The sequence below is a fragment of the Microbacterium sp. FW305-3-2-15-F-LB2 genome, assembly GCF_058787255.1.
The window spans coordinates 1-54,450 of the sequence record NZ_JBYSZO010000003.1 but is presented as its reverse complement, the minus strand read 5'-3'; the positions used below and the strand labels follow the sequence as shown (position 1 = coordinate 54,450).

60 protein-coding genes and 2 pseudogenes (1 of these 62 only partly in view) are annotated in these 54,450 nt (G+C 66.4%); 25 read left to right on the top strand and 37 right to left on the bottom strand.

Translation table 11 applies throughout. The features are described from left to right. Nucleotides 1-238 carry the final stretch of a DUF3800 domain-containing protein gene (locus AC3WLZ_RS18340; protein ID WP_492471044.1) on the top strand. Its footprint begins 452 nt before the window's first position, so only the last 238 of its 690 coding nucleotides appear in the window; its start codon lies off the left edge, out of view; its stop codon occupies nt 236-238. Between the two features lie 139 nt (nt 239-377). Here the strand turns inward: AC3WLZ_RS18340 and AC3WLZ_RS18335 are convergent, their stop codons facing one another. Then, nucleotides 378-623, bottom strand: a complete 246-nt coding sequence (locus AC3WLZ_RS18335; RefSeq protein ID WP_260024161.1) for a DUF2188 domain-containing protein — start codon at nt 621-623, stop codon at nt 378-380. 104 nt (nt 624-727) lie between these two features. Here AC3WLZ_RS18335 and AC3WLZ_RS18330 point away from each other — a divergent pair, with 104 nt between their 5' ends. From AC3WLZ_RS18330 to AC3WLZ_RS18320, 3 genes are read left to right on the top strand one after another with little or no spacing between them, the layout of a single operon-like run. Further along, nucleotides 728-2,002, top strand: a complete 1,275-nt coding sequence (locus tag AC3WLZ_RS18330; RefSeq protein ID WP_492471043.1) for a hypothetical protein — start codon at nt 728-730, stop codon at nt 2,000-2,002. 38 nt (nt 2,003-2,040) lie between these two features. Beyond that, nucleotides 2,041-2,379: an antitoxin Xre/MbcA/ParS toxin-binding domain-containing protein gene (locus AC3WLZ_RS18325; RefSeq protein WP_260024165.1), complete on the top strand. Its 339-nt coding sequence runs from the start codon at nt 2,041-2,043 to the stop codon at nt 2,377-2,379. A 2-nt stretch (nt 2,380-2,381) separates the two neighbouring features. Then, entirely contained in the window at nt 2,382-2,900 is a 519-nt protein-coding gene (locus AC3WLZ_RS18320; protein ID WP_492471042.1) for an RES family NAD+ phosphorylase, read from the top strand. A gap of 629 nt (nt 2,901-3,529) precedes the next feature. On the opposite strand, the gene AC3WLZ_RS18315 is transcribed toward AC3WLZ_RS18320, so the two are convergent. The 5 genes from AC3WLZ_RS18315 to AC3WLZ_RS18295 are packed head-to-tail and all read right to left on the bottom strand — an operon-like array spanning nt 3,530 to nt 7,053. Further along, nucleotides 3,530-3,715: a hypothetical protein gene (locus AC3WLZ_RS18315; RefSeq protein WP_492471041.1), complete on the bottom strand. Its 186-nt coding sequence runs from the start codon at nt 3,713-3,715 to the stop codon at nt 3,530-3,532. Continuing rightward, nucleotides 3,712-4,170, bottom strand: coding sequence for a hypothetical protein (locus tag AC3WLZ_RS18310; protein ID WP_492471040.1), 459 nt, complete (start codon nt 4,168-4,170; stop codon nt 3,712-3,714). Before AC3WLZ_RS18310 ends, AC3WLZ_RS18315 begins: the two co-directional genes overlap by 4 nt. Continuing rightward, nucleotides 4,167-5,012: a hypothetical protein gene (locus tag AC3WLZ_RS18305; protein ID WP_492471039.1), complete on the bottom strand. Its 846-nt coding sequence runs from the start codon at nt 5,010-5,012 to the stop codon at nt 4,167-4,169. The genes AC3WLZ_RS18310 and AC3WLZ_RS18305 overlap by 4 nt, the downstream gene beginning before the upstream one ends. An 11-nt stretch (nt 5,013-5,023) precedes the next feature. Beyond that, on the bottom strand, nt 5,024-6,661 hold the full coding sequence (locus AC3WLZ_RS18300; RefSeq protein WP_492471038.1) for a relaxase/mobilization nuclease domain-containing protein: 1,638 nt from the start codon (nt 6,659-6,661) through the stop codon (nt 5,024-5,026). Then, nucleotides 6,658-7,053, bottom strand: coding sequence for a plasmid mobilization protein (locus AC3WLZ_RS18295; RefSeq protein WP_492471037.1), 396 nt, complete (start codon nt 7,051-7,053; stop codon nt 6,658-6,660). Before AC3WLZ_RS18295 ends, AC3WLZ_RS18300 begins: the two co-directional genes overlap by 4 nt. Nucleotides 7,054-7,847: 794 nt before the next feature. On the opposite strand from AC3WLZ_RS18295, the gene AC3WLZ_RS18290 reads away from it, so the two are divergent. Genes AC3WLZ_RS18290 through AC3WLZ_RS18280 form a run of 3 tightly spaced genes read left to right on the top strand, consistent with a single transcriptional unit; the run spans nt 7,848 to nt 8,500 of the window. Then, nucleotides 7,848-8,093 carry a glutaredoxin domain-containing protein gene (locus tag AC3WLZ_RS18290; RefSeq protein ID WP_492471036.1) on the top strand — a complete coding sequence of 82 codons (246 nt, stop codon included), beginning with the start codon at nt 7,848-7,850 and terminating at the stop codon, nt 8,091-8,093. Between the two features lie 3 nt (nt 8,094-8,096). Continuing rightward, nucleotides 8,097-8,303: a hypothetical protein gene (locus tag AC3WLZ_RS18285; protein WP_492471035.1), complete on the top strand. Its 207-nt coding sequence runs from the start codon at nt 8,097-8,099 to the stop codon at nt 8,301-8,303. Further along, entirely contained in the window at nt 8,303-8,500 is a 198-nt protein-coding gene (locus AC3WLZ_RS18280; protein ID WP_492471034.1) for a helix-turn-helix domain-containing protein, read from the top strand. Before AC3WLZ_RS18285 ends, AC3WLZ_RS18280 begins: the two co-directional genes overlap by 1 nt. Here the strand turns inward: AC3WLZ_RS18280 and AC3WLZ_RS18275 are convergent. The 5 genes from AC3WLZ_RS18275 to AC3WLZ_RS18255 all read right to left on the bottom strand — a co-directional run bounded on the left by AC3WLZ_RS18275 (nt 8,481) and on the right by AC3WLZ_RS18255 (nt 12,101). Continuing rightward, entirely contained in the window at nt 8,481-9,182 is a 702-nt protein-coding gene (locus tag AC3WLZ_RS18275) for an SOS response-associated peptidase (protein WP_492471033.1), read from the bottom strand. The genes AC3WLZ_RS18280 and AC3WLZ_RS18275 overlap by 20 nt on opposite strands. A 6-nt stretch (nt 9,183-9,188) precedes the next feature. After that, nucleotides 9,189-10,223: a site-specific integrase gene (locus tag AC3WLZ_RS18270; RefSeq protein WP_492469669.1), complete on the bottom strand. Its 1,035-nt coding sequence runs from the start codon at nt 10,221-10,223 to the stop codon at nt 9,189-9,191. A gap of 436 nt (nt 10,224-10,659) precedes the next feature. Continuing rightward, nucleotides 10,660-11,007: a helix-turn-helix domain-containing protein gene (locus AC3WLZ_RS18265; protein ID WP_492469670.1), complete on the bottom strand. Its 348-nt coding sequence runs from the start codon at nt 11,005-11,007 to the stop codon at nt 10,660-10,662. Then, nucleotides 10,991-11,290 (bottom strand): tyrosine-type recombinase/integrase, encoded by a 300-nt coding sequence (locus AC3WLZ_RS18260; RefSeq protein WP_492471032.1) that lies wholly within the window; start codon nt 11,288-11,290, stop codon nt 10,991-10,993. The genes AC3WLZ_RS18265 and AC3WLZ_RS18260 overlap by 17 nt, the downstream gene beginning before the upstream one ends. Further along, nucleotides 11,217-12,101 (bottom strand): site-specific integrase, encoded by an 885-nt coding sequence (locus AC3WLZ_RS18255; protein ID WP_492471031.1) that lies wholly within the window; start codon nt 12,099-12,101, stop codon nt 11,217-11,219. Before AC3WLZ_RS18255 ends, AC3WLZ_RS18260 begins: the two co-directional genes overlap by 74 nt. Before the next feature lie 65 nt (nt 12,102-12,166). On the opposite strand from AC3WLZ_RS18255, the gene AC3WLZ_RS18250 reads away from it, so the two are divergent. Further along, nucleotides 12,167-12,349: a hypothetical protein gene (locus AC3WLZ_RS18250; protein ID WP_492471030.1), complete on the top strand. Its 183-nt coding sequence runs from the start codon at nt 12,167-12,169 to the stop codon at nt 12,347-12,349. 8 nt (nt 12,350-12,357) lie between these two features. Here AC3WLZ_RS18250 and AC3WLZ_RS18245 read toward each other — a convergent pair whose 3' ends face one another. From AC3WLZ_RS18245 to AC3WLZ_RS18215, 7 genes and pseudogenes are all read right to left on the bottom strand, one after another. Further along, complete coding sequence (locus AC3WLZ_RS18245; RefSeq protein WP_492471029.1) at nt 12,358-12,762, bottom strand: signal peptidase II; 405 nt, start codon at nt 12,760-12,762, stop codon at nt 12,358-12,360. Beyond that, a pseudogene (locus tag AC3WLZ_RS18240) lies at nt 12,759-14,572 on the bottom strand (heavy metal translocating P-type ATPase). The gene AC3WLZ_RS18245 and the pseudogene AC3WLZ_RS18240 overlap by 4 nt, the downstream one beginning before the upstream one ends. Nucleotides 14,573-14,661: 89 nt before the next feature. Continuing rightward, nucleotides 14,662-15,021 carry a Cd(II)/Pb(II)-sensing metalloregulatory transcriptional regulator CmtR gene (cmtR, locus tag AC3WLZ_RS18235; protein ID WP_492469674.1) on the bottom strand — a complete coding sequence of 120 codons (360 nt, stop codon included), beginning with the start codon at nt 15,019-15,021 and terminating at the stop codon, nt 14,662-14,664. 139 nt (nt 15,022-15,160) lie between these two features. Continuing rightward, on the bottom strand, nt 15,161-15,775 hold the full coding sequence (locus AC3WLZ_RS18230) for a recombinase family protein (RefSeq protein WP_492471028.1): 615 nt from the start codon (nt 15,773-15,775) through the stop codon (nt 15,161-15,163). Further along, nucleotides 15,772-16,593 carry a Fic/DOC family protein gene (locus tag AC3WLZ_RS18225; RefSeq protein ID WP_492471027.1) on the bottom strand — a complete coding sequence of 274 codons (822 nt, stop codon included), beginning with the start codon at nt 16,591-16,593 and terminating at the stop codon, nt 15,772-15,774. The genes AC3WLZ_RS18230 and AC3WLZ_RS18225 overlap by 4 nt, the downstream gene beginning before the upstream one ends. Next, entirely contained in the window at nt 16,593-16,832 is a 240-nt protein-coding gene (locus AC3WLZ_RS18220; protein ID WP_492471026.1) for an antitoxin VbhA family protein, read from the bottom strand. The genes AC3WLZ_RS18225 and AC3WLZ_RS18220 overlap by 1 nt, the downstream gene beginning before the upstream one ends. 171 nt (nt 16,833-17,003) lie before the next feature. Then, on the bottom strand, nt 17,004-17,930 hold the full coding sequence (locus AC3WLZ_RS18215) for an AAA family ATPase (RefSeq protein WP_492471025.1): 927 nt from the start codon (nt 17,928-17,930) through the stop codon (nt 17,004-17,006). Nucleotides 17,931-18,173: 243 nt separating this feature from the next. Between AC3WLZ_RS18215 and AC3WLZ_RS18210 the strand changes: the two genes are divergently transcribed. Next, nucleotides 18,174-18,938, top strand: a complete 765-nt coding sequence (locus tag AC3WLZ_RS18210; RefSeq protein WP_001389365.1) for an IS6-like element IS6100 family transposase — start codon at nt 18,174-18,176, stop codon at nt 18,936-18,938. A 62-nt stretch (nt 18,939-19,000) separates the two neighbouring features. Here AC3WLZ_RS18210 and AC3WLZ_RS18205 read toward each other — a convergent pair. Beyond that, nucleotides 19,001-19,798 (bottom strand): annotated as a pseudogene (locus AC3WLZ_RS18205) (flavin monoamine oxidase family protein); the annotation flags it as partial. Nucleotides 19,799-19,897: 99 nt separating this feature from the next. Next, complete coding sequence (gene solA, locus AC3WLZ_RS18200) at nt 19,898-21,058, bottom strand: N-methyl-L-tryptophan oxidase (RefSeq protein WP_079941043.1); 1,161 nt, start codon at nt 21,056-21,058, stop codon at nt 19,898-19,900. A gap of 237 nt (nt 21,059-21,295) precedes the next feature. Here solA and AC3WLZ_RS18195 point away from each other — a divergent pair, with 237 nt between their 5' ends. Next, entirely contained in the window at nt 21,296-22,432 is a 1,137-nt protein-coding gene (locus AC3WLZ_RS18195; RefSeq protein WP_079941039.1) for a tyramine oxidase subunit B, read from the top strand. A gap of 586 nt (nt 22,433-23,018) precedes the next feature. Here the strand turns inward: AC3WLZ_RS18195 and AC3WLZ_RS18190 are convergent. Next, nucleotides 23,019-24,401: an NAD-dependent succinate-semialdehyde dehydrogenase gene (locus AC3WLZ_RS18190; RefSeq protein ID WP_079941038.1), complete on the bottom strand. Its 1,383-nt coding sequence runs from the start codon at nt 24,399-24,401 to the stop codon at nt 23,019-23,021. Nucleotides 24,402-24,709: 308 nt separating this feature from the next. Between AC3WLZ_RS18190 and AC3WLZ_RS18185 the strand changes: the two genes are divergently transcribed. The 6 genes from AC3WLZ_RS18185 (at nt 24,710) to AC3WLZ_RS18160 (ending at nt 29,686) form a co-directional block, all read left to right on the top strand. Beyond that, nucleotides 24,710-25,471 carry an enoyl-CoA hydratase/isomerase family protein gene (locus AC3WLZ_RS18185; protein ID WP_465786472.1) on the top strand — a complete coding sequence of 254 codons (762 nt, stop codon included), beginning with the start codon at nt 24,710-24,712 and terminating at the stop codon, nt 25,469-25,471. Nucleotides 25,472-25,475: 4 nt separating this feature from the next. After that, complete coding sequence (locus AC3WLZ_RS18180) at nt 25,476-26,324, top strand: 3-hydroxyacyl-CoA dehydrogenase family protein (protein ID WP_079941037.1); 849 nt, start codon at nt 25,476-25,478, stop codon at nt 26,322-26,324. Between the two features lie 68 nt (nt 26,325-26,392). Then, nucleotides 26,393-27,646, top strand: coding sequence for an aminotransferase family protein (locus AC3WLZ_RS18175; RefSeq protein ID WP_253035956.1), 1,254 nt, complete (start codon nt 26,393-26,395; stop codon nt 27,644-27,646). Nucleotides 27,647-28,437: 791 nt separating this feature from the next. Then, nucleotides 28,438-28,839, top strand: coding sequence for an amino acid permease (locus tag AC3WLZ_RS18170; RefSeq protein ID WP_228145541.1), 402 nt, complete (start codon nt 28,438-28,440; stop codon nt 28,837-28,839). Beyond that, on the top strand, nt 28,824-29,438 hold the full coding sequence (locus AC3WLZ_RS18165; RefSeq protein WP_228145540.1) for an APC family permease: 615 nt from the start codon (nt 28,824-28,826) through the stop codon (nt 29,436-29,438). Before AC3WLZ_RS18170 ends, AC3WLZ_RS18165 begins: the two co-directional genes overlap by 16 nt. Beyond that, entirely contained in the window at nt 29,438-29,686 is a 249-nt protein-coding gene (locus tag AC3WLZ_RS18160) for a hypothetical protein (RefSeq protein ID WP_228145539.1), read from the top strand. The genes AC3WLZ_RS18165 and AC3WLZ_RS18160 overlap by 1 nt, the downstream gene beginning before the upstream one ends. 183 nt (nt 29,687-29,869) lie before the next feature. Here AC3WLZ_RS18160 and AC3WLZ_RS18155 read toward each other — a convergent pair whose 3' ends face one another. Continuing rightward, nucleotides 29,870-30,754 (bottom strand): LysR family transcriptional regulator, encoded by an 885-nt coding sequence (locus AC3WLZ_RS18155; protein WP_285465407.1) that lies wholly within the window; start codon nt 30,752-30,754, stop codon nt 29,870-29,872. A 253-nt stretch (nt 30,755-31,007) separates the two neighbouring features. Between AC3WLZ_RS18155 and AC3WLZ_RS18150 the strand changes: the two genes are divergently transcribed. The 7 genes from AC3WLZ_RS18150 (at nt 31,008) to AC3WLZ_RS18120 (ending at nt 37,515) form a co-directional block, all read left to right on the top strand. Further along, nucleotides 31,008-32,174, top strand: a complete 1,167-nt coding sequence (locus tag AC3WLZ_RS18150; RefSeq protein WP_253036098.1) for a CaiB/BaiF CoA transferase family protein — start codon at nt 31,008-31,010, stop codon at nt 32,172-32,174. After that, entirely contained in the window at nt 32,171-33,373 is a 1,203-nt protein-coding gene (locus AC3WLZ_RS18145; protein WP_079941028.1) for an acyl-CoA dehydrogenase family protein, read from the top strand. The genes AC3WLZ_RS18150 and AC3WLZ_RS18145 overlap by 4 nt, the downstream gene beginning before the upstream one ends. Nucleotides 33,374-33,385: 12 nt before the next feature. Continuing rightward, entirely contained in the window at nt 33,386-34,540 is a 1,155-nt protein-coding gene (locus AC3WLZ_RS18140; RefSeq protein WP_285465403.1) for an FAD-dependent oxidoreductase, read from the top strand. 35 nt (nt 34,541-34,575) lie between these two features. Continuing rightward, nucleotides 34,576-35,745 carry a thiolase family protein gene (locus AC3WLZ_RS18135; protein ID WP_079941026.1) on the top strand — a complete coding sequence of 390 codons (1,170 nt, stop codon included), beginning with the start codon at nt 34,576-34,578 and terminating at the stop codon, nt 35,743-35,745. A gap of 169 nt (nt 35,746-35,914) precedes the next feature. After that, entirely contained in the window at nt 35,915-36,679 is a 765-nt protein-coding gene (locus AC3WLZ_RS18130) for an IS6-like element IS6100 family transposase (RefSeq protein WP_001389365.1), read from the top strand. Between the two features lie 24 nt (nt 36,680-36,703). Continuing rightward, a complete protein-coding gene (locus AC3WLZ_RS18125) occupies nt 36,704-36,940 on the top strand; it encodes a cadmium resistance transporter (RefSeq protein WP_492471077.1) in 237 nt (78 codons plus the stop codon). Beyond that, nucleotides 36,937-37,515 (top strand): signal peptidase II, encoded by a 579-nt coding sequence (locus tag AC3WLZ_RS18120; protein WP_492471024.1) that lies wholly within the window; start codon nt 36,937-36,939, stop codon nt 37,513-37,515. The genes AC3WLZ_RS18125 and AC3WLZ_RS18120 overlap by 4 nt, the downstream gene beginning before the upstream one ends. Nucleotides 37,516-37,645: 130 nt before the next feature. Here AC3WLZ_RS18120 and AC3WLZ_RS18115 read toward each other — a convergent pair whose 3' ends face one another. From AC3WLZ_RS18115 to AC3WLZ_RS18080, 8 genes are all read right to left on the bottom strand, one after another. Then, on the bottom strand, nt 37,646-38,050 hold the full coding sequence (locus AC3WLZ_RS18115; RefSeq protein ID WP_492471023.1) for a four-helix bundle copper-binding protein: 405 nt from the start codon (nt 38,048-38,050) through the stop codon (nt 37,646-37,648). Between the two features lie 98 nt (nt 38,051-38,148). Further along, entirely contained in the window at nt 38,149-38,985 is an 837-nt protein-coding gene (locus tag AC3WLZ_RS18110; RefSeq protein ID WP_492471022.1) for a F510_1955 family glycosylhydrolase, read from the bottom strand. 62 nt (nt 38,986-39,047) lie between these two features. Next, entirely contained in the window at nt 39,048-39,662 is a 615-nt protein-coding gene (locus AC3WLZ_RS18105; RefSeq protein WP_492471021.1) for a DUF305 domain-containing protein, read from the bottom strand. A 95-nt stretch (nt 39,663-39,757) separates the two neighbouring features. Beyond that, nucleotides 39,758-40,189, bottom strand: coding sequence for a DUF6153 family protein (locus tag AC3WLZ_RS18100; RefSeq protein WP_492471020.1), 432 nt, complete (start codon nt 40,187-40,189; stop codon nt 39,758-39,760). 35 nt (nt 40,190-40,224) lie between these two features. Then, entirely contained in the window at nt 40,225-42,348 is a 2,124-nt protein-coding gene (locus AC3WLZ_RS18095) for a heavy metal translocating P-type ATPase (protein WP_492471019.1), read from the bottom strand. Nucleotides 42,349-42,388: 40 nt separating this feature from the next. Further along, entirely contained in the window at nt 42,389-44,653 is a 2,265-nt protein-coding gene (locus AC3WLZ_RS18090) for a heavy metal translocating P-type ATPase (protein WP_492471018.1), read from the bottom strand. Beyond that, on the bottom strand, nt 44,650-44,973 hold the full coding sequence (locus AC3WLZ_RS18085; RefSeq protein WP_492471017.1) for a heavy-metal-associated domain-containing protein: 324 nt from the start codon (nt 44,971-44,973) through the stop codon (nt 44,650-44,652). The genes AC3WLZ_RS18090 and AC3WLZ_RS18085 overlap by 4 nt, the downstream gene beginning before the upstream one ends. 30 nt (nt 44,974-45,003) lie before the next feature. Beyond that, nucleotides 45,004-45,285 carry a metal-sensitive transcriptional regulator gene (locus AC3WLZ_RS18080; protein ID WP_114587688.1) on the bottom strand — a complete coding sequence of 94 codons (282 nt, stop codon included), beginning with the start codon at nt 45,283-45,285 and terminating at the stop codon, nt 45,004-45,006. Nucleotides 45,286-45,393: 108 nt separating this feature from the next. On the opposite strand from AC3WLZ_RS18080, the gene AC3WLZ_RS18075 reads away from it, so the two are divergent. Together AC3WLZ_RS18075 and AC3WLZ_RS18070 are read left to right on the top strand one after the other, a co-directional pair. Further along, nucleotides 45,394-45,738: an ArsR/SmtB family transcription factor gene (locus AC3WLZ_RS18075; RefSeq protein WP_125132952.1), complete on the top strand. Its 345-nt coding sequence runs from the start codon at nt 45,394-45,396 to the stop codon at nt 45,736-45,738. Beyond that, nucleotides 45,735-46,427 (top strand): cation diffusion facilitator family transporter, encoded by a 693-nt coding sequence (locus AC3WLZ_RS18070; RefSeq protein WP_228162285.1) that lies wholly within the window; start codon nt 45,735-45,737, stop codon nt 46,425-46,427. Before AC3WLZ_RS18075 ends, AC3WLZ_RS18070 begins: the two co-directional genes overlap by 4 nt. A gap of 253 nt (nt 46,428-46,680) precedes the next feature. On the opposite strand, the gene AC3WLZ_RS18065 is transcribed toward AC3WLZ_RS18070, so the two are convergent. The 7 genes from AC3WLZ_RS18065 to lnt all read right to left on the bottom strand — a co-directional run. Beyond that, nucleotides 46,681-47,622, bottom strand: coding sequence for a cation diffusion facilitator family transporter (locus AC3WLZ_RS18065; RefSeq protein ID WP_492471016.1), 942 nt, complete (start codon nt 47,620-47,622; stop codon nt 46,681-46,683). After that, nucleotides 47,622-48,011: an ArsR/SmtB family transcription factor gene (locus tag AC3WLZ_RS18060; protein ID WP_492471015.1), complete on the bottom strand. Its 390-nt coding sequence runs from the start codon at nt 48,009-48,011 to the stop codon at nt 47,622-47,624. Before AC3WLZ_RS18060 ends, AC3WLZ_RS18065 begins: the two co-directional genes overlap by 1 nt. Before the next feature lie 62 nt (nt 48,012-48,073). Next, on the bottom strand, nt 48,074-50,107 hold the full coding sequence (locus AC3WLZ_RS18055) for a bifunctional copper resistance protein CopD/cytochrome c oxidase assembly protein (protein ID WP_492471014.1): 2,034 nt from the start codon (nt 50,105-50,107) through the stop codon (nt 48,074-48,076). A 31-nt stretch (nt 50,108-50,138) separates the two neighbouring features. After that, entirely contained in the window at nt 50,139-51,149 is a 1,011-nt protein-coding gene (gene ccsB, locus AC3WLZ_RS18050; RefSeq protein ID WP_492471013.1) for a c-type cytochrome biogenesis protein CcsB, read from the bottom strand. Nucleotides 51,150-51,229: 80 nt separating this feature from the next. After that, complete coding sequence (locus tag AC3WLZ_RS18045) at nt 51,230-51,916, bottom strand: M23 family metallopeptidase (RefSeq protein WP_492471012.1); 687 nt, start codon at nt 51,914-51,916, stop codon at nt 51,230-51,232. 213 nt (nt 51,917-52,129) lie between these two features. Beyond that, entirely contained in the window at nt 52,130-53,533 is a 1,404-nt protein-coding gene (locus AC3WLZ_RS18040) for a peptidoglycan DD-metalloendopeptidase family protein (RefSeq protein ID WP_492471011.1), read from the bottom strand. After that, nucleotides 53,530-54,450, bottom strand: a 921-nt coding sequence (gene lnt / locus AC3WLZ_RS18035) for an apolipoprotein N-acyltransferase (protein ID WP_492471010.1), incomplete at its 5' end; no start/stop codon positions are given. The genes AC3WLZ_RS18040 and lnt, both read right to left, overlap by 4 nt.

Here is a 54,450-nt window from a genome sequence, read left to right as displayed (position 1 = left end):
CGGCGACGATCCGACTTACTTCAACGCGCACCGGTCGTTGTCGCTGGACACGAGGCATCTGATCGAGGACCCGATGATGCACGACTCCCGGCGGTCGCAGTGGGTGCAGATGGCCGACCTGGTGGCCTACAGCGCGTTCACGCACCTGAACCGCCACTCGGGCAACGAGTTCGGGTGGACCTGGTACGAGGACTACCTGCTCGGCAAGGACGTCAACGGCGGCCCGAAGCGGGTCTAGCGGTTAAACAGCAAGACCCGCTTATCCACGTGTGTGGGGCGGGTCCGCTCATCTAGTATCCGCCACCCCGCGGCCGTCCGCAAGGCAGTACGGTTCCGCTGTCAGAGAAGCTGACCATCTTTCCGGCGCCCACCCCGAGCTAGTGCCGGGTGTCCTTGCGCGGGGACTCGTTCCCGGGCTTCACGGTGTCGGCGTCGCGGATGACGCCTTTGGGGGTGTGGATATAGACCTGGCCGCCGCCAGCGTCCGAGGTCTGCTTCTTAGCAATGCGTTCGGCCGCTCCCTGGGTGGGGGCAGTGGCGGTGGGGCGGCTCGCGCCCGGTTTGGTGACCTTCCACCCATTGCCGGAGTTGGGCGAGACGTCTCGACGGTTGTTGTTCGGCATGATGCCTCCTTCTTCCTTTCGCCCGAGTTTATCAAGGTGCTAATCAAAATGTTCATTGATTCGTGCACGGCGGTGCTAATCTTGTCGAGAGGAGGTTGATCGAGATGGTGACTGCTGTGACGCCCCGGAAGCTGCGACCCGCGCCGGAGCCGTTGGGGAACTTCATCCGTCCGGGCTACAACGACCACACGGTGATCGCGCAGGCGCTAGCCGAGGGGCGGGGGAGTGGTACCGGTCTGGTGATCAACCCGCTGCACGCTGATCGGCAATTGCCGCTTGTCGGGCACGCTCGTGCCGCCGGAGTAGAGACGATCTTGGACAGCAAGAGCCTGGAGTTGTCCGCACCAGGCGGCTACGCGATGCATGGCGTGCCCGACCTCCCGTGGGCGGCCGCGGACGGGATGCATTCGCCGCTGAGCCTGTCCGGAGCGGAAGGCGGGCGACTGGTGCGGAGCCTGTCCGAGTACGCGGCGGAGGCGCAAGTGAGCGCCATCCTCGCGCCGACGCATTTTCTCAGCGCGGCGGAGTCGCCGTGGTGGACCATCGACGCGTCATTGACGCGGCGCTTGCGGCAGAACCTCAATGAGCTCGAGATGACGAGTGCGCTGATCTACTACCCGGTGATGGTGCGCACCTCGACGCTGATGAACCCGATGGTCATGGCGCAGCTCCTCGAGCACCTCCGGCTCCTCCCGATCGACGGAGTATGGCTGCGGCTGCACCCGTTCGGGACAACCAAGAGCGGCCCGCTCGTGCTCAAGCGATACCTCCAGCTATGCCGGCAGCTGCATGCTCTCGGCATCCCGGTCGTCGCTGAGCACAGCGGCAGCGTCGGCGTAGCACTCCTCGCCTTCGGTGCGGTCGGCGGGATCGAATCGGGCGTGACGTTCACCGACACGGTGAACCTCGACGGAGTGCTGCGGCCCCCGAAGCCGGATGCGCGCTCGTTCGCACCGGCGCCGCGGGTGTACCTGCACCAGTTGGGCGCGTTCGTTGAAACAGACAAGGCGCGGGAGCTCATGGGCAAACGAGGCATGAAAGCGCTGCACGGCTGCCAGGACAGCACGTGTTGTCCCCGCGGCTGGGTGGACATGGTCACTAACCCCCGCCAGCACTTCCTCCGACAGCGCGCCCGCGAGGTCGCTCAGCTGTCCTCGATGCCGTCGTCGCTACGCCCCGGTTACTACATGGAGAATTTTCTACGCCCCGCCTCCGACCGGGCGATGCGCGCCGCAGAGCTCGAGCCGTCACTGGCCTCGGTACGCAGGCGCCTCGACTCCTGGCGCGGCACCTTGGGTGCCGACCTGGAGCAGCATTCCGAGTTCACGATCAGCGCCCCGGCCGCCGGCCGCCGGCTGCGTGTACGCCCCAGCGCCTGAACCACAATGGAAGGAATAACGAGAGAAGAGAGCACACCATGGCAAGCGCAGTAGCGGCGCGCCTGGATTCCATCAAGGCGAACGCCGGAGTTCAAAGCAAGGAGATCGCTCAGCTGCTGGACACCACCCCGCAGACGATCTCGCGATGGCAGCAAGGAAAAGTCGATCCGCACTCGGGCAAGCTGCAGCAGCTGCTCACCCTCGAATGGCTCACCGACCAGCTCAGCGAGTTCTACGACCCCGAGGAAGCCCGACTGTGGCTATTCAGCCGACACCGACTGCTCGGCGGCCAATCGCCAGCTGACCGGATACAGGCCGGCGGTGCCGAGGACGTCCTCGCACTGCTGGACCAGTTGCGAGACGGAGCATTCGTCTAACCATGCCGACCTACGACCGCGCCTTCCTCACCGCCTTGGAGGAACTACCGACGAGGGAATGGCGCGGTCGCGTCTGGCGGCACATGTTCAACGAATACGCCCCAGAACGCATCAACACCGGCGGTGCCCGATGGAACCCGCCGGGCGTGGGCGCCATTTACGCCGCGCTCGAACGCGAGACCGCCATCGCGGAGGGCGACCACATGATTCATGTGCAGCCGCGGCGGATCTTCCGGCGTCGCGTGCTGTACGAACTGGCAGTCGAGGTAGACCAGGTCGTCGACCTCACAGACCCTGCGTCACTCGCATCCGTCGGCTTGACGATGGCCGACATCGCCTCCGATGACTTCACCGCATGCCAACGCATCGGAGGCGCGATCGCGTGGCTCGGCCATGGAGGCATCCTCGTACCCAGCGCGCGACGTGACGGAGACAACATGGTGATTCTCATCGGCCCGGGCGGAGACGCCGAAATTGAGCGGGTATCACAAGAGATCCTGTTCGACGACCCTGACCTTTGAACCGAATACCAGGCGTCGACAACCTCCGCAGCGTGAAAGAGCCACCGGAGTTAGGATCTCGTACCACCGATAATCAACGTTATGTCAGCTTACGTTGACACAGGTTCTCCTCTATCGACACCGGAGCCCGTAGCGACGCCTTTAAATAGTCAGCCGGCACTGCTCGCGACGTCGAGGGCGACCCTTCATCGATGTCTCCTCGTTGGCAGCGTCGCCTGCTCGGCCGGTGAGAGTTCGTACCGGCTGGCAGCCACCGGCTGCGTCGAGCTCGCCAATGAGTACACTGTCTCGTTCTTGCAGACACCGAGTAAGAGATCGTCTGAATGAGAGGGCAGCAGATAGAAGATCGTGAGTTGCCGGACGCGAACACCCGGTAACTCTTCCCCTGCAGCACCAGAACCAGAAGGTCCAGCTGGAGCCGTCAGCGAACGCGCCGCGTGACAGGACGATAGAAGGTATCACGGCCGTGGGATTCGCCCTATCGGTGTTGCGGATGAGTGGGTTCAGCGGTGGACGGTGGCTTTGCCGAGCATGCGGCATCCTCAGCGTCAACTATGCACGCGTTCAGCGCGCGCGGCTGATGCCGCGAAGCGGCCGCCATTCGGGTGTCCGCCGAGGACAGGCGCTACTCAGCCCTTCCGGGTGGCGGTCGCACTGCCCGTGTTGCGCTTGTTCTCCGTCACGGTGGTGTTGGGGTGACGGGCGGCCGCCGACGAGGAAACGAACCGGCCGGCAGCCAGGTCGCGCTTGAGCCGAGCCCGCAGCTCGCGGGCGGCGGTGCGCGCCTCTTCGCTGTAGACGTTGGTCATCGTCACTCAACACCTTCTGGTTCGGTCGGCGCCGGAGGGTCGACTATCTCGGATATCTCAATCGCCATTCTCGCATCCTCGGCGGTGGCGAGGCTAGGGATCACCAGGGCGTCGAGGACTTTCGACCCGACGACGGATGTGTCGGGGTCGATCGCCTTCTCGGTGGCCCAGGTGAACCGGTCCCACCATTGCGACCGTTGCTCCGCGAGTTGACGCTGCTTGCGGTCCTTCGCGGAGTTGCGCCAGGCGATCCCGCCGGCGATTGCCGCGGCGAAGAACGCCGCGGTGCCGCCGAAGCCGGGCGAGAGGAGGTAGGTCGCCCACCATTGCCCGTCCGGGACGGGCGGCGGGATGGAGCGGCCTATGACGATGCCGGCGACCGCGGCGCCGGCCACGATCAGCCACCACCACCACGGCGGCCGCCGCGGCGACGGGGTGTAGTCGGCGGGTTCGGGTGTCACCGGGACAGGCCGCCCCGGTCGCGTTGCTGTGTCACGCCGGCGCGGGACTTCCGCGGCCGCGGGGATCGGCCGGTGGGCGTGGTGACCGCCTCGCGGGGGTGCTTCGCGTTGCCAGTGTCGGCCAGCACGCGGCCGCGGATGTCCTGCTCGCTGGCGGTGCCCTCCAGCGTCCGTGCGAACGCCTCACGGCGCTCTGCGCTGTCGTAGGCCACGGTACTGTCTTCGCGCGCCTGACGGGCCTCCTGGGCGGCGTTAGCGGCGTCTCTGTCCGCCTGCGCTGCGGTGTCCGGGTCGCCCGCCTCCCAGGCGCGGGCGCGGTCCTCGTCCGCGTAGCGGTCGCGTCCCTCGGCGGTCGCGAGGAGGAGCTGGCTGGCGGTCAGGTCCTCGCCGGCGCGACGTCGTTCCTCGCGCGCCTGTGTGCGATCGCGTTCGGCCTGGCGCAGCGTTTCGGCCACGACGGCGGGATCGGCGCCGGGACGGTCGACGTCGACGCCGTAGCGGTCCCGGACCTCCCGGCGGATGGTGTCGTGGGCGGCCGCGGCGGTGTCGTCGTGGTCGCGCCACGCGGTGGCCGTCTCGTGCACGGCGGCGATGTCCTCCACGCTGGCCCGGTTCCACCACTCGGGCTGGTTCACCACGGCGAGCTGCGCGCGTGCGGCGCCGCGTTCGGCGTCGAAGCGGGCTTGCAGCTCGCGGGCTTCCTGTCGGGCGTCGGCTTCGCGCTGACGGGCCAGCTGCTCCCGCAGTCGGGAGATGCGCTCTCCGAACTGCGATGCGACGGTCAGGGCGATGCGCAGCGAGTCGTCGAACGTCTCGCCTACGCCGTCTGTTTCTTCCGCCATGATCGTGCTCCCTACTCTCTGCCGTGGCCGTCACGATCGCGTGACGCGTCGGACGTGGTCCGCTTGCGCGGGGTGATCGGGTTTGGCAGCGGCGACCTGGTGCCGGGCGCGGCGAGCCCGCGCTGTGCGCGGCGCACCGCTTCCTCCTCCGGGGTCAACGACGCCGCCGACGCCGCATCCTTCGTCGGCACGGCGGGGAGCCGTTCCTGGATCGCGGCGAGCTTGTCGCGCAGCGACTGGCTCATCTGCTCGGCACGGCGGGCGTCTCCGGCGGCCTGGTGCGCGTCCAGGACTGCGACCGACAACCGGCCGAGCTGGCGGAACAGGATCGCCTCGGCCGCGGGGCCGCGGCCCGCGGTCGCGGCTTGCAGGAGCATCATCGCCGCGCCGGATGCGGAGCCCATCCGCACCGGCTTCGGGGCCGACTGGTGCGCTCGGATGTGGGCGCTGCGCGAGAGCTCGCGGGCGGTGTCTGCCAGCGGTCCGGGGGTCGTCTCGACCCGCTGGGACCACGCCGCGAACGCGCCCGCCGTCTCGCGGGCAACGTGCGCCCACGTCGCCCAATCCTCCGGGGGGACGTCCCGCAGCTGCGCGCGCAGCGCGCCGAGCTCGCGGGTGTACTGCTCCCACAGCTCCGGGTCGGGTGTGGCCTCTTCCCGGCCTGGCGCGACGGGCCGGTACTGCCACGGGTTCTTGCTCGTGGCGCGCCACTCGTCGACGGCGGCCTGCGCCGTCTGTGGGCTGTCCGGCCACCCCTCCCGAAGCCGCGGGAGGGTCAAGTCGCGGGCCAGCCGGCCCCCGCCGAACCACACCGGCCGCTCCTGCCCACTCGGGCGCAGTGCGACGGAGTAGCCGGCGACGACGTCATCCCGGCCGGCCGCGTAGCGGGGGCGGATGAGGACCCCGCCGCGGCGCAGCCGGCGCACGAACTCGCCTTCGTCCAGCGACGCGATCGCCGCGGCGCGAACGGTCCGCTCGAGGCGGTGCGCGTCGACCTCGACCGCGCCCTGCCGTTCTGCGCGGGCGCGCTCGGCGGGCTTCACGCCCCGCTCGCCCATACCCCGCTGGCGGGACTCCAGCGGGGTCAGGCCGTGCTCGCGCTCCAGGTCGCGGCACACCTCCTGGGCGCGCTTGAAGTCGTTGTGCGTGGCCGCCTTGGTGCCGTCCTCGCGGACGAGTGACACGGCGATGTGCACGTGATCGTTGCCGTTCGTCGACAGGCCGTGACGCACAGCCACCCACCGGCATGGAGCCTTCCCGGACTCCTCGGTGAAGCCCATCCGGTCCACAAACTGCTGCGCGATCGTGCCCCACTGCTCGTCGCTGAGCTGGCCTTCGTCGGCGTGCAGGGACAGCGAGCAATGCCACACGTCCGCGGCCACCCGGTCGCTGTGCAGCTCCCCTGTCTGCGGATCTTCGACCCGCACCTGCCGGGTGACCTCGACCGCGTACGCCAGGCGCGGGGTGTCGAGCGCGAGGCCGATGTCGCGGGCCGCGGCCTGGTCGAGCACGGCGTACCCGTGGCGGGCCATGATCGCGTGATCGCCGGCGACAAGATGCTGCTCCGTGTGCTCGTTGGCGCGTCCCTCCCCGGCGAGGTAGCTCATAAGTCCGACGATGCGCGAGCCGCGCGTGATGTTCGGAATCATGCGCCCGCCAACAGGCGGATCGTCTCGTCGATCCGCGCGCTCAGCCCGCGGTATTCCGCGACCACCGCCTCGGCCTCCTCGGGGAACCGGCCCTCGGTATTCGCGTACCGAGCGAGCTGGTTCACGTTGTTCGCCACGGTGCCCAAGGTGCGGGACAGCGCGAACAGTTCCGCGATCGTCTGCTTGCGTTCCGTGCTCGTCTCGACGTGCGCGTTCAGACCCGCCTCGACGAGGAACCGGGGCACGGTCACACCGGCCACCACGGCGCGGGCGCGCAGCTGCGCGTCCTCGTCCGCGTTCGTCTTCACGACGTACCGGCCGGCGTCCCTCGGCGTGGCCGAGTTCGCGCGCCGCTGACGACCGAACAAGCGTCGCTCGCTCTGCTCCGCCATGTCGTCACCGTCCCTTCGGCCCAGCGCAGCGAACCCGCCTCATGGCGGGGACCATACGACCAGTTTGCCGCCGGGATCGACCGACGTCCAGATTTAGGTTACCTAAATCTATAGCTTGCTCTGCCAGCGGCTTCGCCCCGAGTCGGGCGTTAGTGCACCGAGGGCGATCCCGCTAGGGGCCATTCTCTCTCCGGCTGGCGGAGTCGGCCACGGCTACTCTGAGTCGCATGAGCGACACGAATCTCAACCCCGAAGAGGCCGCCCAACGGGCGCGGCAGTTGATCGAGGCGGACGTGAATGCCCGCGTGGATGCGGTGCGTCAGGTGGTCGCCGCCAGCAATGACGCGGACGACGCGGAGCGCCGATTCAAGGACGCGACCGCGGCACACGAGCGCGCATGGCGATCCGCGCTTGACGCCGGATGGTCGGAGAAGGATCTGCGCGCGACGGGCGCGCGCGCTCCTGGCCAGACGAGCCGTCCCCGGCGTCCTCGTACGACTGGAGCTCGTTCCTCAACCGCTGCGGCTTCTGCTCCTTCTGAGGGGTAGCCTTCGGCTCTCTTTCTCTCAACGGCCCCCGTCACGCTGCGCGCTGACGGGGGCCGTTGAGTGGGCAACGTTCGTTGCCTTTCGGCCTGTGGATGATACGCGCCGTGTTCGCTGCGGCAAGGGCTTTCGCGGCATATCCTCCCTCGCTGCGCTCAGTCCGGTAATCCACGGTCCCTTGCCTCCACGCCCCCAACGCTGTGATTCGGCTTGTGCCGAAAGGCAATGAGGTTGAGAAGGAGAAGTGCCATGAACGATGAACCGCTGACCGTGTACTCCAAGCCCGGCTGTGTGCAGTGCACGGCGACGCTGCGGGCGCTCGACAACGCCGGTATCAGTTACCGGGTGATCGACCTGACAGGCGACCCGGTCGCACTGGAGCGCGTCAAGGGATTCGGCTTCGCCCAGGCTCCCGTGGTCGAGGGCGCCGGCGACCCGTGGGCGGGTTTCCGTCCCGACCGGATCGACGAGCTGGTCAAGTCGAGGGTGGCGTGAGCGATGGCAACGACCGTGAGCTTCGCGACGGTGCAGACCACGTTCCCGAGCCGCGACAAGGACCACTATCGGCTGGCGCAGAAGGTCGGGGAACGCGACCAACAGCTGCACGACTATGGCCGGCACGGCTACCGGCTGGCGAACACGGTGACGGTCACCGGCGCCGAGTTCGTGACGGTGATCGACACGCTCACGAGGGAGAACGACTGATGCTGCACGACCACTCCCCCGAGCCCCTGTTGCTGACGCCGGATGAGGCGGCGGCGATCCTCGATCGCGACCTGTCGGAACTGCGACGGTGGCGTGCTCAGAACATCGGCCCCCGGTTCCACGACCTCGGCCGTGGACTGATCCGGTACGCCCGAGACTCGGTGATCGAGGAGGCGGCTACGACGTCGGCTCGATGAGAGACGAGTCGGCGGGGTCGACCGTGCGGGAGTTGTTCACCCGCCGGTCGACCTCGTACGTGCGCATGGTCGAGGCGATCGCGGAGGAGGCGTGCTCGAGCTCGTCGAGCAGCTCGGCGCGGTGCGCCTTCGACGCGGTAGCGTCGCCGTCGACTGTCAGCGACACCGGGCTCAGCCACTCGTCCCACAGGTCCGGGGTGAGGAACGCCGGCATCCTGTCATGCACCTCGCCGCTGGCGTCGCGGGCCTCGCGTGTGACGACGACGAACACGCGGCGCCTCTCCCCTGCAACCTCCATCGTCCACGTCAGCCCGGCAGCGGCGAGCAGCTCGTCGCTGCGGATGAAGTGTGGTTGCTTGTCGCCCTTCGGGCCGGTCCACTCGTAGTAGCCGAGCATCGGAACGATGCACCGCGCGTTCGAGAACGCGCCCACCCAGAAACCGGTCGGCAGCTTCTCCATCCGGGCGTTGATGATCGGCGCCCCGGCAGGTCGGCTGGGCGGCTTCGGCCAGTCCCAGCGCGCCAGGGTCACCTCGCGGTTCACCGCGCCGTCCTCGCCGGCCCAATCCCGGACGATCGGGGCATCCGACGTCGGGGCGACCGAATACGACGGCCTCCAGTCCTGCGGGCGGCCACCCTGCGCGACGAACTCTTCGATGAGCTCGTTCGTCTTTACTGGCAATCAGCATTATTCGTTCGCGTCGAGATCCCTCTCATGCCTTCTCAGCTCGGGATACGCTCCCCAGCCGGCTCCGGTGTTCGCTGAGTGGCGTATGGCTGTATTGACGGTGACTCCGGTGATATCCGCGACGATGCTCGCCGGGAGCACCTGTACGAGGTGATCGAGTCTGGCCCGTTTGATGATCCGAGCGCGGAGTCCATGCTTGTTCAGGTTGAATCGGACGCTGGCTTCGCTCAGGTGCTGCTCCGGCATCACACCTTCGAAGAGCCAACCGGGCGACACCCCGACGTATGGTCGCTGGCCGCGTGTCATGTCGAGGTGCTCCCTGAGGAGATCGGCGATCGGAGGCGGCAGAATGACCGGGGTCGTCCCGAACTGAACCTTGACGTACCCTTCGGTGACCTGGACGTCTTCGCGTCTCAGCCGAACAGAGTCTCTGATCGGCTGGGCGAACACAAGAAGAAACAGCCCGATGATCCGACTCGACATCGGGGTGGATTTGTCCTGGAGGAGGATGTCGACTTTCTCCCAGAGGGCTTCCTCATCGATGGTGGCGGGCGAGGCTGTCGACGGGGACCGGGGCACGTCGATGCGCGTGGTGATTCGGTGTCGGGCTGCCCAGTTGAGGAATCTCCCGATGGTGCGGTTGGGATCGTGGTGCGCAAGGTAGCGGTCGACCGTCACTTGCTCGAGTGTGGGCAGATCGAGGTCGTGCTCGTCAAGCCAGGCGAGGAAGGCTGCGATCTTGTGGAGTTCCGAGCTGTGGACGTTGGCCATTCCGACGCTGATTGGCCGGCCAAGTGACCGCCTGCGCAGTTTCCGCAGCGTCTCCCAGTTGAAGAACCTGGTGACGAAGAGGGCCTGTTCGGCGGGCAGGGTGTCGATGAATGCCCGGCTCCGGATCTCGAGGTCGTTGAGTCGGACATCGATGGCGGGCAGGGTGCCGGCAGCGATCAGCATTCGCCGGAAGTACCGGACGCGCGTCGACTGCGGGAGCTCGTTGATTGCCGCGTGGCCGATGGGCTTCTCGCCGTGAGCCATGGCTCGGAGTGTGCGTTCGATGGGTTCGCGGCGGAGCCACCGAACCGCCGAACGCGGGTCCCTGGCGCTGAGCAGGTGGTCGCGGAGCGGGCAAGCGCCGAGTGCACACGGCCAGTCGAATCTGCAAGGACGTCATCGAGACGATCCTCGAGACGGCAGCGCCCACAGTGCGAGCCGGTCAGGTACTCCTCACTCCCGCACCTGGCACATCCGAACCGTGACGGAACACCCGCGCACGCAGCGCACACGATCTCGCCGTCGTGTGACCGGAACGCCAGGACCTTCATCTGGGTGCACGCCGGGCAGGGTGCGGCGTTCCGACGCAGACGCGAATAGCAGGCGTTGCAGATGCGCTGCTCGAGGATCTCGTACCTGGCCTCGACGTCGCGACCGCACGAGTCGCAACGCCGCTTCCATCCAGGGCTCGCGCTCTCGCTCACTCCGTGGGACGGTGCAGTTTCGCGGGGATCGGGCGGAGGGCACCGATAGAAGGTCCGTTGCTGCGGGCTTCGCCGACGGCGCGAGGTGCGCGCGCTGCAGCGACAGGGGCCACCTCGATGAGGTCGTTGGGTGTGCAGTCGAGGATGCGGCAGAGCGCGGCGAGTACCTCGATGTTGAGCCTTTCGGGCGTCTTCGTCACAAGGCGATAGATCTGCTCGCGGGACAGGTGCACACCCTGCTCCCGAAGCGGGTCGATGAGGTCGGTCGTATGGAACATCCCCGCGACGGCCATGACCTGCCGCAACTGCCAGGTGATCGGACTGTGGTCAGAGGTTGTCGGCATCGTTTCCTTCATAGATTCGGGCGAGAGCTCGGGTCACCATGCGGGTCTTATAGTCGTCGCCGAGCGAGGTGTAGATCGCGGTGGTGGACGCATAAGCGTGGCCGACCTGATCCTGGACAAACTTCTCCGAGTAGCCCCACTCGATCAGGTTGGTGACGTAGGTATGGCGCAGCGCGTGCACGCTGAGCTCCGGAGGGAGACCCAGTTGATCACGGAGGGCTGCGAACCTCATGTCGATGTAGCGGAGACTCACCCGACTGCCGCGTTCGGTCGGCCAGAGCATGCCGGTCCCGTCCGTGAAGCGAGGGCGTGCGTGATCCACCCACTGTGCGAGACCTTGGGTGACCCATCCCAGCTCGGGCACGGTCAGCACCGAACGTCGGCGCGGCCCGGAGCCACGCGAGCCCTTGCAGCAGGCCCTCGGCGGCGCCAGGCCGGCCAGGGAAGACGAGGTGCGCCATTGGGCGCCTGTCCGCAACGTCGAGACCGACCGCCTCGGCACGGCGCAGACCATAGGCGTAGATCGTCTTGAATATCTGCGCGTCCCGAAGCGCAGCCAGCGCGCCCTTCCGCCCCTGGTCGAGAATGGACTCAACCCGCGAGTCTGCAGCCGCGAAGAACTGCTCGAGTTCGTCATAGGTGAGCGCCCGGCGCTGCGCCCGCCCTTCGTAGTCGACGAGGTGTGCGGTGGTGTTCCATTCATGGCAAATCTGCTGCGGTGCCCGGCCGAACCGGCGTTCGCACTCGGCCGCCCACTCGTAGCGCCCGTCGCAGAGATACTCACAGAAGAGCCGGATGATCATCTGAAACGCGCGGATGGTCGATCGCGCTGCAGGACGAGCTCCCGACTTCGCATGCGTGGTGTAGTCCTCGACATCACCGACCGACCACTCCCACGGATATCGCCCCGTGAAGGCCTCGAAGCGGCGAATCGTAAGGAGCCTGCCTTGGATCGTCGAAGCCACAAGGCCCCGACTGGACTGCTGATCCCTCCAGCCGGCGAGCATGGCGTCATAAACGAAGTGCTTCTCGTCCAGCGGGCGCACGTTCCCGAGCAACCGAAGCGCGGTCGCGCCGCCATGTTCAGAACTCATGCAGCCAGTATTGCATTGGATACATCATTGATGCATCCAGCTTCGCTAGATGCAGTCACTCCGACATGTTCGGGCGTCTACCCAAGCAGTTAATTCTCTGGCTGGGTCGCTTCCCCATCGCCCGAGATTGCGCTGATGAGGAGCAGGCCGAGCATGGCGACCCCGGCGACGACGAGGATGTCTGCGACATTCCCGACGAAAAGGTCACCATAGGCGATGAAGTCCGTAACGTGTCCCTGCCCGAATGAGGGGAGGTTTACGAGCCGGTCGATGAGTTACCTACCGCGCCGCCGAGAATCAGCCCCAGTGCAAGGCCCCACCTGACACCCCGCAACCGCACGGCGAACACGATCGTCGCCGCTGCGGCGATGACACCGACAACAGAGAAGATCCAGGTAGCTCCGGAACCGAGGGAGAACGCGGCTCCGGGATTGTAGATCAGCGACAGGCCCAGCAGTTCGCCCACCAGCGGGGTGCGTTCGCCCGGCTGGAGGTTGGACGCCGCGACTGCCTTCGTGCCTTGGTCAAGCACCACACCGAGCCCGGCGACGGCCAGGGCAACGCCGAGCGCGCGCCGGGACGTTCCTCCGGTAGCTGATGACGTTGTGTCGCGCTCTGCACTTGCCTCCTCGCTGCGCATCGCAGCATCGGAAGCCGTCACGAGACTGCCTTCCGGGTGCGAGCGGCGCGGAGGCCATTGAGGATCACGATGACCTCGGCGATCTCGTGGACCAGGACCACAGCGGCGAGGCCGAGGACGCCGAACAGCGCGAGCGGGAGCAGCGCGGTGATGATCAGCAACGACAGCACGATGTTCTGGTTGATGATGCGGCGTCCGCGGCGAGCATGGTCGAACGCACGCGGAAGCAGGCGGAGGTCGTGGCCGGTGAACGCGACGTCGGCGGACTCGATCGCGGCGTCGGAGCCGGTCGCGCCCATCGCGATGCCGATGTCGGCGGCGGCAAGGGCCGGAGCGTCGTTGATGCCATCGCCGATCATCGCCACAGGAGCGGTGCGGGACAGCTCTCCGATCGCGGCCGCCTTGTCCTCGGGGCGGAGCTCGGCACGCACGTCCTCGATCCCCGCCTGCGCGGCGAGGGCCCGCGCGGTGCGGGCGTTGTCGCCGGTGAGCATGGTCACACCGATGCGGTCACCGGCCAGCGTGCGGACGACTTCCGGGACCTCAGGGCGCAGCTCATCGCGCACCCCGATGGCACCGGCTGGCTTACCGTCGCGGTGCACGATCACCACGGTCATGCCCTGCTCCTCGAGGGTGGCGACCTGGTCGCCGGGAGGCCGCCGACGTCGAGCCAGCGGGGACTGCCGACGGTGATCCTGGTGCCGTCGACAGTGCCCTCGATGCCGTGTCCGGCCTGCTCGGTCACCGCGGCGGCCGCAGGCGCGCGCGGGAGCCGCCGCGGCAATCGCGGCGGGGGGTGGGTGCTGTGCTGTTCGAGCGCGGCGGCCCAGTCCAGAAGTTGGTTCTCGGTAACGCCGTCGGCCGTGAGGATCGCTGTGACCTCGGGCTGGTTGCGGGTGAGGGTGCCGGTCTTGTCGACGGCGACGTGGCGGATCCCGCCGAAGCGCTCGAAGACCGCACCGGACTTGATGATCACACCGAACTTGCTGGCCGCGCCGATCGCGGCGACCACGGTGAGTGGCACTGAGATCGCCAGCGCACAGGGCGATGCGGCCACGAGTACGACGAGGGCGCGGGTGATCCACAGCTCTGGGTCACCGAACAGCGAACCGATGAGGGCGACCAGCGCGGCGAGGATCAGCACTCCCGGCACCAGCGGGCGGGCGATCCGGTCGGCGAGGCGGGCCCGGTCGCCCTTCTCGGCCTGCGCCTGCTCGACGAGCTCGACGATAGTGGTCAGTGAGTTGTCAGTGCCCGCCGCCGTAGCCTCGACCTCGAGCGCCCCGGCCGTGTTGATCGCGCCGGCGGACACCGCGTCGCCGGACTCGACCTCGACCGGGATCGACTCACCGGTGATCGCTGAGGTATCCAGGCTGGAGCGCCCAGATCGCACGACGCCGTCCGTGGCGATCCGCTCCCCCGGGCGGACTAGCATGATCTGCCCGACCGCGAGGTCCTTCGCCGCGATCTCCGTCTGCCTTCCGTCGATGAGCACCGTCGCGGTCTCGGGGACCAGCTTCAGCAGAGCCCGCAGACCGCCGCGGGCGCGGTCCATCGCCTTGTCCTCCAGCGCCTCGGCGATCGAGTAGAGGAACGCCAGAGCGGCGGCCTCCTCGACGTAACCAAGGATGACCGCGCCGATCGCGCTGATCGTCATCAGCAGCCCGATGCCGAGCTTGCCCTTGAACAGCTTCCGGATCGCGCCAGGCGTGAACGTCGACGCACCCAGCAGCAGACCGATCCAGAACAGCACCAGCGCCGGGATCTCCGCGCCGGACCATTCGCAGATCAGGCCCGCGACAAAAGCGACACCGGAGAAGACCGGGACCATAATCCCGCGGTCCGTCCACCACGGCCCGTCGTGGTCGTCGTCGTCATCGTTCAGATCGACCCCTTCGACCTGGGACTTCGTCCCCGCGCTCATGCCTTCGCCTCGGCCCCGCAGCAGCCAGGCACGGTGCACGAGGCATCCACGCACGGGGCGCTCTCATCCACGGCCAGCGTCACGTCGACCAGTGCAGTGAGCGCGGCGGCGAGGTGCGGGTCGGCAATCTCGTAACGGGTCTGCCGCCCCTCGGGCTCAGCGACCACGATGCCGCAGTCCCGCAGGCAGGTCAGGTGGTTGGACACGTTCGAACGGGTCAGCTCCAACTCCCGCGACAGCACGGCCGGATAGCTCGGACCTTCGAGCAGGGTCATCAGAATGCGAGAGCGGGACGGGTCGGCCATGGCACGGCCGAGCCGGTTCACGACATCGAGGCGAGAAGCAATAGTCAGCATGCACTGATCATACAGTCGTCGCTGACGATTCCCTAGGGTGTCGTGAGGCTGCCCTGTTGCATCAGGTGATTAATGCTCAGAACCTTGTTCATCGCGAAGCGCCCGCACATGGCCCCGAGCGTAGTCGCGGCGGCGCACGTCAACGGTGCGCGCTGAGATCCTTCGGCGTGGATGCGGCCACCTGGTCAGCGTCGTACTTCGCGAGGGCCCGCGTGACGCTCGAGGCGCCGACACCAAGCGTGCGGGCGATCTTGGACACGCTGTCGCCGTTGTCGCGCATGTTGACGGCGGCGGCGATTCGCTCGGGGGTCATCACGGAGGGGCGGCCGCCGACGCGGCCCTCGCTGCGGGCGTGGGCAAGGCCGCGGCGGGTGTTCTCCCGGATGGTGGAGACGCGCAGCTGGGCGAGCACGGCAATGATCCCGACAATGGCCTCACCCATCGGCGTGGACGTGTCGACGTCGAGGAACGGTTCGGTCAGGCTGCGAAGCCGGACGCCGCGGCCGGCAAGCTCACGGATCACCTCGATAGCCATGACCTCGCTGCCGGCGACACGATCCAGGGCGCGGATCACGAGCGTGTCGCCCTCGCGGAGGTAGTCCAGGCAGGCGAGCCACTGCGGGCGGTCTGCGACGCGGCTGGATTCGCCGTGGTCGACGAACACGCGGCTGGCGCCGGCGGCGCGCAGCTCCGCGTCCTGCGCGGCGGGGTTCTGTTCGCGGGTGGACACCCGCGCGTATCCGACGACGTTCACTCTCTGCCCTGCCCTCTCTCCGATCGCTGTCCGTATTCGCTACGTCGCCGCGACGGGGCAGCCGGCTCCTGGCCCGGGCCGGAGCGGCCGATATCGGTCGCCGGCCTCGGGTAGCTCGCCCGATACAGCGCCTGGAACCGCGCAGCGTCCGCCGGCGTCGACGAGACGGCCGCGGACCTGTCGACGGTGATCGCGGCGAACACGGGCAGCAGCGACGCCGGCTGTGGGTCGTGGTCGAACAGGTCAGGTCCGGACCACTTGGACGCCTCGTTCCACTCGGCCGGGCTCACCCGGCCGTAGTCGAGGGCGAACCGGGACCGCTCCGCGACGTGATCCATGAACACCTTGGACGTGCGGCCGTTGCCCTCCCGGAACGGGTGCGCTTGGTTGAGGTAGGCGAACACGGTCGCCGCCCGCTCCGTGAACTCGTCTCGGCCGAGGCGATCCCACGGGGTGCGGTCGACGAGTCCGTGCACGTCTTTGAGGTAGCGGCCTATCTCTCCCCCGGCGACGTCCGCGAAGCCGCGTGGGGTGCCCTTGAAGATGTTGACCGTGCGGTACTCCCCCGCCCACTCGTAGACGTCCTGGAACAGGTGCCGGTGGATCGCACGCACGTGCACGGCATCGTAGGTACGCGCCAGCTGCACCTCGCCGCTCATCAGCTCACGTTGCCGGTCAGCCGACCGGCTGTACTCCTTCGCCGCGAGCACGGCCCTGTCCCGCTCCCCCAACAGATTCCGAAGCGTGCCCTGCTTGGTGGCCGGATCGAATGTCTCGGGGTAGAAGTACGACTCCCACAACTCGTCCGGGGTCGGCATCAGCTGGCGACGGCGGTCACCTTGCGACGACGCTCCGCGGCCGCGTCGGAGCGCCGCAGGTACTCATCCCGGTCGATCGCGCCCCTGGCGCGGTCGGTCAGGTTCTCCACGTCCTCCCGGTTCGGCTCCCAGCCCTCGTGCCACGCGGACGCGAGAGACTGCACCACACCGCGGCGCTGCGCCTCATCGAGCTGGGTGAACAGCTCGGGCCAGCGGGTCTCGACGTCGAACGTCTGCATGGTGGCTCCCCTCTCGCGGGATCGTCTCACTAGTCTACCCGATCCACCGAAAACGGTATAGAGGCCATTTCGGTGAGAAATGGTTTCGGTGAGCAGTTTCGGTGAATCGTTCCTCGGCGTGTCGAAGATGCCTGTGAATTGCAGCGATAGATGTCGCGGTTGTCGCGTCGTTCAGTGTCCGATGAGGAGGGCTTCCTGGGCGGCGTCGACGGCCTCGGGCGTGAGGTGGGTGTGCCCGTTGATGTCAAGAACACGTCGGATCTGAGTGACGAGGCGATCGGCGAGGCGGAAGTTCCCGTTCGTGGCGCGCACGATCGCGGCGAGGGCGGCGGTGTGAGCGAGCCCTGAATCACCGGGGTCTGGTGCGGGGAGGCGTTGTGTGACGACGGCGGTGAGTTCGTCACTGCGGAGAGGACGGTATTCGTGGGCGAAGCCGATGCGGCTGTAGAGCTGGGGGTAGCGCGCGAGGCGTTTTTCAATGCCGGGCATGCCGATGAGGATGACGCCCATGTGGTGGCGGTCGTAGAAATCGCGGACTTGTTCGAGGCCGACGGTTTTGAGCCGATCGGCTTCGTCGATGATAAGCAGCTCTGTGTTCCCGCTGTGTTGGGATTCGGGATGGACGTAGGGGTCGACGTGACCGTACCGGGCATAATCAATGGCCCACGAGACTTGTTGGCACGCGCGGGGCAGGCCCTGGTCGATCTGCTTGATGGTGGCGGCGACGGTGGGGGTGAAGAACGCCGTTCGACTCTGCTGGACGCCCTCGGGGACGGGAGGGAGCAGGCCACCGTTTCGGGCGAGCGGGTACCACTGTTCCCAGTCGTCGGTGCCGGCGTAGTGGCGGGCGGAGAGAGTCTTGCCGATGCCGGGCGGACCGTAGCAGAGGCCGATGTAGCGGTGTGAGCGTACGGTGTCGGCGAACTCCACGAACCGTCGGTGCTCTCGGGTGCTGACGAACGCGGGGCGGGTGTCGGTGTGTGGTGGGGGCGCCTGGGTGAATTCGTCGAAGGTGCCGTTGAGGAACCGTCGCCCGTCGTCGTCCGCGCCGACGAGGACGGACACCGGCTTTCCGACGGTCGGTTCAGTCGCTGGCATAGGTCCTCAGCCCGTGTCTCTTCGATTGCGGGGCTGGCGCGTCGGGCTCGGAGGGAGAGTGAGGCGCGGCCGCGGGTCGGTGCCGAGTGTCTTCCGGCAGTGAGCTGGCGACGCTGCTGAGGGAGCGAAGTTGTTGCTTCAGCGCCCGACGCCGGGTGTTCCTCGCGCTCTGCAGGTCGGCGGGCTCTGTTGCAAAAATCGTGAAGCTTGAGCATGCTTGGCGGAGATTGGACGGACGGAACGATGACGGATTTCAAGTGGCGCCATTTCCAGGGTGATGTGATCCTGTGGGCGGTGCGCTGGTATTGTCGCTATCCGATCAGCTATCGCGACCTTGAGGAAATGCTGGCGGAACGCGGCATTTCGGTCGACCATACGACGATCTATCGCTGGGTCCAGTGCTACGCCCCGGAGATGGAGAAGCGGCTGCGCTGGTTCTGGCGGCGTGGCTTTGATCCGAGCTGGCGCCTGGATGAAACCTACGTCAAGGTGCGGGGCAAGTGGACCTACCTGTACCGGGCAGTCGACAAGCGGGGCGACACGATCGATTTCTACCTGTCGCCGACCCGCAGCGCCAAGGCAGCGAAGCGGTTCCTGGGCAAGGCCCTGCGAGGCCTGAAGCACTGGGAAAAGCCTGCCACGCTCAATACCGACAAAGCGCCGAGCTATGGTGCAGCGATCACCGAATTGAAGCGCGAAGGAAAGCTGGACCGGGAGACGGCCCACCGGCAGGTGAAGTATCTCAATAACGTGATCGAGGCCGATCACGGAAAGCTCAAGATACTGATCAAGCCGGTGCGCGGTTTCAAATCGATCCCCACGGCCTATGCCACGATCAAGGGATTCGAAGTCATGCGAGCCCTGCGCAAAGGACAGGCTCGCCCCTGGTGCCTGCAGCCCGGCATCAGGGGCGAGGTGCGCCTTGTGGAGAGAGCTTTTGGCATTGGGCCCTCGGCGCTGACGGAGGCCATGGGCATGCTCAACCACCATTTCGCAGCAGCCGCCTGATCGGCGCAGAGCGACAGCCTACCTCTGACTGCCGCCAATCTTTGCAACAGAGCCACCGCGAGGATCGCGTGGCGGGCGCTCACGCGGAGGTGGTCGGTGATCGCGGTGACCGTGGCGGGGGCGCCTTCGGCGGTGTCCTCCCAGTGCAATTCGCGCACCGGGTTGTCGAGGAAGACATTTTCGGAGCCGAGTTCTTCGGCAATGCGGATGGAGACGCTCTGCATGCCGCCGACGACGCGCTTGTCGAGGAGGATGTCTTCGTCCACGAGGTTCTCGAACGACCCGGCCGAGGCGCCGAAGAAGATAGCCTGCAGCAGGGAGAACGAGTGCTTTGGCTTGGTGAGCATCGCCCCCGAGATGAAGTTGCCGATGATGAGGCGCGCCTCGGCGTCGTCGCTCTGGGCGCGCAGCCAGGCGTCGAAGGTGATCTCGTCGTACTCGGCGGCGCGGGGGTGCTCCCACGGGGCGGCTGGGTCGACTTCGAGGGAGAGTCGGGTGAGTTCTGCGCGGAGCTTGCGCATTTCCTCGAGGGTCTCCGGCTTGACGGGGAAGTCGCCGGTGAAACGGTGGCGGTTGCCCTCCTTGTCGATGAACACCGAATCGCCGTCGCGGTGGCGCTGGAAGAGTTCGAGTCCGAGTTCCGCCGCGAGATCCTGGATCGCGGTTTGTTCGGGCGCGATCCACTGGCCGCCGATCTCGAGGAAGGAGCCGTCGATCGTGTCCGACCATGTGCGGCCGCCGACGCGGTCGCGCGCTTCGAGCACGGCGACTGTCTTCCCGGTTTGGCTCAGGCGCCGCGCCGCGGTGAGTCCCGCGGGACCGGCGCCGATGATGACGACGTCGCGAGTGATTTCCTGCATGGTGCTTCTCCTTCTCAAGGGGTTCTCATGAATATGGCGAACTGTGCTCCCGGCGCGTGCGCGATGCGCAGCGGCAGGAGCCCCGGTCCGCCCGTGTGGTCAGTGGTCGAGCGCGCGGTAGTGAGCGGCGAGGCTGAACCGGCCGGGGTCGTAGAGTTCGCTGGCGCCTGCGTGGATCAGGTCAGCGGCGATACGGCCGAGGGCGGGCGCGAACTTGAAGCCCCGTCCCGACAGCCCGGACACGACGACGCGGCTGCCGTCGGGCGAGGCGTCGATAATCGGGGTGAGATCGGCCGTGTAGCTGTCCGGGTGGATGCTGTGGCGCACCGGCTCCGGGTGCAGGCCCGGAAAGTACCAGGTCGCCAGCTCGGAGGTCTGCGCGAGCTCAGTCCGGGTGTGCTCACGCTGCAGCTGCGCGACGTCGTCGACGAGCGGCCAGTCCGGGAACGCGGCACGGCTGATCTTCACGGCGTAGCCTTCGAGGCTCGGGGCGCCGAACAGGTGGGTGGTTCCGCGGTCCCGCACGAAGACGGGGAACCGCTCGGGAAGGAACTGGTCTACGCGTTTCGGCATGAACCACGTGAGCGGCACACTCTTCACCTTCGTGAACGTCTTCAACTCAGGGAGGATCTGCTGGCTCCAGGGGCCGGCGGCGATGACAACCTTCTCGGCGAGAATGTCGCCGCGGGTGGTGCTCACTAGGTGCCTCCCGTGCTGCTCGTCGATGCCGAGCACCCGAGTGTCGTCCCAGATCTCGGCACCTCCGCGCTCGGCGAGTGATGCTGCGGTGAGAATGGCGCGCTCGGGGCGCAGGCCGCCGCCGCCGAGATCGAGGATCGCCTCGTCGCCATCGTCAAAGTCGTGCTGCGGGAACCTACGTCGCAGCTCGCGTCCCACCAGATGCTCGTGGGGGAGGACGAAGCGCTCGGCGGCCTCGAGGGTTCCAGCGATCTTCGGAGAAGCGCCGGGGGCGATCGTGAGCGCTCCGACCTGCAAGTAGATGCTCTGCCCCGATTCTCGCTCGAGTTCTCGCCACAGCTGCTGCGCCCGGACGAGCAACGGAGTATAGTGCTCGCCCTCGTAGGCTGCGGTGCGGAACAGGCGGGACTCCCCGGCGTACGCGCCGTACGCGTGCGCGACGCCGTACTGCTCGATGCCGATGATGCGTCCGGGCACCAGCTTCGACAGCTGCCAGGCGGCCATGGCACCCACGGTGCCCATCCCGATGACGGCGACGGACGCCTGCTCAGTGCTGGACATCGATTCTCCTCGTGCGGCACGGCACCGTGCAGCCGTTGTGAAATTAGCTGGTGACCTCAGTGTTCCAGCTCCGGGGAACGAATCGAAGAGTCCCTCGATACCAGTTCTCACTAGATTCATGCGCTATTAGTCTGAATAAAAGCGGTTCTTTTGCGTTCTGGAAACGTTATCGAAGGTTAGCATCGCAATATCCAATACGGCACCCGGCGGTGAGACCGCGGGCAGGAAAGGGCAACGATGCACGACACTTCTCTCCGATTGCGTTACCTCAGCGAGCCCGAGATCATCGACGTCGGCGCCACGGACATGGCACGTTGTATCGACACGATGTGCGAGGTCTTCTCGCTGCTCGCGACCGGCGACTACCGCATGGGTGGTCCGAATCATAGTTCGCATGGGATCAAGGTCGACTTCCCCCTCGAGCCGGCATTCCCCGGTATGCCGCGCCATACCTCGGACCGCCGCTTCATGGCGATGCCTGCATACATCGGTGGGAAGTATCGTGCGACTGGCCTCAAATGGTATGGCTCGAATATCGAGAACAGCGAGAAGGGTCTGCCGCGGTCTATGCACCTGGTGGTCTTGAATGACACCGAGACTGGCGCTCCGATCGCCGTGATGCCGGGAAACCTGATCAGCGCCTATCGTACGGGCGCGGTCGTCGGAGCCGGCACTCTGCACCTCGCCCGAACGGACGCTGACTCGGTCGCGGTGATCGGCCCCGGGCTCATCAACCAGGTTGCGTTCCGGGCGATCCTAGTGACACGGCCCGCCATCGCCCGCGTCCGGATCGCGGCGCGTTCGCTCACGAGCCGGAACGCGCAGCGCTTCCAGGAACTCGTCCGCTCCGAGTTCCCCCAGATCCAAGAGGTGGAGATCGTCGATTCGATCCGGTCGGCGGTCACCGAGGCCGACATCGTCACGGTCGCCGCGACCGGTCTGTCCGGCGTCGCAAACTACCCGGTCATCGACCCGGAGTGGCTGCGCCCGGGTGCGTATGTCGCGGCGACCTCGAACATCCAAGTCGATGCCGGGTTCCTGTGCACTGGCGCTCGTAACGTCGTCGACCACACTCCGCTCTACGAAGCCTACGTCGCGAACTTCAGCCCTCCGTATCACGAGCAACTCGGGGCTCTCGGTGTCAAATACCAGGACATGCTCCTGGACGGGCGCCTGAACGTTGCCGACATCGCCGAGTTCGGGGACATCGTCGACGGCAGGGCACCTGGCTACGATCCGGCACGGCCGTCCTTCTTCTCCATCGGCGGGATCCCGGCCGAAGACGTCGCTTGGGCGACCGAACTCCTCTGGGAGGCGCAGCGCCGCGACATTGGCACGTTGCTGCCGATCTGGGATCAGCCCGCCCTAGGCTAGAGGCGGTTTCGGTCTACCCGGCGCTCCTGACTGCGGCAATCGTAGCGAGCAACCATTGGGGCCGATCGGCCAAGACGTTAATCCGATTCTCGGGTCGCATCGCTCGACACAGCGATCACCGGTACCACCGAAATACGGATGTTCTTTATCGCATCGGTATGAACGAACATGCGCGCGAGGATTCATGCTGTTCGACCCGTCGACTAGCTTCTCGCCCGCTCGCCAGCCCACTTGCTGGTTCGCCGATGTCAACCACGGAGGCTTCGAGGACCAGGTGACCCGTCAACTCCGGCGCCTCTTCGAACGCTGCGTGCGCGGTCTCGCCTTTCGGGTGCCCAAAGGTCGTCCTCGGCACGTCATGTACCCGCGGGGCCCTGAACACGGTCTCGGAACGCACGTCAAATGAAGCGACTCGGAATGCCGCTCATGCTGCGCGTACGGCACGCCCGGCCCCATCGGCTAAGAGATCCGAGCCCTGCCCGAGGTTACTTCTTGTGAGTGCAGCCTGGGCATGGGGATGGGGCATGCGAAGTGGCGGAGTGTATCCCTCGAATCGCTCCGGTGGTGCACTCCGCCACGCGGCGTACTATTTCGTGGCCTCAGGGACGCGGACGAGCTTCTTGTTGGCAAACTCGTTGATGCCGTAATGCGCGAGCTCGCGGCCGACGCCCGAGGCCTTGACCCCGCCGAACGGGAGATCCGGGGCTGTCTTGCTCGTGCTGTTGATCCAGACCATGCCCGTCTCGATCCGGTCGGCGACCCGTTGCGCCCGTTCCAGGTCGCCCGAGAAGACCGTGCCGCCTAGACCGAACGGGGAGTCGTTGGCGATCTGGACCGCTTCCTCTTCGGACGCGGCGCGGTGCACGACCGCGGCCGGGCCGAATAGTTCCTCTGCGTAGGCGCGCATGTCTTTGGTCACGCCTGACAGCACGGTCGCCGGATAGTAGGCGCCCGGTGCGTCGGGGGCCTCCCCGCCCAGGTGGACTTTCGCGCCGCGGTCGATGGCGTCGTCGACCAGCTCGACGAGATCGTGGCGGGCGGCGGTGGAGGAGAGCGGGCCGAGCTTCGTCTCGTCCGACGACGGATCGCCTGTGGCGTACGCGCGGCTCTGCTCGATGAACTTCTCGAGGAACGCGTCGTACACCGCGTCCAGGACGATGAAGCGCTTGGACGCGGTGCAGGCCTGCCCGCCGTTGGCGAAGCGACCGACCGCGGCTGCGGCGGCTGCCGCGTCGAGGTCGGCGTCGTCGAGCACGATGAACGGGTCGGATCCACCGAGCTCCAGCACGTACTTCTTCATATGCCGCCCGGCGACCTCGCCGACCGCTGAGCCCGCCCGCTCGGAACCGGTGAGAGAGACGCCCTGCACGCGCGGATCGGCGATCATCTCGGCGATCTGACCGTTGTTGGCGAACACGTTCGCGTAGACGCCATCGGGCAGCCCCGCCTCGCGGAACACCCGCTCGATAGCGAGGGCGGACTGCGGGCAATTGCGCGCGTGCTTGAGCAGGATCGTGTTGCCCAGGATCAGGTTCGGGGCCGCGAACCGTGCCACCTGGTAATAGGGGTAGTTCCACGGCATGATACCGACCAGGACGCCGACCGGTTCGGTCTTCACGATGGCGGTGCCGGGGCCGGAGATGTCGAGCACCTCGTCCGCGAGGAACTGCTCGGCGCGGTCCGCATAATAGTCGTAGATGTTCGCGACGAGATCGACCTCGCCACGCGCCTGGACGATGGGCTTGCCCATCTCGAGCGTGATGAGCGCAGCCAGTTCTTCCCGCTGTTCGCGGTGGAGCGCGGCGATGCGCTTGACCAGGGCGACCCGCTCTTGCAGCCCGCGATCCCGCCACTGCGGATAGGCTTCCGCGGCGCGATCGAGAGCCTCCCGTGCCTCCTTGTTGGTGATCTCGGGGAACTCGGCCAGCTGCTCGCCGGTTGCAGGATTCACTGTCGTGTAGACACCCATGTGCGACGACGCTCCTTCATTGTTCGGTGTGTGATCGCGGAACTCCGCGCGCACCAGTGCGCACGGATCCTCGACTATCACTGTTGCTCACTATTCATGTCGCGTCCAATACCAAATCCGCCCCCGCTCATGCGCTGGCATTAATAATGCTCTACCGCGCCCAGTGGAGTCCATGTGAGATTTTATGACGATAGTGTCATGAAATAGGATCTATTAGGTATTTGTGTGTTATTGGATTTCGCACCAAGCTGGAACATGACATGCACCAGGACTGAGTGTGCCTGGACGCGATCCGAAAGAGGTGGGGCTTGGTGGAAACGCTCACGGCCGAGCACAACGGCGATCGCACGATCGTGCGATTGAACCGGCCTCAGACACTGAACTCGATCGACCAGGCCATGGTGGATGATCTCCACGAGGTCTGCGACCAGCTCGAGCGCGAACCGCGCATCCTCATCCTGACGGGAACCCGCACCGACAAGGGCGGCATTTTCGCCTCCGGCGCGGACATCTCCCAGCTGCGCGACCGGCGCCGTCATGACGCCCTGCGCGGGATCAACTCGAGCATCTTCGCGCGGATTGCTGCCCTGCCGATGCCGGTGATCGCCGCGATCGACGGCTATGCCCTCGGCGGCGGCGCCGAGCTCGCCTACGCCGCCGACTTCCGGATCGCGACGACGCGGGTGAAGATCGGCAACCCCGAACCCAACCTCGGCATCATAGCCGCCGCGGGGGCATGCTGGCGGCTCGTCGAGCTCGTGGGCGAGCCCGTCGCGAAAGAGATCCTGCTCGCCGGCCGCGTCCTCACCGCAGACGAGGCGCTATCGATTCGGCTGGTCGGCGAAGTCTGCGAGCCGGACGAGCTCCTGGACCGGGCGAACGCGCTCGCGGACCGTATCGGCGGTTTCGACCCGTTGGCGATCCAGGTGACCAAGCAGGTGATCCACGCGCCGCGGGCGGCGCACCCGGTCATCGACAACCTTGCGCAAGCGTTGCTCTTCGAATCCCCGGAGAAGACCCGGCGCATGGATGATTTTCTGCTGAAGCGCAACGCGCGGAAAGGACGCTGAACCCATGGCATTGCCGAATCACATCGCCGTCGTCGGAGGCGGACGGATGGGGGCGGGCATCGCGCTCAGCCTCGCCATCGGCGGATCGCAGGTCACCGTGCTCGAACGCGATGCCGCGTCGGTGGACGCCGCCCGGGCGCGGCTCGATGACATCGCGCAGAAAGCGGTCGCGAAGGATCCCGCGGCCCCCGCCCTCGACGTGCTCCTAGGGCGCCTCGCCGTGTCCGAGGACTACGAGCTCCTGAGAGAAGCAAACCTCGTGATCGAGGCGGTCCCAGAGGACTTCGAGCTCAAAGTGAACACCCTCCGCGCGATCGAGGGGCGCGTCACCGAGACCACCGCGATCGCGACGAACACGTCGTCGCTGTCGGTCACGAAGCTCGCCGCAGAACTCTCCCACCCGTCCCGCTTCCTCGGGCTGCACTTCTTCAACCCGGTTCCCGCCTCCACCCTGATCGAGGTCGTCGTCGGCGAGCAGACCGGCGTCGGCCTCGTCGCCGCAGCGCGAGAGTGGACCGAGGGGCTGCGGAAGACCCCCGTCGTCGTGCATGACGCACCCGGCTTCGCGAGCTCCCGGCTCGGCGTCGCCCTCGCACTCGAAGCGATGCGGATGCTCGAAGAGGGCGTCGCTTCGGCCGAGGACATCGATGCGGCGATGGTGCTCGGGTACCGGCACGCCACCGGCCCGCTCAAAACCACCGACCTCGTCGGTCTGGACGTGCGGCTCGGCATCGCGGAGTACCTCGCCTCCACGCTTGGCGAGCGCTTCGCACCCCCGCAGATCCTGCGCGACAAGGTCGCTGCCGGAGAGCTCGGGCGCAAGAGCGGCACAGGCTTCTTCGACTACAGCTGAACGCTTGGGTCACGCGCCGCACCCCAACGGCTGGCCCGAACCACACACACGATCCCAGGAGGATGCAGATGCCCCAGACCAACGCCCTGTGGAGCGCCCAGGCGCACATGCCGACCGTGCTCTCGAACCCGCAGACCGTCATCGTCAAAGGCGACGGCGCCTACATCACCACTGCGGACGGGGACCGTCTCCTCGACGCCGCCGGCGGCCTCTGGTACGCCAACATCGGCCACGGCCGGGACGAGATCGCACAGGCCGCCGCCGAGCAGATACGCACCCTCGAGACCTGGCACATCTTCGGCCGGTACGTGAACGAGCCGGCACTCGAACTTGCGAACAAGATCGCGACGCTCGCCCCGTTCGACGACGCCAAGGTCATCTTCACCAGCGGCGGATCCGATTCCGTCGACTTGGCACTCAAACTCGCACGCCGTCACCAGCAGCTCCAGGGACAGCCGGAGAAGCTCACCGTCGTATCCCGTCAGGACGGCTATCACGGTCTCCACGCCTACGGTACCAGCGTCGCAGGCCTCTCCTTCAACAGCGACGGCTTCGGCCCCGGCACCCTCATCCCGGAGACACTGCTCGTCGATCAGTGGGACATCGACGCCGCCGAGCGCACCATCCGCGAACACGGCGGAGAGAAGATCGCCGCGTTCATCGCCGAACCCGTCATGGGCGTCGGCGGTCTCGTTCCGCCCCCGGCCGGCTACTTCGAGCGGATCAAGGAACTCGCGAAAGAGTTCGGTTTCCTCGTCATTGCCGACGAAGTCGTCACCGCCTTCGGTCGTCTAGGCACCTGGACGGCGTCCGAGCGCTTCAATCTCGAACCCGACATGATCACTTTCGCGAAAGGCATCACCTCCGGCTACCTGCCCCTGGGCGGCGTCATCGTCGCCCCCAGCGTATCCAGCCAGTTCTACGCAGGAAACGACGCGCCCATCTTCCACCAGGGCCTCACCTACTCCGGCCACGCGACCGTCGCGGCTGTCGCACTCAAGAACCTCGAGATCATCGAGCGCGAGAACCTCCTCGGCCGCGTCCGCGAGCTCGAACCGGTCCTCGTCGAGGAACTCGAACAGCTCCGCCACCACCCCGGCGTGAAAGACGTACGGCACATCGGACTCATGGGCGGCGTCGACCTCGCCGACGGCGTCTCCGGGCTCGACGTTGTCGCCGTCCTCGAAGGTCGCGGCGTGCACCTGCGGAACCTCCCGAACAACATCCTCCAGATCTCCCCGCCCTTCATCGTCACGGCCGAGGAGATCCGCACCATCGTGCGCGGCATCCGCGACGCCCTCGACACCGTACACGGCAGATAAGCCAGGTGGCTGCCCTGCGGGGAAGACAGCCGGCACGACCCGATGTCCTCCCGGACAGGGAGGCTCCACCACTGAATAAGGAACACGCATGAACACAGGCAATGTCTGTGCGGCTCCCAGACTGCCACAGCAATTCATCTTCCTACAAATACCAATAACATCAATATTTATGCGCTCGCCGACATAATGTATTGGTAGAGGAATGCGGTCCCATGATTCAGTGGGTCTCTGTTCCCCGTGGAGCACGTCCTCGGCATTCCCCTAGAGCACCTCCTTAGCCAAGGCCAGAACCGTCTTCAGTGCGGAGCTCCGAGATTCCGAACGTCAAGCCATTCGAAGAAACACCTCCTTGAAGGGATCCACGACCGGCAAGCATGAGAACTCATCGGTGTGGGTGTTCTCCGCGACAGAGAATATCGTGAGGTGCGCGCCCGCTTTAGTCGCGACGAGCGAAAGGGTCGTCCAGGTGTCGGGTGTGATCCGGGTTGCCATGTGTTCAAAACCAATTGGGGGGCACAATCGCATGAACCGATCCGTGAGTACTGATCCAACATGAGGGGGCAATGTCACGAAATACTCCTCAGACATCCCGGCGCTCATCGACCGCTACCTGGATGGCGCCATCAAACTCCACGAGCTTGTCTCCCGCCGCCTGCCCCGAGAAGCACAGGACGCATTCGACGATCTCTCCTCTGGTATCGTGCTCCGGACGCTGCTGATCCCCCAGCCTAAGCGCCCCGACCGTGCCGTCGCGCTCCGATCGCCCGCATCGTCGACAGAGGGGTCATCGCATGTCAGCTACGTCGCATCCGCATTTCTGCGGCACCCTCGGCCCCGTCGGGCTGACCTTCTTCGGCGTCACCTACATGATCATCGCGGTCGTATTCACGACATACGGTGTCGTGAACCAGGTGACCGACGGGCATCTCCCCACCGCCTACATCCTCGCGATCATCGCGATGCCCTTCACCGCTGCCAGCTACCCCACCCTCGCTCGGAAGTACCCGGTCGCGGGCGCCACGTATACCTACACCCAGCAAGCCTTCGGCGGGCTCGTCGAGCTCCTCACCGGCTTGGTGATCCTGCTCGACTACCTCTTCATCCCGATGATCAACTTCCTGGTCATCGGCATCTATCTGTATTCGCAGTTCCCCGCCGTGCCAAATGGGCGTTTACGATGGCGACGCTACTGATTGTGTTCACCTTGAACCTGCTCGGCATCTCCCTGGTGAACCGGGTCAACTTCATCGTGATCGCCCTATCGGTGCTGCTGGTGGTCGTGCTCATGGTTCTCGCGTTCAAGAAGACGCTGCGCGGGGACACCTTGGTGAGACTCCTCGAGCCTTTCACCTTCGGGCAGCGCGGTATCGGTGGGATCGCCTCAGGAGCTGCGATCCTCTCACTCTGGTTCCTGGGCTTCGTTGCCGTCTCCACCCTCGCGGAGGAGGCGCGGAACACCCGCCGCGACATCCCGCGAGCGATCGTCGGCTCGACGCTGCTGGGCGGCCTGCTGTTCGTGCTGGTTTCCTGGTCGGGCGCCCTGGCGTGGTCGCCCAACTGGCAGGCCCTCTCTGCTGACGAAGTGGAAGCGGTCGGCGTCAGCCTCGTCAGGGTGCTCGGCGGCGCGCCGTTCGCCGCGTTCTTCATCGCCATATATGTGGTGAGTTGCTTCGGCAGCGCAATGACCGGGCAGGCATCCGTTTCGCGGTTGCTAATCGCTGTGGGGCGCGACGGTGTGCTGCCCCGGCCGCTCACCAAGCTGCACCCCGGTTCAGCACACCGTTTGTCGTAGTGATCGTCGTGTCGGTGTTCGCACTGGCCAGCCTGGTACTCGACTTGAATACGGCGGAGTTTATGATCAGCTTCGGCGCCCTCGCGGCGTTCGCGATGGTAAACCTGTCAGCCATCAAGGACGAGTTCCTCCGGAAAGACAGGACGGGGAACCGCGCGAAGGGAGGCGTCCTGCTGCACCTGGTCTGCCCGCTGATCGGGTTCGCGCTCACGGTCTGGCTGTGGACGTCGCTGGAGCCCTCGACCTGACTCGTCGGCTGCATTTGGCTGACCATCGCCGCTACCGAGACGCCGGGTCTCAGTGAGTCCGTCCCGAAGCTCGACTTCTCCGGCGAAGCGCCCACGACCATCCAGATCGATTAGCTCAGAGGAATCGAGGCGGCCGCCGACCGGTGAGGCAGTTGGGTATGCGCGCAGTACAGCTGGCGGCGCCTACAGGACTTCGTCGGCGAGTGCCAGCACCGTGGCGAGTGCGGGGTTCCGCGAATCGGCGCGCCAGGCCATGCGCAGGAGCACCTCGTCGAATGGGTCTGCGACCGGGAGGAAGGAGAACCCGTCGGTGTGGGTGTTCTCTGCGACCGATGAGATCGTGAGATGAATGCCGACCTCGGCTGCGACGAGTGACAGCGCCGTCCAGGTGTCGGGGGCGACCTGCGCGATGAGGGGGTCGAAGCCGGCAGCGTGGCTGAGTCGGAGCAGCCGGTCTGTAAGTACTGATCCGGGCTGCAGGGGGAGCGTCACGAAGTAGTCGGCGGAGAGCTGATCCATGTGGACCGAGTCAGCGCCGGCCAAGGTGTGGGTCTTCGGGACGGCGACGACGAGTTGCTCGTTGATCAGAGTGCGGGTTCTGATGCCGGCTGGGACGTAGTCCCAGCGGCCAATGGAGATGTCCGCCTCATCGTTCAGGAGCCGGTTGATGGCGGGCTGGGCGAAGTTCTGGCTGGAGAGCTCGAGGGATAGGTCTGGATGTTTGAGACGCGCAGCGCGGGAGAGCTGGCCGACGAGAATCTGTGTGGAGGCGCCAGCGAAGGCGATACCGACATGCCCGAGTTCGCCGCTCTGAGCGGCGCGCACATCGTGCGCGGCATGCTTGAGTTCGTTGAGAATGCGGCGGGCCGGGCCGAGCAGAGCCTCCCCGGCCGCAGTGACCTCCACGGAGCGCGTCGTGCGGTGGAACAGCTCCGCGCCCAGTTCCTTCTCCAGTGCCTTTATGGTGCGGCTTACCGGAGGCTGCGCCAAATGGAGGCGTTCGGCCGCTCGCCCGAAGTGCAGTTCTTCCGCGACGGCGACGAATGCTCTGAGGTCCTGAATTTCCACTCGCCAATGATAGCACGAGGATCATATATCGTGTCGTATTTGCTTCATTTCAGGTCTCAGTGCGACGAACGATTGGAGAGGGACATATGTGCTGAAGGTATCAATAACGTGAAAATAGGTATTTGACGTGCACTAATCGCGCCTGACAAGGTGAAAACATCGAAAACGGTTCAACGGAAGAACGGTCCCGAGGTAGACGGTGGAAGATCACAACAGACTTGAAGAACTACTCGCGCGTTCGGGGCAGGGGCCGTTGAGCGGCACCATCATCGCTGACTTCGGCAGGGTGCTGGCCGGGCCCTACTGCACTATGCTGCTGGCGGACATGGGGGCGACCGTCATCAAGGTCGAGAGTCCGATCGGGGACGAGACCCGTGCTTGGATGCCGCCGGAGCATGAGGGCAAGTCGACTTACTACCTCTCGATCAACCGGAACAAGCTGTCGATCGAACTGGACTTCAGCGACCCCGGGGATCTCGCGACCGCACGCGAGCTCGCAGCTCGCGCGGACGTCGTAATCGAGAACTTCAAGCCCGGCGGTCTCGAGAAGTTCGGGCTGGACTATCAGAGCGTGGCGGCTCAGAACCCGGACGTGATTTTCACCTCGATCACCGGGTTCGGTACCGCGGGCGGGGCGAGCCTTCCTGGATACGACCTGCTCGTCCAGGCTGCCTCCGGGCTCATGAGTCTCACCGGGGCGCCGGAGACCGAGCCGTTCCGTGCCGGCGTCGCGGTCGTCGATGTGTTCACGGGTATGCACGCCTGCATCGGTATCCTCGCCGCCCTCAACCACCGGCGAGTGACCGGTGAAGGGCAGCGGGTGGAGGTCAATCTGATGAGCTCGGCACTGTCGGGCCTGGTGAACCAGACCGGCGCTTACGCCATCGCAGGCGTCGTTCCGACCCGCATGGGCAACGAGCATCCGAGCATCTACCCTTACGAGCCGATCGCCACCGGAGACGGGGAGATCGTGCTCGCGATCGGCAACGACAGGCAGTTCCGGGTGCTCTGCCGGGAGCTCGGCACGCCTGAACTCGTCGAGGATCCGCGCTTCGCGTTCGCGCCCGACCGCAGCCGCAACCGACTCGATCTGCGTCCGCTACTCGAAGCCGCGCTCTCGCATGCGACCGCCACGGAGTGGTTCGAACGGCTCACCGCAGCGGGGATCCCGTGCGCGCCGATCCAGGACGTCGCAGCCGGTGTCCAGTTCGCCGAGCGCATCGGCCTGGATCCGATCATTCAAGCCGGATCCGGGGATGACTCTCTGTCCGGGATCCGCAACCCCATCACCTTCTCACAGACCCCGGCGACCTACGACAAGGCGCCCCCCGAGCTAGGCGCAGATACCGAGCTGGTGCGGCGCTGGCTCGCGGGCTCCTCGCCGCTCGCATCGATCTCAGCAAAGGAAGCAACAGCATGAGTGCACTCAACAGGTCAGGCGTCAACGTGGATTTCTACGGCGTCGAGGACTACCTCGGTGAGGAGGATCGCGCGCTCGTCGCGAAGGTGCGAGCCTTCGTCGATTCTGAGGTCACCCCGATCATCAACGAGTACTGGGAACAGGCGGACTTCCCGTACCAGATCCTCCCGAAGTTCGGGGAGCTTGGCATCATCGGCACCGCGATCGAAGGGTACGGCTGCCCAGGCCTGACCCGGTTGCAGGCGGGACTGGTCGCCATGGAGCTCTCCCGCGGTGACGGGAGCATCAACACGTTCAACGCCGTGCACTCCGGCCTCGCGATGGGGACGATCAACCTACTCGGCAGCGACGAACAGAAGCAGCGCTGGCTGACCCAGATGGCGAAGCTCGAGAAGCTCGGCGCGTTCGCGCTGACGGAACCCGATCACGGTTCCGACTCCGTGGCTCTTGAATCCAGCGCCCGCCTCGACGGCGACCACTACGTTCTCAATGGCTCGAAGCGGTGGATCGGCCTCGGCCACGTCGCAGATCTCGTCATCATCTGGGCGCGCGACACCGCCGACGACAAGGTCAAGGCGTTCATCCTGGAGAAGAACGAGGACGGCAGTTACCCGTCCGGATACCACGCGGAAGCCATCCAAGGGAAGATCGCCAAGCGCGCGATCCAGCAGGCGCAAATCACCTTCGAAGACCTTCGGATCCCCGCCGAGAACAAACTCGAAAAGTCTCAGTCGTTCCGCGATGTCGGGGCGGTGCTCAACCGCACCCGCAGCACCGTCGCCTGGGAATCGTTGGGACACGCGACCGCCGCCTACGAGGCGGCAGTGCAGTACGCGTCCGAGCGCGTCCAGTTCGGCAGCCCGATCTCACACTACCAACTCGTCCAGAACAAGCTCGCCAACATGCTCGCTGACCTTACAGCGATGCAGCTGGTCTGCTTCCGTGCCGGCGCCCTGCAGAACGAAGGCCGCCTAAGCAACGAGCAGGCCTCGCTCGCGAAGATGTTCACTGGCGATAAAGCGCGGCAGCTATGCCGCGATTCCCGCGACCTGCTCGGCGGCAACGGCTTGCTGCTCGAGAACCACGTCGCCCGCCATCTCACGGACATGGAAGTCGTCCACACCTACGAGGGCACCGATTTCATCCAGTCCCTGATCGTGGGCCGCGAGATCACTGGGGTCTCCGCGTTCAAGCGGTAAGGACGGAGCGAGATGGGCGAGTACATCGTCATAGGCGCAGGACTCGCCGGCGCCGCCACCGCGTGGCGTCTCGCCCAACGCGGGCAAGACGTGACCCTGCTGGAGCGGTCGGCACCAGCCAACCCGTACGGCAGTTCGCACGGCTCCGCGCGGATCTTTCGCTACGCCTACCCGAGCGAGCTCTACACAGGGCTCGTTATCCGTTCCAAGCCGCTGTGGGACGAACTCGAACGGGAGAACGGTGCACGTCTGATCGAACCCACCGGCGCCCTCGACCATGGCGCGGTGAACGATCCCGTCGGCCTCGCCCGTGTCCTGGACGCGCTGGGTGTCGAGCATGAGCTACTGCCAGAGGCGGAGGCGGGCTCGCGCTGGCCGCAGTACGGCTTCGACGGCGCGGTACTCTATCACCCCGGCGCTGGAGTGCTTGATGCCCGCAACACGGTCGAGGCGTTCGTTCGCCTGGCCGCCGCAACCGGGCGGGTCAGACTGCTCACGAACTGGACCGTCAGCTCTATCGAGCGGCGCACCGGCGGCTTCCGCGTCGAATCCACGGTCGGCGACGTCGTCGAAGGCGAGAAAGTGGTCGTCGCGGCCGGCCCGTGGCTTCCAACCCTTCTGGACTCGCTCGCTCTGCCTGCCGGGTTCATCCACTCACTGCCGTCTTTCGAAGTGCGTGAGGAGCAGGCGTTCCACTTCCCCTACCACGACGCCGGCGCTTCCGGCGCACCCTATCCGGCTTGGCCGACGTTCATGCACGAGAACGAGACGGTCGACATCTACGGTCTGCCAGGCGGCCGCGACGCCGGATACCACGGCCTCAAGATCGCGCACTTCAATGGCGGAACCGTAATCCCGAGCATCTTCGACCGCACCGGCCAGATCCGGCCGGAGGCCAGGCAACGAGCTCGCGACTACGTCAAGGAATGGGTGCCCGGTGTCGAACCGGATTCCTACGCGGAAGCGACGTGCATGTTCACCAGCACGCCCAGCAGCGACTTTCTGATTGACGAGGCCGAAGGCATCGTCGTCCTGTCCGCCTGCTCCGGCCGTGGTGCGAAGTTCGCTCCGCTGCTCGGCGAGCTCGCCGCCGACCTTGCTACCGGCGCCGGGACCGTCCCTGACGAGTTCCGTGCCGCGTATCACTCCAGGCGCTCCGCAGCCTGACCCACCTTACTCACAGAAAGACCACGGTTCACCCCATGACCTCGACGTTCATCTACGATGCCGTCCGCACCCCTTTCGGACGCGCCGCCGGTGCGCTCTCCGGGATCCGCCCTGACGACCTCGCCGCGGTCGTCATGAAAGCCGCCGTCGAGCGCACCGGCGTCGATCCCGCACGTATTGAAGACGTGATCTTTGGAGACGCGAACCAGGCCGGTGAGGACAACCGCAACGTCGCCCGTTTCGGCGCCCTCCTCGCGGGCTTCCCCTCCTCGGTCACGGGCGTCACCGTCAACCGGCTTTGCGCATCGTCCGTGGAGGCCGTGATCCAGGGTTCCCGGGCGATCGAGTCGGGGGATGCAGAGCTGATCCTCGCCGGCGGCGTGGAGTCCATGTCCCGTGCGCCCTTCGTTCTCGAGAAGTCCCCGAAGCCCTGGCCGGCGGTCGGCAACCAGACGCTCTGGAACACTTCCATCGGGTGGCGCATGGTAAACCGGGCCCTGCCCAAGCATTGGACCATCTCCAACGGCGAGTCCGCGGAGAAGATCGCCCAGGAGTGGGGGATCACCCGTGAAGCACAGGACGCGTTCTCGGTCCGCTCGCATGAGCTCGCCGCGAAAGCGTGGGCGGAGGGCCGCTACGACGCCGAGATCGTGCAGGTGCCCGGCGCTGAGATGGCGCGCGATGAGGGCATCCGCGACGGCAGCACCGTTGAGAAGCTCGCCGGTCTCAAAGCGCTGTTCGCCGCCGACGGTACCGTGACGGCCGGGAACTCGTCCTCGATCAACGACGGTGCTTCCGCGGTGCTGCTCGGCGCCGAGGACGCCCTCGACGCCGAACCGCTCGCGCGGATTACCGGACGTGCCGCCCACGGCGTCGACCCGGACATCTTCCCGATCGCGCCGATCGAGGCCGCGAACAAGGCGCTGGCGCGCGCGGGACGGACCTGGGCGGACGTTGACCTCGTCGAGCTGAACGAAGCCTTCGCCTCACAGTCCCTGGCCTGCCTCAAAGGCTGGCCCGACTTCGACCCGGAGAAGCTCAACATCCACGGCGGCGCCATCGCCATCGGTCACCCCCTCGGCGCCTCAGGCGGCCGGATCATCGGTCACGCCGCCCACGAGCTCAAGCGCCGCGGCGGAGGAGTCGCAGTCGCCGCGATCTGCATCGGCGTCGGCCAAGGGCTCGCCGTTGTTCTTGAGCGGTAACTTATGGCCGTAGTGTCAATGCTGTTCAGTTCATTCGTCTCGGGTGGTACGCAGCTCAGAAGCTGCACTGGACTCTAAGCGGCCAGGTTACCTTTTGGCTGATTTAAGGGCTCTGTTGCAAAAATCGTGAAGCTTGAGCATGCTTGGCGGAGATTGGACGGACGGAACGATGACGGATTTCAAGTGGCGCCATTTCCAGGGTGATGTGATCCTGTGGGCGGTGCGCTGGTATTGTCGCTATCCGATCAGCTATCGCGACCTTGAGGAAATGCTGGCGGAACGCGGCATTTCGGTCGACCATACGACGATCTATCGCTGGGTCCAGTGCTACGCCCCGGAGATGGAGAAGCGGCTGCGCTGGTTCTGGCGGCGTGGCTTTGATCCGAGCTGGCGCCTGGATGAAACCTACGTCAAGGTGCGGGGCAAGTGGACCTACCTGTACCGGGCAGTCGACAAGCGGGGCGACACGATCGATTTCTACCTGTCGCCGACCCGCAGCGCCAAGGCAGCGAAGCGGTTCCTGGGCAAGGCCCTGCGAGGCCTGAAGCACTGGGAAAAGCCTGCCACGCTCAATACCGACAAAGCGCCGAGCTATGGTGCAGCGATCACCGAATTGAAGCGCGAAGGAAAGCTGGACCGGGAGACGGCCCACCGGCAGGTGAAGTATCTCAATAACGTGATCGAGGCCGATCACGGAAAGCTCAAGATACTGATCAAGCCGGTGCGCGGTTTCAAATCGATCCCCACGGCCTATGCCACGATCAAGGGATTCGAAGTCATGCGAGCCCTGCGCAAAGGACAGGCTCGCCCCTGGTGCCTGCAGCCCGGCATCAGGGGCGAGGTGCGCCTTGTGGAGAGAGCTTTTGGCATTGGGCCCTCGGCGCTGACGGAGGCCATGGGCATGCTCAACCACCATTTCGCAGCAGCCGCCTGATCGGCGCAGAGCGACAGCCTACCTCTGACTGCCGCCAATCTTTGCAACAGAGCCCCGGACACCATCGTCACACTCATCGTGTTCTTGGTGCTCGTCGCTGTGTGGTGCGTCGTCGCACGCTTCGTCGGCACGAACAAGGCCGTCACCGAGGCTCTTGAAAAGATCGAGCACTGGCTCGTGCCCGCCGTCTTCATCGGGCTTGGCCTGTACATCCTGATCGAGTCTGGCGTGGTCCTCCGCCTCATCGACGTTCTGTCATGACCACGGTGGCCCGCCTCGCTGTCGCTGCAGTCACTGTTGCTGCCGCCTTCGCGGTCGACCAATTCACGAAGGCCTGGGCGCTGTCCTCTCTCGGCAATGGCCAGGAGATCGAGCTCGGCCTTGGGGTAACCCTTCGTCTCGTATTCAACCCCGGCGTCGCCTTCGGGCTCGGGGGTGACGTGGGAGCACCGCTCGTCATCGGCATCATGGCGCTCACCAGCGGACTTCTCGCGTGGATAGTCATCCGAGTTGTCCGAGGGCGCAACATGGGCGCCACCGCCTTCCTGGCCGTCGCGGCCGGCGGTGCGATCGGCAACCTGTGGGACCGCACCACGCGCGCTCAAACCGGACCACTTAGCGGAGAGGTCGTCGACTTCATCGGCGTCGACTGGTTTGCCATCTTCAATATGGCTGACGTGTTCACTACGCTGGGCCTTCTCGGGTGGGCCGTTCTGCTCCTGGTGCAACGCGACGACACTCACACCCCTGCCTCCTCCGAAAACGCGTCCTGCTGTTCGCCGGCGGGGTCGCCCTTGACCGCAGTCAAATCACCGTCGACGACACCGCCTGGATGAACGCGATGATCCCCCACCACTCCCTCGCCATCACCCGGGTCGTAGTGGTCGTTCGAGGTGATGACGTCTCCTGTTCGGATGGGAGCGGATGCGGGTCGTGTTCACAGGGCGACTGCGAACCTGGGCCGACTTAGAGAGCAGCAAGAAGGTCGGTGCATGCCTGCTCGCAGCGGCGGCAGGATTCGGCGCACACACGGCAGTGCTCGTGCATGTCTGCGTGCTGTTCGCACTCGGCGGCACAGGACGCGCAGGCGGTGCGGCAGGCTTCGAGCAAGGCGCGAACTGTCGCGACATCCGGCGCGGTTTGGCGGGAAAGCACTGCACCGGTGACGGCGCAGATATCTGCGCAGTCCGAGTTCTTCCGAATGCACGCAACGAGCTCCGCGACCATGTCTTCTCCGAGGCATGCATCTGCGCAGGCGGTACATGCCTGGGCGCATTCGACGCACGCCTCGATGCAGTGCAGAAGGGCGTCCTGTGCTGCGGCGAAACCGACTTTCGGGTGGGTGGCGAGCATTTGATCTGCAACAGTCATGGCGGCTTTCCTTTCTTCGGGGTCTTCCCCCGGTGCGGTCACGCTAGAGCGAGGTCGAGGATCGACGGAGGGGCTTGTGGTCTTTCGATGAGTGGTTGCTAGGCGGAGGGCAGCAGGCTGAGTCCGCTGTCGTCGACGATGAGGATGTCGCCAGCGTCGGTAATGGCGATTGCCTGCGCGGAGCCGTGCGCCGTGGCGATGTTTCGCCACGATGGATCGCGTGTCGTGCTCCTCCACAAGCTGCCTTTGCTTCCCACGCCGATCAGTTGCTGGCCGTCCGGGGACACAGCGATGAGGGACATGATCGGGCCGTCTGGCAGCGGTCCGAACGTCGCCCCTTGGTCGGTACTGACCTGAGGCCCGTCGGGCGTCGTGGCGATGATGCGTCCGGTGGCGTCGACGACCAGTGCGAAGGACAGCAGGGCTGCGCCCGTGGAAGACCACGTGGCGCCGCGGTCCGTGCTTGCCAGCATCTGGGCGCTACCGGTTTCTTGTCCGTACAGGGTGCCGTCCGGTGCGGCGGTGAGGACGTGGAAGTCTTTCTCGCCCGTGAAAGCCACCGGCTCCCATGTCGTGCCGCCGTCGCGGCTACGGATGATGCCGAGGTTTCCCTCCCCGAGCTCCGCCGGAGTACCCCGGCCGGGGTGCCCGGAGGCGACGAGGGTGTCATCGACGGCGGTGAGGCCCATCGCGTCGAAGCCGTAGCTGCCGACGCGGGGGCCGAGTTGCCCGTCAGTGGTGGCGGCGTAGAGGCCTTCGTGGGTGCCGAGAAGGAAGCCGTCATCGTCTGGCGCGGGCACGATCGCGTGAACGTGAGACAGCGCCGTGTCGGCGTGGTCGCTGCCGGTCGCTGCCGGTTCGGCTGCGGCGCAGCCGGTGAGCAGCAAGCTGGTGAGCGCGACGAAGCTCGCCGTCGCGCGCAGGTGAATGCGCATTCGCACCCTTTCGATTCCAGGGTGAGGACGCCTTGCGGGGGCGTCCTCACCGGTGGGGTGCGTTAGAGCTGCGCGAGCAGTTCCTGCATCTCGGTAATCTCGGCGGTCTGCGTGTCGACGATGGTCTGCGCCATCTCGACCGCGTCAGCGTTCTGGCCGTTATCGACTTCGTCTTGGGCCATCTCGATCGCGCCTTCATGGTGCATCGTCATCTGCTCGAGGAACAGCCGGGACGCTTCGACGCCGGTGGTGGCTTCCAGCGCGGCCATGTCGTCCTCGCTCATCATGCCGCCGCCGTGATCCATGCCCTCCATGCTGTCCATATCGGGCATGTCGGCCCCCCACTCGGTCAGCCAGGACTGCAGCTGGTCGATCTCGGGCTGCTGGGCGGCCTTGATGTCCGAGGCCAGGGTCAGCACACCCGGGTCGATGCCTTCCTTGTCCAGGATCATGTCAGCCATCTCGACGGCCTGCTGATGGTGGGGGATCATCATCTGCGCGAACATCACATCCGCGTCGTTGAAGTCCGCCGTCGCCGCGGACGATGAGGACGGGGACGAGCTGCTGCCGTGGTCCATACCCGGCATGGACTCCGAGCCGGAGCCGTCGGCGCAGCCAGCGAGGGTGAGGGCGGCGGCGAGGGTGAGCGCAGCGGTCGCTGCGGTACGAATCTTCATCAGGGTTCTCCAAATACAGGGGTACGTGAACGAACACCGGTCACATCGACAGGTGCGTAAGGCCGAGCCGGCAGGAGTGCGCCGGCTCGGCCGCATCACGTACGACTGATGCAGAGAGCTGTGAGAGAAGGCGGCCGCAGCCTCGGCCTGCCGGGAAGCGCGGCACTGAGTGGCCGCGGGCGTGGCAGGACCGACAACCACACCTGGCTCGGGCGGAGTCGGGCCAGCAGCAGCACGCTAGCCAGCAGCGCCAGCACACACCCCATGGCCAACATGTCGGCGTGGCCTGAGCCACAATCCGCACACCCTTCGTCCGTCACGGTGGCACCGGAATGGTGATCATCCGCGGTGGCGCTGGCGGTGGCGACGGTGGCTTGGTGGCCGGTCTGGGCGGCGGTGTGGGTGTTGAGGGAGTGCATGGCCAGCAGGCCGACGATGACCGCGCCGGTCAACGCGATAAGCAGCAGCAGCGTGCGGGCCATGGATCGACTGGCGTGGAGCCGGTCTGTCAGTGTGATCAGCGACATGTCACCTCCCTCCCTTCCACGGTACGTCACTCCTGTCAGCGATCGGCAACTGCGTCCGGGCTGAGGTCCAGGCGTCGCAGCAGTTGAGCATTGAGGGCCACGACGATGGTGGACAGCGACATCAGAATGGCGCCGACAGACATCGGCAGCACAAACCCGACGGGGGCGAGCACCCCGGCGGCCAGGGGGACGGAGATGAGGTTGTACCCGGCGGCCCACCACAGGTTCTGCTTCATCTTGCGGTAGCTGGCGCGAGACAACTCGATCACCGACAGCACGGAGCGGGGATCGTCACTGGCAAGAATGACACCGGCGGACGCTATCGCCACATCAGTGCCCGCACCGATGGCGATACCGACGTCGGCTTGCGCGAGAGCCGGTGCATCGTTGACCCCGTCACCGACCATGGCGACCTTGCGGCCTTCGCTTTGAAGCTCCTTGACCTTGGACGCCTTGTCCTCCGGCCGGACTCCGGCGAAGAACCGGTCGATACCGAGGTCGGCGGCGACGGAGGCGGCGACCGCTTCGGCGTCTCCGGTGATCATGACGACCTGCACACCCCGCTGATGTAGCGCGTCGACGGCCGCGCGGGATTCGGGACGGATCTCGTCTGCCAGGCGCAATGCCCCTGCGACCTGCCCGTCGACGAGAACGTGCAGGATGATCGCGCCCTCGTTGCGCCACTCATCCGCGACCGGCAGCTCGGCCGCGCCCTCCTGCTTCAGCATGTACGGGCCGCCGACCTGGACGGTGCGACCGGTCACCCGCGCACGGACACCGACGGCCGGTGAGGACTCAAAGTCGACGGCAGCGGGAACGGTGAACTGCTTCTCGTGCGCGGCGTTCACGATCGCCCGAGCAAGAGGGTGTTCCGAGTCTGCTTCGGCGGCGGCGGCCCACGTGAGCAGCTCGTCTGCGTCGATACCAGCGGCCGGGTCGATCGCGGTGACGGCGGGGGTGCCCTTGGTGAGGGTGCCGGTCTTGTCGAACAGGACCGTGTCGACGGTGCGCATGCTCTCCAGCGCGAGGCGGTCTTTCACGAGCACACCGCCGCGGGCGGCGCGCTCGGTCGCGATGGACACCACCAGCGGGATGGCAAGGCCCAGGGCATGCGGGCAGGCGATGACGAGGACGGTGATGGTGCGGATCACGGCTTGGTCGGGGAGCCCGACCAAGGTCCAGACCGTGGCTGTGATCGCGGCCGCCCCGAGAGCGAACCAGAACAGCCACCCGGCGGCACGGTCCGCGAGGCGTTGTGCGTGAGAGGAGGAGTTCTGCGCTTCGGTGACGAGTTTCTGGATGCCGGCCAGCGCGGTGTCCTCCCCGACCGCAGTGATTTCGACCCTCACCCCGGAGTCGGTGGCGACGGTGCCTGCGATGACCTGGTCGCCGTCGCTGCGGCGAACCGGGCGGGATTCGCCAGTGATCATCGACTCGTCCATGCTGGCCGCGCCCTGCACGACCCGACCATCCGCGGGGACCCGCCCGCCGGGGCGGACAACGACGACGTCACCAACTTGCAGATCGGCGGGGGCGACGGTGACAGTGCTGTCGCCCTCGACCTTTTCGGCCTCGTCGGGTAGGAGCGCGGCGAGGGAGTCCAGGGCGGAGGTGGTCTGGGCGAGGGAACGCATCTCGATCCAGTGCCCGAGGAGCATGATGACGATCAGCAGCGCCAGCTCCCACCAGAAGTCCAGCTCGTGGTGCAGCAGCCCTATGCTGGCCCCCCACGAGGCGAGGAATGCGACGGTGATCGCGAGGGCGATGAGGAGCATCATGCCGGGCTTGCGGGCACGGAGCTCGCTGGCGGCACCGGTGAGGAACGGGGCGCCACCCCACACATACATGACGGTGCCGAGGATGGGGGACACCCATTCCACCCATGCGGCGTCGGGCAGCGGGTATCCAATCAGCATCGAGAACATCGTGGAGAACCCCACGACCGGCACAGCGAGAATCAGCATGATCCAGAACAGGCGCCGGAACCGGGCAACGTGATCGCCGTGTCCGGCGTGCCCGCCGTGGTCGGCGTGGCCGTGTCCGGACTGTCCGGCGGCGGGTGCCCGGTCGTCTTCGCTCTGCGGGTGACTCATCGCCGCGTGGTCGTGTTCGGCGGTGGCCGCCGGGGCGTGGTGGTTGTGGTGGTCGTGCTGGCTCATCGGAGCCTCCTTCTCTGGGTGCGCCGGTGCGGCGGCACGTTCAGGCCGGTTGGGGCACGGGAACGGGGGTCGTACGGGCGGGTGCCGGGTCGGGTCGGAACCGGCGCAGCCGAAGGCTGTTGGTCACCACGAACACCGATGACAACGCCATCGCCGCCGCAGCGACGAGAGGATTGAGCAGGCCGGCCATGGCTATCGGAATGGCGGCGACGTTGTACGCGAACGCCCAGAACAGGTTTCCCTTGATGGTGTCGAGAGTGCGGCGGGCGAGGCGGATCGCGTCCACGACGACGGTCAGGTCGCCGGAGACGATGGTGATGTCGCTGGCTGCGATCGCGGCGTCCGTGCCTCCACCCATGGCCAGGCCGAGGTCGGCGGCGGCGAGGGCGGCGGCGTCGTTGACGCCGTCACCGACCATCGCGACAACGTGCCCGTCGTCCTGGAGCTGGCGGATCACGTCGAGCTTTCCGGCGGGAGTGACCTCGGCGTGCACGTCGGAGATACCTACCTCGGCGGCGATCCGCGCGGCGGTGGTGGCGTTGTCGCCGGTCAGCAGCACCGGGCGCAACCCGAGCGCCTGGAAGCGGGTGATCGCGGCGGCGCTGGTCGGCTTCACGGTGTCGGCCACCCCGATTGCGCCGAGGTACTCTCCGTCGCGACCGACCGCGATTGCGGTACCACTCTGCGCGAGAGCGCGCAGCTCAGCGGCGGCTTCGGCCGGCGGGTGGATGCCCCACTGATCGGCCAGCCAGGACGCTCGGCCGGCGACGATCGCCGCCCCGTCCACGATGCCCTGGACGCCGAACCCGGCGTGCGACGCGAAGCTGTCCGCGTAACCGCTCGCGGGTGCAGCAGTGACGACGGCGCGGGCGACCGGATGCTCAGATCCCGACTCGACCGCCCCGGCAACGCGCAGCAGTTCGTCCGGGGTGACGTCGTGGGCGGGGCGAATGTCGGTGACGGTCATCTGACCGGTGGTGACGGTGCCGGTCTTATCGAGCACGATGGTGTCGATCGTGCGGGTCTGCTCCAGCACCTGCGGTCCGCGGATCAGAATGCCCAGCTGGGAACCGCGGCCGGTCCCGACCAGGAGCGCGGTGGGGGTGGCGAGCCCGAGAGCGCAGGGGCAGGCGATGATCAGGGTGGCAACGGCAGCGGTGAAGGCCAGCTCGAGCGAGGCGCCGGCGATTGTCCAGCCGAGGAACGCGGCCACGGCCAGTCCGATGACGATGGGGACGAAGACGGCAGAGACGCGGTCAGCGATGCGCTGCACCTTGGCCTTGCCGGTCTGGGCTTCCTCCATCAGCCGGCGCATGCGGGCAAGCTCTGTGTCCGCGCCGACCCGGGTGATTTCGACCGTGAGGCGACCACCGACGTTCACCGTGGCGCCGACGACACGGGAACCGGGGGTCACCTCGACGGGCACCGACTCTCCGGTGAGCATGCTGGCGTCGATCGCGGAGGAACCATCGATCACCAGACCGTCAGAGGGAACCTTCTCCCCCGGTCGAACCAGTACGGTGTCTCCGACCGCGAGCTGCGCGACCGGCACCGTCCGTTCGACGCCGTCGACGAGCTTTGTGGCGTGCTTCGCGCCCATCTCCAGCAACGCCCGCAGCGCCTCCGACGATGATTTCTTCGCGCGTGCTTCGGCGTACCGTCCGGCGAGGATGAATACGGTGACCAGCGCCGCGACTTCCAGGTAGATCTCATGGCCACCCGCCTGCGGGGCGCCGACGAGGGTAAAGGTCATCGTCATCCCCGGCATACCTGCCCCGCCGAAGAACAGTGCGTACAGGGACCACCCGAACGCGGCGATCACGCCGACGCTGATGAGGGTGTCCATGGTCGCCGCGCCGTGACGGGCGTTGACCGCCGCGGCCCGGTGAAAGGGCCACGCCCCCCATACCGCGACCGGCGCGGTGAGCGTGAGGGCCAGCCACTGCCAGTACTCGAACTGCAACGCCGGGACCATCGACAGCACCGCCACCGGCAACGACAGTGCAGTACTGATCAGCAGGCGCCGCCGCAGCGTCCCGACCTCGCCGTCCTCTCGGTCCGGGGTGTTCTCATCGATGTCATCGCTCGTCGGCGGTGCGGGAAGGGCTGCCTGGTATCCGGCGGATTCGACGGTGGCGATGAGGGTGGCGGGGTCGACGTCGTGCCCGCGAACACGCGCTTTTTCGGTGGCGTAATTCACCGACGCTTCCACACCGGGAAGCTTGTTCAGCTTGCGTTCGATCCGGGTCGCGCACGACGCGCACGTCATCCCGGAGATATCGAGCTCGACGTCGACCGTGCTCATGCGGGGCTACCTGCCACGGTGTAGCCGGCCTCCTCGACCGCGGCTTTTACGGCGTCAGAGTCGATCGGCGCGGCGCTGTGAATGGTGACCCGTGACGTACCGCGGGCGTTCAGGTCAACTGTGACGTTCTCCACACCGTCGATCGCGGTCAGCTCCTCGGTGACGCTCGACACGCAGTGCGAGCACGTCATCCCGTCTACCAGGACGTCTTTCGTGACGGCGGCGGAGGTCGATGCGGGAGCGTCCGTCGCTGCGGATGTGGTGCAGCAGGCGCAGCCGGCGTTGGTGTCTTTCAGACCGAGGTCGATGCGGTCAGTCATGATGTGCTCCTTCAACGGGATTCGGTGTGATCAAGAACGGACGAGTCGGGCGATGGCGTCGTTGGCCTCACGGATCTTCTCCGCAGCTACCTGGCCACCTTCGGCGCTCGCTTCCGCGACGCAGTGGCTCAGGTGGTCGCCCAGCAGGGACAGCGCCACTGTTTCCAGGGCCTTCGTCGCGGCAGACACCTGCGTGAGGATGTCGATGCAGTACTTGTCTTCGTCGATCATTCGGGCGATCCCGCGCACCTGACCCTCGACCCGACGCAGTCGCTTCTGCAGGTCGTCTTTGTTACCGTCGTATCCGTTCACAGGTATACCATACCCCCCTAGGGTATCGATCGCAACAGAACGGGATAGTCACCTCACACCCGGCGTACAGCGTTCTGTTTATTCAGCGTTCTCTGTATTCTCGGTGTCATGTCCACCGCGACCGCTACCGCCACCGTGACGCACACGGCTGCACTTGCCCGCCTCGGCCACGCACTCTCTGACCCGACACGCGCGGGCGTCCTCCTGGCGCTGCGCGAAGCACCCGCCTACCCCTCAGACCTGGCCGACGCCCTTGCCGTCTCTCGTCAGGTCATGTCGAACCAGCTCGCGTGCCTGCGCGGCTGTGGCCTCGTCGAGGCCGTGCCCGATGGTCGACGCACCTGGTACCGACTCGCCGACGCACACCTGGCCCCCGCCCTCGACGAGCTGCTGCGCGTCGTCCTCTACGTCGAGCCCGGCTGCTGTGCCGGAGAGAGCTGCACCTGCGCATGACCACCACCGCTTCCCGCATCGCTGACGACCGCCGACAGGTGCTGCAACGCCGCATCCGGTGGATTGTCACGGCGACGATCGCCTACAACCTGATCGAGGCCGTGGTCGCGATCGCTGCCGGCACGGTGGCATCCTCGGCCGCGCTGATCGGGTTCGGCCTGGACTCGACGATCGAGGTTCTGTCGGCGGCCGCGGTCGCCTGGCAGTTCACCCGTCGCGACCCCGAGCGGTGGGAGAAAGGCACGCTCCGCGTGATCGCAGTCGCGTTCTTCGCCCTCGCCGCGTACGTGACGGTCACGTCCGTCCTCGCACTCGTCGGCCAGGTCGACGTCGAGCACTCCACACTCGGCATCGTCATCACCGCCCTCAGCGTCGTCATCATGCCGTTCCTCTCCCTCGCGGAGCGTCGAGCCGGCCGCGAACTGGGATCGGCCACGGCCGTCGCAGACTCAAAGCAGACCCTCATCTGCACCTACCTCTCCGCAGCCGTACTGGTGGGCCTTGTCGTCAATAGCTTGTTCGGTTGGTGGTGGGCCGACGCGATCGCCGGCCTCGTCATCGCCGCGTTCGCGATCCGCGAGGGCATCGAGGCATGGCGCGGCGACGCCTGCGCCACCTCAGTCGGGATGCTCTTGGAAGACGAGCACGACCATGACGACGAAGACGACGACGACGCACACCACCACTAGGCCGCGGTGCATCGCGAATCACACCGGACGTCCGCTCTCGCGGCATGACGGTGGCGGTCAGTGGTGACCCTGGTGGGGTTCTCGGACTTGGGGGCCTGTGGGTGTGTGATGACAGTCGTTGAAGCGAGGCTACGCGAGAGCTGCTTGACGAGGTCCGCCTACGTCGTCCGATGCGGACTTCATCTCTAGGTGCAGTCCGCGGCCGACCTCTCCGGGTTGTTGATCACGAGGTTTTCCTCGGCTGCTGCGGGCACTACGCGTGGGTGACGGAGGTCGACTCCTCCTCCTGGATGTGAGCTGTTTCGATTTGGAAGGTGGAATGAAGCACGGAGACCTCGAAGTGGTCGGCGACACATTCCTTCACTTCCTCCAGCACGTTTGCGGCGTGGCCGTCGGAGAAGCACCGGTCTTCAACCACCACGTGAGCGCTGATAGTGGGCAACCCAGTCGCAACAGTCGAAGCGTGGAGATCATGGACGTCTTTGACGTGCTCGAGCTTGAGAATGTGCGCACGAACTTGGTCGAGGTCCAACCCGGGAGGCGTGAATTCCATGAGGACGCTGGTGGTCTCCCGCAGGAGTTTGAAGGCCCGCGGCACGATGAGCGCGGCGATCACCAAGCCGGCGATCGCGTCAGCCTGCATGAAGCCTGTGGTTGCGATCACGATTGCTGCCACGATGACACCCAGCGATCCGAGAGCATCGTTCAGGACTTCGAGGAACGCAGCGCGCATGTTGAAGTTCGCCCCGCGAGTTGAGGACAGAAGGACTATTGCGACGATGTTGGCGGTGAGGCCGATGATGCCGAACACCAGGAGCTCGGTTCCCGGAACCTCGGGCGGTTCGAACAAGCGGCGAATGCCCTCGATGGCGGTGTAGGCGCCTACGAGGAGGAGCAGGGTCGCTTGTCCCATCGCGGCGATGACCTCGATGCGACGGAAGCCCCAGGTGCGTTTTGCGTTGGCCGGGCGCAACATGAGGGTTGCAGCGATCAGGGCGACTAGGAGGCCAGAAGCGTCCGTGATCGCATGTGCAGTGTCGGTGAGTAGCGCGAGGCTACCAGTGACGATGGATCCGATTGCTTGGGCGGCGACAATGGTCGCTGTTAGACCCAAAGCGATCCAGAGCCTCTTTCGGTGGTCGCGCGGTTCGCCTGCGGCGCGTGGCGGGGAGCCGTGATTGTGCCCTGTGCCCATTAGCGGATCTCCGTTCTCTCGGTGCGAGCAAGGTGGGGCTCACGAAGGTGGGTGTGCAGCTGGGCGTGGGTTCCGGTGGCGCTAAGGAGCGATTGAGCCGCGTTGATGAGGGCGGCGGTTGCGTTGGGGTCGGTCAGGGAGTACCACGAGGAGCGGCCCTCCGGCCGGACCGTGATCAGACGACACTCGAGCAGGAAGCTCAGGTGTTTACTCACGGTGGATTGCGCGAGACCGATGTGTTCGACCAGATCTCGCACGCGGTGTTCGCCGGAAGCGAGGTGCTGCAACACGGCCAGTCGAGTCGGGTCGCCGAGGGCATCGAACAGATGCGCATAGACCTCGGTGGCGCTCGTATCGAGTGCGGTGACCTGTAGCGGTTCCATCGCCATATGACGATGATATCGTCGTTGATAGATACGTCAACGTTCGTTCGAGGTTAGGAGCGAAGTTCTCACCCACCGTGGCGGGCGTCGCTCGCGGCAAGCTTCTGGAGGCGGGCGTTGTACGCCTCCAGCTCTGCCTCGCCGGTGCGGTCGGCGTGTCGATCCCGGCGTTTGGTTTCGCGGTCGTCGCTGCGGCTCCACTGGATCGCCACAGTGATCGCGAGGATGAGGGTGGGAATCTCGCCAATCGACCAGGCAATACCACCACCGGCGTACTGGTCTTCTAGCGGTGTCGCGCCCCAGGTTCGACCCATGGCGCCGAACCACTCGGGGATCATGAGGCCTTCCTGCATCATGATCGCAATGCCGAAGAAGGCGTGCATCGCCATGATGCCGATGAGCAGCAGCAGCCTCCCCGGGTACGGCAGGCGGTACGGCACCGGATCAACGCCGATGAGCGAGAGCACGAACAGGTAGCCGGTAATGAGGAAGTGCGTGATCATCCACTGGTGTCCGAGGTGGTCGTAGAGCGACCACCGGAACAGGTCGGTGTAGTAGAAAACCCACAGTGACCCGATGAACAGCCCGGCCGCGACGAACGGGTTGGTCAGTATCCGGGCGACCGGGGAATGCACGGTCCACAGGATCCATTCCCGCCCCCCACGGGTACCGTCCTCGCGCTTGCGGATCGCCCGGGCCGCGAGCGTGACCGGGGCGCCGGCGACTAGGAGGACGGGGATTGCCATGGTGAGCAGCATGTGCCCCACCATGTGCATGCTGAACAGGTAGTCCTGGTAGACGTTGACGACACCGCCGGTCACCCACACCAACAGGACCATCCCCAAGACCCACATGATCGTGCGGTGTACGGGCCACGTGTCGCCACGGCGGCGTAGGCGCCACACGCCGGCGAGGTAAAAGAAGACCGCGAATGCGGCCACGACGGCCCACAGCAGGTCGATGTTCCACGCGGTGAACCATCGGTCAATGGTGAGCTCGGGGGGCAGCGGTGCGCCGGTGAGGCGTTCCGCAGGGGACGGGGTTTCGGGAAGCGGTGTCGGGTTCGGTGGGGGTGTGCGTGCCAGCGCGGCGGCTGCGCCGCTGGCCAGGCCCATGACCGCCAGCTCGAAGAAGACGAGCATCCAAAAAGACCGGCCGATGCGGTCGGAATCCCGCATCGTGCCGATCAGGCGGGCGCGATACCAGGCCCCCAAGAAGCCCAGCGCGATCAGCGCCAGCACCTTCACGGCGAGGATCGTTCCGTACGGGGAGAGCAACGCCGTCCAGTCCTGCAGGCCGATTGCGGCACGCACTGTGCCGGACACGGCAACGAGCATGAACGCGGCCAGCGCGATGCTTGAGTAGCGGGCGACGACGTCAGCGAGGCGGTCCCGCGACAGAAGTGGTCGAACGACGACGAGCAGCAAGAGTCCGCCGACCCATACGGCGGCGCCGATGATATGCAGGATGAGCGCCATCATCGCCTCGTGGTGGAACGCGTCGTCGCCGGAGTGCCCTTGCGTACCCATCGGCACCAGGGCGGCAACGGCGGCGGCTGTCACGAAAAGCGTGGCCGGCCAGGACCGGACCGCGAAGGTCAGGACCGTGAGCATCGCACCCGCGACGGTGGTGATAAGCCAGGTGCGACCGACCTCGGTCTCGACGAGGAACCGGCCGAGCTGCTGCCCGAATACCGGCCCCGCGTCCAGCGCCGGGTTGAGCACGCTAACGAAGGTGAAGAATCCCGTCGCCCCGGCGACCACGGTGAACACCGCCGCGGAGATCGAGGCGGTATCCAGGGCGACGTCGAACTCCCGCTCACCCGCTCGCAGGGTAAAGAGCGCCGTCACGAGCACACCGACCATGCCCGCCGCGGCCAGGTTCACGATCAGCTTCGCGGTCGGGAGGCCCCACCGCACGATGGGGCCAGCGTCGCCGAGTTGCAGGCCTGCTGCGCCCCCACCGAACGCCAGGCCCGCGACAAGGGCGACAAGCGCGGTTACAACGAGGATTGCGGGACCCACCGTGCGGAGGATGCGCGGAGTGAGTAGCGGACCGGTTACGCCCTGCGCGGAAGGGGGACGGGTAGCGGTAGGGGGCATTGGTGGGCTTTCCGTGAGCGCGGTGTGGGGGTCAACTGAGACCGGAGTAGGCGTGGAGACCCTTGAAGAACATGTTGACGATCGTGAAGTTGAATAGCACCGTGACGAAACCGATGATGCACAGCCAGGCGGAGCGGGCGCCGCGCCACCCTCTGGTCGCGCGGGCGTGGATGTACCCGGCGTAGAGCACCCAGATCACGAAGGTCCACACTTCCTTGGTGTCGAATCCCCAATAGCGCCCCCAGGAGTCGTTGGCCCAGATCGCGCCGGCGATCAGGGTGAAAGTCCAGAAAACGAACCCGACGATCACGAACCGGTACGCGAGGGCTTCGAGAGCGTCCGCGCTAGGCAGCGTCGCCAGGAACCGCGGGCCCCCGGCACGAGCCGAGGCTGTGTCGGCGCGCCGTTCCCGGCGGATTTGCATGAGCTGGGTGACCGCGAGCCCGCAGGCGATCGCGAACAGGGCCGTAGCGAGCGAGGCGACGAAGACGTGGATGACCAGCCAGACACTCTTGAGCGGGTCCATCAGCGGAACGACCTCGACGTAGAACGTGATGGTCGCCCCGCCCAGTAGCAGCACGATCATGCCGATCAGGAACGCGCCCAGGAAGCGGAGGTCGTAGCGGCGCAGCACCAGCAGGTATACGGCGACGATCAGGACGGTGCCGGTCAGCGCAAACTCGTACATGTTCGCCCACGGCACCCGCTCCGCGGCGATCCCGCGCAGGATGGTGCCGGCCAAGTGGAACAGGAACGCAAGGACAGTCAGCGACGTCCCGATCCGCGCCCACAGCAGCCGTTGACGCTGCGCGGGCGGCGTGCGAACACTGTCCACCGACGCTCTCTGGGCGTTTTCCGTCTGCTGGCCCGCCCGGGCGGCGGCGCCGGCCAGGGCAGGCTCCCGCTGCGGGACGCTGGCGGGGACGGAGCGCACGGCCAGGTCGATCGTGTACGCGATGAACGCGAGCAAGTAGGTGGCGATCGCCGTCCACACCAACAGCAGTGAGATGCCGTCCAGGGAGAGCGCGTCAGTTCCGGTCATGGCAGGGTCGTCCTCTTCGTCGTTTCGGTCAGGGGGTGCCCGCGAGCGGGGTGGCGCGGTAGATCCGTGCGGCACATGGGTCAGCCCGCGTTCGCTTCCAGCCAAGCCAGCGAGTCCACGGCGGTTCCGTCGAGGTAGACCTCGAAGTGCAGATGGTTCGCGGTGGAACGTCCCGTGCTGCCGACGAGTCCGACCAGCTGCCCGGCCGTGACGGTCTGCCCGGCAGCGACCTGCCGACTTCCGGTCTGCATGTGCGGGTACACCGTGCTCACCTGTTGCCCGTTCAGCACGGATTCCACCACGACGGTGACCCCGTATCCGCCGTAGCTGTCCTGTGAGATCCGCACGACGCCGTCGACGGACGCGTAGACGGGGGTTCCGCCGGCAGCGACCATGTCGGTGCCCATATGCGCGCCGCCTCGAGCACCGAAGCGGTCGGTCACGGTGAACGGACCGCCCACCGGCCACCGCACGGCTCCGCTGCCTTGCGGCACGATGCTGTAGTCGAAGGGCACCGAGGCGACCTGTGCAGAGGCCCGCGCACGCTCTGCGGCTGCTTCTGCCGCCTTCTTCTGGTCGATCTCCGCCTGGGTGGTGGCCGAGTAGCTCTCCCGTGTGAGCTGCGTCCCAGTCGCGTCGGAGGCGACGATCAAGGATTGCACGTCCTCGGACGCGACTTGCTGCAGTGTCGGGATCTCGAGGTCCGCCGGCTTCCAGGCGGCATACGCGGGGAGAGCGAAGGTCGCGATCAGGCCGGTGACCACCATAAGGACCGCCAGGGAGCGCACTGGACGCAGCGCGACTACCCGACCACGGGCGGACCTCTCTGCGGGCGGGCGCCGTGGCGGGCGGGTGATGATGCTGGTGGCTGGTGGCGTGGCGGAGCGGCGGAGGCTGCGGCGCGTGGGGGGCGTCTGGGGCTGGTCGCCGCCGCCTGGTGGGGTGGTCTGGTCAGTCATGATGTCCTGGTTCGTTTCGGGTCAGATGGACACGCCGCAGTCGGCGAGGAAGGTGATGGGGTTGACCGGGGAGCCGTTCACGTAGGCCTCGAAGTGCAGGTTGCAGCCGAACGCGTTGCCGGTGTTGCCTTCGCTGCCGATCAGGTCGCCGGCGTTCACGCGTTGGCCGTATCCGACGTAGAAGCCGCCGGGGCGGATGTGGGCGTATCCGGTGCCGATCCCGCCGCCGTGGTCGATCTTGATGTAGTTGCCGTAGCCGCCGTTGTAGCCGGCGTAGACGACGGTGCCCGCCGCGGCGGCGTAGATCCCCGCGCCGCACCCGCCGCTGAGGTCGACGCCGTAGTGGTAGCTGGTCGAGCAGTACCCGTTGCCGCACTGGGAGCTGCGCGGCCCGAACCCCGAGGTGCGGTGCCCGGATGTCGGTCGCGCCCACCCGGAGCTGACCACACCCCCGCCGCCGCCCGAGGCGGCGAGTCGTTCCGCTTCGGCGCGCTCCGCCGCTCGCCGCTGCTCCTCGGCGAGGCGAGCAGCCTCCACCCCGGCCTGATAGTCGGCGATAGTCTTCGCGGTGGTGTCCTCGAGGGCGGCGAGCTGGGCCTGAAGTTCGCCGAGGTAGAGGGTCTGCGCGTCCAGCGCGGCCTGCGCGGCATCGGCGGCCTGCTGCGACTCGAGCATCTTCTGCTCGGCGACTTGCTGTAGCCGGTCGCGCTCATCCCGGGCCACCACCGCCTGATCGGTCAGGCTCTGCGCGGCGTCGCGGGCGGTCAGCGCCGCAGCGTAGACGGCCTGGTTGCGTTCCAGCAGCTTGTCCATCACGCCCAGCCGGGACAGGAGATCGTCCGCGGTCGCGGCCGACCCCGAGAAGAACAGCTCGAGGGAGGTGGTGTCGCCCCCGTCGCGGCACAGCTGCGCGGCGATGCGGCCGGCCTTGTTCGCCGCATCGGTCGCGTTCTGCGCCTCCACGTCGGCTTGGGACTGCAACGTGTCGGCGCGAATGGATGCGTCGAAGTACTCCTGCTGGGCGGTGTAGAACGCACCAGCGGACTGCTCGGCGGCGGTGCGGGTGCGCGCCACGTCACCGGTCAGGCTTTGGATGAGGCCCTGGATCCGCTGCACCTCAGCAGCTTTGGTCGCCTCGTTCGTTTTCGCGGCCTGCACCTCCTCCCAGGACGGATAGGTCGCCGCGAACGCTGCCGGCAGCAGCGGGCCGGCGACCAGGACGGCGACCGACCTCAATGCTCCCGCGGTCAGCAGAGTGCGCCGGCTCACACCAGCCCGGAATGCGCGGCTCTCCGCGGGCGTGGGCGCGCACCCGCACTCCTCCGCCGTCAGGGCACCAGGAAGGGTGAGAACGCTGCCCGTCGCCAGCGTTCGCAGCGACCCGGCAAGTCGACCTCCGGCAGGCCTCACCCGTGGCGTGTTCATGGCTGACTCCCCGGGCCAGTCGGACGATCTGCGCCGTCCGCACGCGTGCGAGCGCGGTGGAAGAATCCCGCCGCCATGAAAGCACCGGCGGCGGCGAGGACGACAAGAGCGGTGAGCCAGGGCCCGAGGATCACCGCCGGGGTGAGTCCGGTGCGCAACGGGACAGTGCTGATCGACGCGCCAGCGGTGTCGACACCGATGCTGTCGACGGTGGCGCCGTCCGGGGCGATGACCTGGCTAGTGCCGACTGTGGAGACGTTGACGACCGCGCGGCCGGTTTCGATGGCGCGCATGCGGGCGAACGCGAGCTGTTGCAGGTTCTCGTCGGTGCCACGGAAGTCAGCGTTGTTGGTCTGGAAGACGTACACCTCCGCGCCCGCACGTGCGCCATCCCAGATCACGGTGTCGTAGATCACGTCGAAGCAGATCGCCAGCCCCACCCCGACATCTCCGACCTGCACGATGGGCGGGTTGGTGCCGGGGGTGTATTCGCGTTGGATCAGTCCCACCAGGTCGGGGACGATCAGCTCGTAGAACCACCGGTCGGGCACATACTCCCCGAACGGGACCGGGTTGACCTTGTCGTGCCACTGCCGGTCCGTGGGATCCGCAGTCCACAGCAGGGACGTGTTGAAGACATCGTCGCCGCGGGTGGTGGCGGCGTTCATCAGTAGCGGGGCCTCGGCCGAGCGCACGACCCGGTCCAACGCCTCGGCGGCGGCGGGATCACTGAGCGGGTCGGCGTCGACGCCGCCCTCCGGCCAGGCCAGCAAATCCATCGGCTGCCCGTACAGCGGCACAGTGGCGGCGGTCTGCGCGGCCAGGACGTCGCCAGGCGCCTTGTCGTGGAAGTACCCGGTGGGGCCGTTGCCCTGCACCCATCCCACGCGGAACTCCCCGGCCGGCGCGGTGGGGAA

Coding starts and splice junctions, on each gene's coding strand:
- AC3WLZ_RS18170 (WP_228145541.1), top strand. CDS start 28,438: ATGTCAGCTACGTCGCATCCGCATTTCTGCGGCACCCTCGGCCCCGTC.
- AC3WLZ_RS18225 (WP_492471027.1), bottom strand. CDS start 16,593: ATGCCGACCCCGGACGAGTTGTGGGAGTCGTACTTCTACCCCGAGACA.
- AC3WLZ_RS18045 (WP_492471012.1), bottom strand. CDS start 51,916: ATGGTGGTCACCGGCCTGATCGCGACCTTCGCTCTCCCCGCGTATGCC.
- AC3WLZ_RS18280 (WP_492471034.1), top strand. CDS start 8,303: ATGCTGCACGACCACTCCCCCGAGCCCCTGTTGCTGACGCCGGATGAG.
- AC3WLZ_RS18300 (WP_492471038.1), bottom strand. CDS start 6,661: ATGATTCCGAACATCACGCGCGGCTCGCGCATCGTCGGACTTATGAGC.
- AC3WLZ_RS18100 (WP_492471020.1), bottom strand. CDS start 40,189: ATGTCGCTGATCACACTGACAGACCGGCTCCACGCCAGTCGATCCATG.
- solA (WP_079941043.1), bottom strand. CDS start 21,058: ATGTCCAGCACTGAGCAGGCGTCCGTCGCCGTCATCGGGATGGGCACC.
- AC3WLZ_RS18095 (WP_492471019.1), bottom strand. CDS start 42,348: ATGAGCCAGCACGACCACCACAACCACCACGCCCCGGCGGCCACCGCC.
- AC3WLZ_RS18325 (WP_260024165.1), top strand. CDS start 2,041: ATGGCAAGCGCAGTAGCGGCGCGCCTGGATTCCATCAAGGCGAACGCC.
- AC3WLZ_RS18290 (WP_492471036.1), top strand. CDS start 7,848: ATGAACGATGAACCGCTGACCGTGTACTCCAAGCCCGGCTGTGTGCAG.
- AC3WLZ_RS18220 (WP_492471026.1), bottom strand. CDS start 16,832: ATGCAGACGTTCGACGTCGAGACCCGCTGGCCCGAGCTGTTCACCCAG.
- AC3WLZ_RS18285 (WP_492471035.1), top strand. CDS start 8,097: ATGGCAACGACCGTGAGCTTCGCGACGGTGCAGACCACGTTCCCGAGC.
- AC3WLZ_RS18330 (WP_492471043.1), top strand. CDS start 728: ATGGTGACTGCTGTGACGCCCCGGAAGCTGCGACCCGCGCCGGAGCCG.
- AC3WLZ_RS18320 (WP_492471042.1), top strand. CDS start 2,382: ATGCCGACCTACGACCGCGCCTTCCTCACCGCCTTGGAGGAACTACCG.
- AC3WLZ_RS18270 (WP_492469669.1), bottom strand. CDS start 10,223: ATGGCTCACGGCGAGAAGCCCATCGGCCACGCGGCAATCAACGAGCTC.
- AC3WLZ_RS18260 (WP_492471032.1), bottom strand. CDS start 11,290: ATGCTCTGGCCGACCGAACGCGGCAGTCGGGTGAGTCTCCGCTACATC.
- AC3WLZ_RS18195 (WP_079941039.1), top strand. CDS start 21,296: ATGCACGACACTTCTCTCCGATTGCGTTACCTCAGCGAGCCCGAGATC.
- ccsB (WP_492471013.1), bottom strand. CDS start 51,149: ATGACCGGAACTGACGCGCTCTCCCTGGACGGCATCTCACTGCTGTTG.
- AC3WLZ_RS18335 (WP_260024161.1), bottom strand. CDS start 623: ATGCCGAACAACAACCGTCGAGACGTCTCGCCCAACTCCGGCAATGGG.
- AC3WLZ_RS18255 (WP_492471031.1), bottom strand. CDS start 12,101: ATGAGTTCTGAACATGGCGGCGCGACCGCGCTTCGGTTGCTCGGGAAC.
- AC3WLZ_RS18115 (WP_492471023.1), bottom strand. CDS start 38,050: ATGACTGTTGCAGATCAAATGCTCGCCACCCACCCGAAAGTCGGTTTC.
- AC3WLZ_RS18305 (WP_492471039.1), bottom strand. CDS start 5,012: ATGGCGGAAGAAACAGACGGCGTAGGCGAGACGTTCGACGACTCGCTG.
- AC3WLZ_RS18265 (WP_492469670.1), bottom strand. CDS start 11,007: ATGCCGACAACCTCTGACCACAGTCCGATCACCTGGCAGTTGCGGCAG.
- AC3WLZ_RS18060 (WP_492471015.1), bottom strand. CDS start 48,011: ATGGCGATGGAACCGCTACAGGTCACCGCACTCGATACGAGCGCCACC.
- AC3WLZ_RS18135 (WP_079941026.1), top strand. CDS start 34,576: ATGACCTCGACGTTCATCTACGATGCCGTCCGCACCCCTTTCGGACGC.
- AC3WLZ_RS18055 (WP_492471014.1), bottom strand. CDS start 50,107: ATGCCCCCTACCGCTACCCGTCCCCCTTCCGCGCAGGGCGTAACCGGT.
- AC3WLZ_RS18165 (WP_228145540.1), top strand. CDS start 28,824: ATGGCGACGCTACTGATTGTGTTCACCTTGAACCTGCTCGGCATCTCC.
- AC3WLZ_RS18105 (WP_492471021.1), bottom strand. CDS start 39,662: ATGAAGATTCGTACCGCAGCGACCGCTGCGCTCACCCTCGCCGCCGCC.
- AC3WLZ_RS18145 (WP_079941028.1), top strand. CDS start 32,171: ATGAGTGCACTCAACAGGTCAGGCGTCAACGTGGATTTCTACGGCGTC.
- AC3WLZ_RS18070 (WP_228162285.1), top strand. CDS start 45,735: ATGACCACCACCGCTTCCCGCATCGCTGACGACCGCCGACAGGTGCTG.
- AC3WLZ_RS18120 (WP_492471024.1), top strand. CDS start 36,937: ATGACCACGGTGGCCCGCCTCGCTGTCGCTGCAGTCACTGTTGCTGCC.
- AC3WLZ_RS18090 (WP_492471018.1), bottom strand. CDS start 44,653: ATGAGCACGGTCGACGTCGAGCTCGATATCTCCGGGATGACGTGCGCG.
- AC3WLZ_RS18040 (WP_492471011.1), bottom strand. CDS start 53,533: ATGAACACGCCACGGGTGAGGCCTGCCGGAGGTCGACTTGCCGGGTCG.
- AC3WLZ_RS18085 (WP_492471017.1), bottom strand. CDS start 44,973: ATGACTGACCGCATCGACCTCGGTCTGAAAGACACCAACGCCGGCTGC.
- AC3WLZ_RS18140 (WP_285465403.1), top strand. CDS start 33,386: ATGGGCGAGTACATCGTCATAGGCGCAGGACTCGCCGGCGCCGCCACC.
- AC3WLZ_RS18065 (WP_492471016.1), bottom strand. CDS start 47,622: ATGGGCACAGGGCACAATCACGGCTCCCCGCCACGCGCCGCAGGCGAA.
- AC3WLZ_RS18110 (WP_492471022.1), bottom strand. CDS start 38,985: ATGCGCATTCACCTGCGCGCGACGGCGAGCTTCGTCGCGCTCACCAGC.
- AC3WLZ_RS18210 (WP_001389365.1), top strand. CDS start 18,174: ATGACGGATTTCAAGTGGCGCCATTTCCAGGGTGATGTGATCCTGTGG.
- AC3WLZ_RS18295 (WP_492471037.1), bottom strand. CDS start 7,053: ATGGCGGAGCAGAGCGAGCGACGCTTGTTCGGTCGTCAGCGGCGCGCG.
- AC3WLZ_RS18190 (WP_079941038.1), bottom strand. CDS start 24,401: ATGGGTGTCTACACGACAGTGAATCCTGCAACCGGCGAGCAGCTGGCC.
- AC3WLZ_RS18075 (WP_125132952.1), top strand. CDS start 45,394: ATGTCCACCGCGACCGCTACCGCCACCGTGACGCACACGGCTGCACTT.
- AC3WLZ_RS18175 (WP_253035956.1), top strand. CDS start 26,393: ATGCCCCAGACCAACGCCCTGTGGAGCGCCCAGGCGCACATGCCGACC.
- AC3WLZ_RS18130 (WP_001389365.1), top strand. CDS start 35,915: ATGACGGATTTCAAGTGGCGCCATTTCCAGGGTGATGTGATCCTGTGG.
- AC3WLZ_RS18250 (WP_492471030.1), top strand. CDS start 12,167: ATGTTCGGGCGTCTACCCAAGCAGTTAATTCTCTGGCTGGGTCGCTTC.
- AC3WLZ_RS18215 (WP_492471025.1), bottom strand. CDS start 17,930: ATGCCAGCGACTGAACCGACCGTCGGAAAGCCGGTGTCCGTCCTCGTC.
- cmtR (WP_492469674.1), bottom strand. CDS start 15,021: ATGCTGACTATTGCTTCTCGCCTCGATGTCGTGAACCGGCTCGGCCGT.
- AC3WLZ_RS18180 (WP_079941037.1), top strand. CDS start 25,476: ATGGCATTGCCGAATCACATCGCCGTCGTCGGAGGCGGACGGATGGGG.